Source organism: Xanthomonas euroxanthea (genome assembly GCF_903989455.1).
Classification (GTDB): Bacteria; Pseudomonadota; Gammaproteobacteria; order Xanthomonadales; family Xanthomonadaceae; genus Xanthomonas; species Xanthomonas euroxanthea.
Genome location: NZ_LR861803.1, coordinates 287,561 through 343,701 on the forward strand (window position 1 = coordinate 287,561; position 56,141 = coordinate 343,701).

Here is a 56,141-nt window from a genome sequence, read left to right on the forward strand (position 1 = left end):
ACCGCTGCGTTCCCGTTGCCGCCGGAAAAGCCGATGCCGTGGCAGATCGCGATGGGCCGGCATTGGGGCCCGGGCGAGTGGTTCATCCGCACGTTCAATGCGTTTTCCTCCGGTGCGTCCTGGTTCGGCGTGTCGCGGCGGATGCCGGCCGATGTACGCCGTGCGTATGTGGCGCCCTACAACAATTGGCGCAACCGCATCTCCACCATTCGCTTCATGCAGGATATTCCGCTGTCGCCGGCCGACCAGGCCTGGTCGCTGCTGGAGCGCTCGGCGCAGGCATTGCCCGCGTTCGCCGACCGGCCGGCGTTTATCGCCTGGGGATTGCGCGACATCTGCTTCGACAAGCACTTCCTGGCCGGCTTTCGCAAGGCATTGCCGAACGCCGAAGTCACCGCGTTCGACGATGCCAATCACTACGTGCTGGAAGACAAGCACGAAGTGCTGGTGCCGGCGATCCGTGCGTTCCTGGAGCGCAATCCGCTCTGACCCGGTCACCAGGATGCCGCGGGCGCCCGGCAGGTAGGTGCGGGCACGCGCCGGGGCTGGAGTAGGTCAGTGGCCAGGCCGATGCCGGGCATCGGCCGCGTCGCGTGCGGTGCCGCGCGCCGTAGACAGACGTGCATGCACCCGCAGCGATAGTCGCTACAGCGGCGGCAGCGGATTGCGCTGGGCATCGTCCACGCCCAGCCAATCGGCTTCGGTCAGTGCATGCAGGCCGTGCGCCAACCGGGATTTGTCGCATTGCGCGCTGCGCTGGCCAAACTCCAGCGAGGCCGGTACGGCGGCGCAGGAGGAGGGCCGGCGATCATGGATGCTGCAGCGGCTGTAGCGGCCGATGTCTGCGTCCAGCGCGATGCAGCGCGGCTGTGATTGCGACGTGCCGCGCATGACCCGCTCGTGCGTGCGCAGCGCATCGGTCAGCTCGATCGGCACCCTGCCGCCCAATGCCGGGTCGGCTTCGCTCCAGTGGAAACTGACGCGGAAGTAGGCGCAGCAGGCGCCGCAGGTAAGGCAGGGATGTGCCATGGAATGCCGGGCCTTGCGCGGCAAAACAACGTGGAGAGCGCGGCATTCTGACCGAACCACGGCGCGATACAAGTGGCGCATCGTGGCGGCAGGTTAGTAATTCATGCGCGTGCGCGCCGGAGGAGCGGTGCGCGCTGGGGGGCGAGCAGGTTGCCTGTCGGTGCTGACGACCGCCTGCCGCGTCGGCATTGCCAGAATGTTCGCGTGTAGAACGGTCACCAGCGACCGGGGGAATCGCTGACGCGCGCTTTTCGCAGGCACTCGACCACGTTGCAATGCGCCTGAAAATAAAAGACGCAGGCGCGGGAGGTGGTAGTGATCACTGCTCACTTGCGCTGCCAAGGCCTGGTTGCCTTGCAGGAAACCCATCGTTGTGCCGTCGCCGAGCGTCGCGTGCATCTGCGACGTTGAGCCGGATGCAAGCGGCCGGTACCGTCGGCGGATGGGTGATAATGCGGCAATGACCATTCTTTGCAATATCGCCGCCACCCTGCCGGAGCTCGCGCGCGAGCGCCCCGACCAAATCGCCATCCGTTGCCCGGGCCGCCGCGGCACCAATGGGGTTGCCGCCTACGATGTAACCTTGAGCTATGCCGAGCTGGACGCGCGCAGCGATGCGATCGCTGCCGGGCTGGCGCTGCACGGCATCGGACGCGGCGCGCGCGCGGTGGTGATGGTGCGGCCGTCGCCGGAGTTCTTCCTGCTGATGTTCGCCTTGTTCAAGGCCGGCGCGGTGCCGGTGCTGGTGGATCCGGGCATCGACAAGCGTGCGCTCAAGCAATGCCTGGACGAAGCGCAGCCGCAGGCATTTATCGGCATTCCGCTTGCGCAGCTGGCGCGTCGCCTGTTGCGTTGGGCGCGTTCTGCAAAGCAGATCGTCAGCGTCGGCGGCCGTTACGGCTGGGGCGGTGTGACATTGGCGCGCGTGGAGCGCGATGGCGCCGGCGCCGGCAGCCAGCTGGCCAACACCGGGCCGGACGATGTGGCCGCCATCCTGTTCACCAGCGGCTCGACCGGCGTACCCAAGGGGGTGGTGTACCGGCACCGGCATTTCGTCGGCCAGATCGAGTTGCTGCGCAATGCCTTCGGCATGCAGCCCGGCGGCGTGGATCTGCCGACGTTCCCGCCATTTGCGTTGTTCGATCCGGCACTGGGGCTGACCTCGGTGATTCCGGACATGGATCCGACCCGCCCGGCCACCGCCGATCCGCGCAAATTGCACGATGCGATCGACCGCTTCGGCGTGACGCAGTTGTTCGGCTCGCCGGCGTTGATGCGCGTGCTGGCCGATTATGGGCAGCCGCTTCCCAATGTACGCCTGGCCACCTCGGCCGGCGCGCCGGTGCCGCCGGATGTGGTGGCCAAGATCCGCGCGCTGTTGCCGGCAGATGCGCAATTCTGGACGCCGTATGGCGCCACCGAATGCCTGCCGGTGGCGGCGATCGAAGGGCGCACGCTGGATGCCACCCGCGCGGCCACCGAGGCCGGCGCCGGCACCTGTGTCGGCCAGGTCGTCGCGCCCAACGAGGTACGCATCATCGCCATCGACGATGCGGCCATTCCCGAATGGAGCGGCGCGCGCGTGCTGGCGGTGGGCGAGGTCGGCGAGATCACCGTCGCCGGTCCCACCACCACCGACACCTACTTCAACCGCGACGCGGCCACGCGGATTGCCAAGATCCGCGAGCGCAACGCGGATGGCAGCGAACGCATCGTGCATCGCATGGGCGATGTGGGGTATTTCGATGCCGAAGGGCGCTTGTGGTTCTGCGGGCGCAAGACCCACCGCGTGGAAACGGCCAGCGGCCCGCTCTACACCGAGCAGGTGGAACCGGTCTTCAACGTGCACCCGCAGGTGCGGCGCACTGCCCTGGTCGGTGTCGGCGCGCCCGGACAGCAGCAGCCGGTGCTGTGCGTGGAACTACAGCCAGGCGTTGCGGCATCGGCGTTTGCGCAAGTGGAAACCGCCTTGCGCGCGCTGGGCGCGGCGCATCCGCACACCGCAGGCATCACGCGTTTCCTGCGCCATTCCGGGTTTCCGGTGGACATCCGCCACAATGCCAAGATCGGCCGCGAAACGCTGGCGATCTGGGCGGCGCAGCAACGTGGCTGAGCTGTCGATGCACATCGCGCAGGGACTTGGCCGCATCGCCAATCCCGGCTGCGCCCGCTATGGTGTGCACCCTTGCGATGGAGGTGATGCGTGCGCATCCTGGTAACCGGTGGTGGTGGCTTTCTTGGCCAGGCGTTGTGCCGCGGCCTGCGCGCGCGCGGGCACGAGGTGGTGAGTTTCCAGCGCGGCGATTACCCGGTGTTGCAGACCCTGGGCGTGGGCCAGATCCGTGGCGACCTGGCCGATCCGCAGGCGGTGCGGCATGCCTTCGCCGGCATCGATGCGGTCTTCCACAACGCCGCCAAGGCCGGTGCATGGGGCAGCTATGACAGCTATCACCAGGCCAATGTGGTGGGCACGCAGAACGTGCTCGACGCGTGTCGGGCCAACGGTGTGCCGCGCCTGATCTATACCTCCACACCGAGCGTGACCCATCGCGCCACCAATCCGGTGGAAGGCCTGGGCGCCGACGAAGTGCCGTATGGCGAGGATCTGCGCGCTGCATATGCCGCAACCAAGGCGATCGCCGAGCGCGCGGTGCTGGCGGGCAACGATGCGCAACTGGCGACGGTGGCCTTGCGCCCGCGCCTGATCTGGGGCCCGGGCGACAATCATCTGTTGCCGCGCCTGGCCGCGCGTGCGCGTGCCGGCCGCCTGCGCATGGTCGGCGACGGCAGCAACCTGGTGGACAGCACCTACATCGACAATGCCGCGCAGGCGCATTTCGATGCGTTCGCGCATCTCGCTCCCGGTGCCGCGTGTGCGGGCAAGGCGTACTTCATCTCCAACGGCGAGCCCTTGCCGATGCGCGAGTTGCTCAATCGCCTGCTGGCCGCAGTGGATGCACCGGCAGTGACGCGTTCGCTATCGTTCAAGACCGCGTACAGAATCGGTGCAATCTGCGAGACCATGTGGCCACTGTTGCGTCTGCCTGGTGAAGTGCCGTTGACGCGTTTTCTGGTGGAACAGCTGTGTACGCCGCACTGGTACAGCATGGAACCGGCACGCCGTGATTTCGGCTATGTTCCGCAGGTCAGCATCGAGGAAGGACTGCAACGGCTGCGATCCTCATCTTCCAACGACATCGCCATCACTCGATAAAGACCGTCAGGCGTTCAGGATACGTCTGCGCCGATTCGGCACGACAACTTCTGGAATCCTTGCCATGCTGCATTACGCCATCATCTTTTTCGTCATCGCCATCATCGCCGCCGTGCTGGGCTTCAGTGGTATCGCCGGTGCGGCGACCAATATCGCCTGGATCCTGTTCGTGGTGTTCCTGATCCTGGCAGTGATCTCGATGTTCCGTCGCGGCAAGGTATAACGCCTAGCTGCGATACGTTACGGCAGCGGCGCTGCCGGCGGACGCTCACATGGCCCGCTTCCGCAAGGAGGCGGGCCATGTGCGTTGTGGATACTCAAAAATTCAATTACGGCTGGTTCAAAGCAGTTTTTCGAGATACTGCACGTGCTTGCCGTTGCCCAGCAGTGCATCGCCGATGGGCTGAAAACCCAGCTGCAGATGCAGCGCCAGCGATGCCGGATTGGGTGGGACCAGGTTGACCTCGCAAACCAGGCGCGGCTGCGCCGCTGCACGTGCGGCGTGGATGAGTTCGTCATACAGCTGCCTGGCAAGCCCGCGCCTGTGTGCATGCGCAGCGATCACGATGCGGTCGATGTAGACAAAGCGCGCGAAGCGTCGCGCCATCCAGGCGAAGTTCGGGTTGGCGTACGCGGCGCGCTGATCCAGCGCGATCAGCAGACCATCCGCAGGCGCGACCATGCGTGCGTGCCAGGCCAGTTGCAGCAATGCGGCCAGTCCATCGGCATCCAGCAGCGACAATTCGGTGGCATGCGCATTATTGAGCGCGAGCAGTGCGCGGTGGTCGTCGCGTTGCACCGCACGCACACGGGCCTGGCTCATGCGCCTGGACCGACCGCACTGCGCAGCACCTGATCGTCTGCATGCCGTTGCAGCGCCAGCTCGATCAACTGCGTGATCAAGCTGCGGTAGTCCAGCCCGCTTGTCTGCCAGAGCTTGGGATACATGCTGATTCGCGTGAAGCCCGGCAATGTGTTGACCTCGTTGATCACGATGCGGCCATCGGCGCACAGGAACACGTCCACACGCGCCATGCCGGCGCAGTCCAGCGCCTGGTAGGCCCGCAGCGCAATCTGTTGGATGCGTTGCTGCGTCGGCGCGTCGATGTCGGCCGGGATCACGATGTCGGCACCGTGTTCGCTGATGTACTTGGTCTCGTAGGAATAAAACGCGTCGTGCACCACCACTTCGCCGCAGACGCTGGCTTGCGGGCTGGCGTTGCCCAGTACGGCGCATTCGATCTCGCGCCCGGCGATCGCCGCTTCCACCAATACCTTGTGATCGTATGCCAGCGCCAATGCGAGCGCGTCGGCAAATCCATCGGCACTGCGCACCTGGCTGACGCCAACCGACGAACCCTGGTTGGCCGGCTTGACGAACAGCGGCAAACCCAACTGCGCGATCAACGCATCCACGTCGGCACCTGCGGCGGTATGGCGGTTGAAGCAGGCGAACGGCGCCACCTCAAGCCCGGCATCGCGGAGCACGCGCTTGGCCAGGTCCTTGTCCATCGCCAGCGCCGAGCCGAGCACGCCGGAGCCGACGAAGGGCAGGTTGGCCATGCGCAGCAGCCCTTGCAACGAGCCGTCTTCGCCGAGCGTGCCATGCACGATCGGGAAGACCACATCGATTTGCGCCAGCGCCTGTTCCGGCTGGGTCGGACGCAATTGCTGTTGCTGCGCGCCCGGCAGCAAAGCCACGCCGCGACCGCTGCGATGCAGCGCGATGCGCGCCGGGTCGTCGGCATTGAGCAGGAAACTGTCGGGGTCGTTGACGTGCCACTGGCCCTGCTTGTCGATGCCGATCAGCACCGGCTCGAAGCGCTGCGGGTCCAGCGCATCGAGGATGTTGCGCGCTGACTGCAGCGAGACTTCGTGCTCGGCCGACTTGCCGCCGAAGATGAGACCGACCCGGATCTTGCGCATTGCCTGCTCCTGCCACCTGGCGTGATGAGGTCGCCAGCATGCCCGCGGCAGGCGCGCCGAAGGAAGCCCTGCATCGCCGCCGTATGCGGTGTGGCGATCCAGGGCAGGTGCACGGTCAACGGCTGGGTCTGTCCGTTGTGGGGATGCGGCTGCGATTGCAGCGGCCTGGCTGCCGAGGCGCGCTGCGATGCGCGTCATCCTGGTCTCCGGCCTGCACCTGCCACACACCATCAAGCAGTAGCGACATGCAGGGACGGTAGAATGCGCCCATGCCCGGATCCCTGTTCAACTCACTCAAGCCGCTCGCCGGCCAGGCCCTGCAAGCCGCGCTCAACCGCGCGCTGGCACTGGACCCCGATACCCGCGACGCCCTGCTGCCGCTGGAAGGCCAACGTATCGCACTGACGCTGGAGGCGCCTGCGCTGGCCCTGCAGATCCGCGTGCACGAGCGCCGCTTGCTGGTCGGCCCGGTGGACCAGGCGCAGGAGCCGGATCTGGCCGTGCGCAGCAGCCTGGCCGGCTTGCTCGGCCAACTGCCGTTCCTGGCCAATGCGCGCCGCAGCGGCGCACCGGCCGGGCGGCTCAAGGTCTCCGGCGATGCCGAACTGGCGCGCCAGCTGCAGCAACTGGCCGGCCGTTTCGATCCGGATTGGCAGTTGCCGTTCGTGGCGGTGTTCGGGCAGATCCTCGGCGTGCAGATCGCCAATGCGGTGCGCGCAGCGCTGCAGCAGGCGCGCCGCAGCGCGGTGGATCTGGCGCAGAGCGCGGCCGAATTCGTGACAGAGGAATCGCGCGATGTGGTGCCGCGCGCCGAATTGGAGGCCTTCCACGACGATGTCGACGAACTGCGCGACGACGTCGAACGGCTGGCCGCACGCGTGGCGCGCCTGCGCGCGGCCGGAGGTGCGGCATGAAGGCGCTGCTGCGGGCCAGCCGCATCGGCCGGGTGATCCTGCGCTATCGCCTGGACGACCTGCTGCAGGACACCCCGGCCGAGCGCTGGCTGCGCCTGGCCAAGCCGTTCGTGCCACGCGCCAGTGCCGAGATCGCCGCGCAATCGCGCGGTGCGCGGCTGCGGCTGGCATTGCAGGAGCTGGGGCCGATCTTCGTCAAGTTCGGGCAGATCCTGTCGACCCGGCGCGACCTGATTCCGGCCGACGTGGCCGATGAACTGACCCTGCTGCAGGACCGCGTCAAGCCCTTCGATGGCGAAGCGGCGCGGCTGATCGTCGAGCGCGCGCTGGGCCTGCCAGTGAGCGTGGCGTTTGCCGCGTTCGACACCGTACCGCTGGCCTCGGCCTCGATCGCGCAGGTGCATGCGGCCACCTTGCCGCCGGATGCCAACGGCGTGCGCCGCGAGGTGGTGGTCAAGGTGTTGCGCCCGGACATCGAGCGCCAGATCGATGCCGATATCGCCTTGCTGCAGTCGCTGGCCACGCTGGTCGAGCGCACCCACCCGCGTGCGGACAAGATCCGGCCGCGCGAGGTGGTGGCCGAGATCGAAGGCACCTTGTCGGCCGAACTGGACCTGCAGCGGGAAGGCGCCAACGCCAGCGTGCTGCGCCGGTTCTGGGAAGGCTCGGACGATCTGTACGTGCCGGAGGTGATCTGGTCGCACACCGCCGAGCGTGCGCTCACGCTGGAGCGCGTGTACGGCATTCCGTCCGACGACATCGCCAGGCTCGATGCGGCCGGCATTGATCGCAAGGCGCTGGCGGCCAAGGGCGTGCGCGTGTTCTATACGCAGGTGTTCCGCGACAACTTCTTCCATGCCGATGCGCACGCCGGCAACATCTGGGTCGATTCGGATCCGGAGCGCCGGCTCAATCCGCGCTTCATCGCGCTGGATTTCGGCATCATGGGCCAGCTCTCGCAGGAAGATCAGTACTACCTGGCCGAGAACTTCATGGCGATCTTCCACAAGGATTACCGCCGCATGGCCGAGCTGCACGTGGAAGCGGGCTGGATGCCCGACAACGTGCGCATCGACGAACTGGAAGCGGCCGCGCGCTCGGTGTGCGAACCCTACTTCACCCGGCCGCTGTCGGAGATTTCGCTGGCCGAAGTGCTGATCAAGCTGTTCCGCGTCGCGCAGCGCTACGAACTGACGCTGCAGCCGCAGCTGATCCTGTTGCAGAAAACCTTGCTCAACATCGAAGGCGTCGGCCGCCAGCTCGACCCCAGGCTGGATATCTGGGCCGTGGCACGGCCGGTGCTCGAACGCATCCTGCACGAGCGCTACAGCCCGCGCCGCGTGCTCGGCGAGCTGCGCAAGCGGCTGCCGGAAATCATGACGCATGCGCCGGACATGCCGCGCCTGGTGCACAGCTGGTTGAAGCAGCAGGTCGAGGGCCGCCATCAGCTCGACATCCGCTCGGCCGAGCTGCGCGCGCTGGACCTGAGCCTGCGCAAGCTGCAGACGCGCGTGGTCACCGCCATCACTGGCAGCGGCCTGCTGGTGGTGGCCGCCGTGCTGTATGGCCTGCACCCGAATGGCTGGTACCTGGGCACGGTGCCGGTGTGGAGCTGGATCAGCGGCGCGGCCGGCTCGGTGGCCCTGCTGGTCGCCTGGCTGCGGCGCTGAAGCACTAATGAAGCACTGCCGCAGGTGGCCTGCTGCATCCGGCTGGGTAGCGGCAGTGACTGCAGCGGCGCGATGACCAAGCCATACCAGTCGAGGTGATGATGATCGATCTGCAGGCGTTGAAAGACGAATTGGCACGGTTCGGCAGCGACAACGATGCGCAGCAGCTGGCGCGCGACCGGCGCATGCTCAACATCGCGCCCGACACCGGGCAGTTGCTGGCGGTGCTGGTGCGTGCCACCGCTGCGCGGCGCGTGCTGGAGATCGGCACCTCCAACGGGTATTCGACGCTATGGCTGGCCGAAGCGGCCGCGGCGATCGGTGGGCATGTCACCACGGTGGAACTTGCGGCCGACAAGGTGGCCCTGGCGCAGGCCACGCTGGCACGCAGCGGCCTGGCGGCATCGGTGGATCTGATGCATGGCGATGGCGGCGCATGGCTGGCCCAGGCGGCCAGCGCCAGCATCGATCTGGTCTTTCTGGATTCGGCACGCGATGCGTATGTGCACTGGTGGCCGGCACTGCGCCGCGTGCTGCGCGGCGGCGGCCTGCTGGTGGTCGACAATGCGCTCTCGCATGCGGACGAACTGGCGCCGTTCACCGCGCTGCTGGCTGCCGATCCGGCAGTTACCTGCAGCGTGGTGCCGGTGGGCAAGGGCGAGTTGCTGGCGGTGTGCGGCGCGGCCTGAGCGTGCACTGCCCACCCGCCAGACCTCACGCCCCAAGCCGCGTGGCTGGCGTGCGCCACCTGCTCTGACGGCGCCGGGTGCGGTCAACGGCGTCATGGCGCGCCGGTGCAGTGGCATGCGCTGCCCACGGCGCGGATAATCCGCCGGTGAGCACATCCCCCAAGCACTTGCAGATTCTCCACCAGGACGCGGTCCTGGCCGTCGTCGACAAACCCGCCGGCCTGATGGTCCACGACAGCAAGCTGGCGCGCGGGGAGGACGACTTCCTGGCCGACCGCCTGCGCGAACAGCTGGGCCGGCCGATCTTCCTGGTGCACCGGCTCGACCGCGCCACCAGCGGCTGCCTGCTGCTGGCGTTCGATCGCGAGGCCGCCAGTGCGCTGGGCAAGGCCTTGATGGCCGGCGAAGTGGAGAAGGACTACCTGACGGTGTGCCGCGGCTGGCCGGCCGAGGAGCGCTTCAGCGTCGACCACGACCTGGACGGCGGCCCCGGCAAGCCGGTCAAGAAGCCGGCGGTGACCCACTTCCAGCGCCTGGCCACCGGCGAGCTGGAGATCCCGTCCACCGGCTTTGCCACCTCACGCTACGCGTTGCTGCGCTGCCAGCCGCAGACCGGGCGGTTCCGGCAGATCCGCCGGCACATGAAACACCTGTCGCACCACATGATCGGCGACACCAGCCACGGCGATGGCCGGCACAACCGCAGCTTCCGCATGCTTGGCATCCACCGCATGCTGCTGCACGCCGAGCGCCTGGGATTCCCGCATCCGGCCGATGGACGGCGCATCAGCGTCACTGCGCCGCTGGATGTGGAATTCGCCAAGGCCTGCGCGTTGTTCGGGTGGGAGATGCCGGGGTTGGGAGTCATGCCGGCGGCGTGATGGGGCGTGCCTGGTCCAGAGATCGAGACGTCCATTCGGCATGCAAGAAAGCTGCGCAAGCGTCCCCGCACCCCAACCCCTCTCCCGCAGGCGGGAGGGGCTCAAGCACGACGCCCACTGCCCGCCTTCCCGCGTTCCCGCCTTCCCCGCTCGCCTTCCAAGTTGCTTCCTTCCCTCGCTTGCGGGGGAAGGTGCCCGAAGGGCGGATGGGGGCCTGATCGCCACCGAGCCTCAGGACCGCGGCTCTCCCCGATGGGGGAGGGCTGCTTCGGTCAGCGGAAAAGTTGAACCATTGCGATAACCGGCAACGCACTCACCCCGGATCAGCAACCGCCGCAGCAAGCACGCCGTTGCGACTCCCCAATCCCCAATCCCCGCCCGTCAGGGCTTCTGCGGTGCCGCCGCCGGCTCGTTGACGATCTTCTCCAGATCCTTCTGCAAATCGGCGAACAGCGGCAGCATCTTCTGCTGGATCGCGCCCATCAGGTTCTGGGTCAGCGCCGGGGTCTTGTCCAGCAGGCTCTGGCCGGCCGAACTCTCGTAGAACTCGGCCATGGCCAGCACGTCCTCGCGCGAGAACGAGCGCTTGTAGATGTCCACATACATCGGGCGCAGCTCCGACCACGACAGCGCCTTGCGCACGGTCTGGCGGGTACGCTCCTGGATGCGCTGCAGCTGCGCCTGCTGGTCGGCGTCGAGCTGGCGCTGGGCGGTGAGCTGGGCGAACTGTTGCTGCTGCATCGCTTCGATCTGCGGCAGCATCGTGTCCAGCATGGTCTGCGCGCGCGAGGCGGCCAGCAGGCGGTTGATGTCGGCATCGCTGGGCGCCTGCGCGAAGGCGGCGGGCGTGGCCAGTGCCAGCGCAGCCAGCACGATCAGGCGGCGCGCCAGGGCGCGGGCGGTGGCGACGGAACGGGGTGGGGTCATCGGAGCATCCTGCAGGCTGGGGAACCGGCCGCAGCATACGGGAAGCCGGCGTTCGCGCGCGCGTCCATGCCGGTCCCGATACAATCGGGTTGAATGGCCAGCGACCCGATCCAGATCACCCCCAGCCTGACGATCCCGCCCAGCGAGATCGTCGAGCGCTTCGTGCGCGCCAGCGGCGCAGGCGGGCAGAACGTCAACAAGGTTTCCACTGCGGTGGAACTGCGCTTCGACGTGGCCGGCTCGCCGTCGCTGCCCGAACCGTTGCGCGCGCGGCTGCTGTCGCGGCGCGACCGGCGCATGACCGCCGAGGGCGTGCTGGTGATCGACGCGCAGCGCTTCCGCACCCAGGACCGCAACCGCGAGGATGCGCGCGAGCGGCTGGCCGAGATCATCAGTGCGTGCCTGTCGGTGCCCAAGCGCCGGGTCGCCACCAAACCGAGTCATGGTGCCAAGCTGCGGCGGCTGGATGCCAAGCGTGAGCGCAGCCATATCAAGCGTGGACGCTCTGCGTCCCACTGGGAGTAAGCGTGAGTCACACCGACCCGTCGTTGCCACCGGTAACACAGGCCAACATCCTGCTGCAGCCCTCTCCACCCAGAATGCCCCGCGCCCACGGCCGCTTCGGCCGCTGGCTGGGGCGCACGGCGCTGAGCCTGACCGGCTGGCGCCTGCTCGGGCGACTGCCCGACGAACCCAAGCTGGTGATGATCGTCGCCCCGCACTCGTCCAACTGGGACGGCTTCCTGGGCTTTGCAGCCAAGTTCGCGCTGGGCTTCGATGTGCGCGTGCTGGGCAAGGCGCAGCTGTTCTGGTGGCCGCTGGGCTCGCTGCTGCGCAAGCTCGGCGGCATCCCGCTGGACCGCAGCTCGCCCCAGGGCACCATCGGCCAGGCGGTGCGGCTGATCCGCAATTCCGAACAGATGTGGTACGTGATCACCCCCGAGGGCACCCGCAAGCGGGTGGAGCACTGGAAGGCCGGTTTCTGGAAGATCGCCTCCGATTCCAAGGTGCCGATCCTGCCGGTGTATTTCGACTACCCCAGCAAGACTGTGGGCATCGGCGAGCCGTTCTGGACCGGCACCGACATGGCCGCCGATATCGCCGCCATCCGCGCCTGGTACCGGCCGTGGCGCGGCAAGCATCGCGATACGTTGTGAGCGTGCCCCCGCGGGCGGCAAGTCGCTCATGCACCTCACACATCGCTGCCGAAGGGCGGGCTGTGCGCGCACAGGTGCTGGCAGGCGCGACCTTGCGTGCCGATCCCGAGTGCCGATGACCGATCGCCAGGACCACGTCCGTTTGCCACCGCGCCGGGGTTTTTTTTGTCGCTCCGGGTCGCCTGCATCCATGCCTGGCGTCGCCAGGCACGTTGCGACCTCCATCGAGGGAACACCATGATTGGCCTGTCCGCACGTGCACTGTGTCTGTCCATCTCTCTCCTGCTCGCCGCCGGCCCGGTATGGGCAGCCACGCCGATGCTGGTGATCCATGGCGGTGCGGGCGTGGAGAAATCCAGCCTTTCCAGCGAGGAACAGGCCCAGGCGCGCGAGGCGATGCAACGCGCGCTGCGTGCCGGGCACGCGGTTCTGCAAGGTGGCGGCAGTGCGGTGGATGCGGTGGCGGCCACCATCACCGTGCTGGAGGATGCGCCGCAGTTCAACGCCGGGCGCGGTGCGGTGTTCACCCATGACGGCAAGAACGAGCTGGATGCCGCGATCATGGATGGCGCCACCGGCAAGGCCGGTGCGATTGCCGGCGTGCACACGGTCAGGAACCCGATCCAGCTGGCGCGCAGCGTCATGGACCATTCCAGGCACGTGATGCTGGTCGGTGACGGCGCCGAACAATTCGCGCGCGAGCAGGGCGTCACGTTGGTCGACCCCAGTTATTTCCGCACCGACAAGCGCTGGCAGCAACTGCAGAAAGCGCGCAAGGCCGAAGCCGGCGACCGTCAGGCCCAGGCCGAACTGGACCTGGAAACCGCCAAGCACTTCGGCACCGTGGGCGCGCTGGCGCTGGATCGCGACGGCCATCTGGCCGCCGGTACGTCCACTGGCGGCATGACCAACAAGCGCTACGGCCGCGTCGGCGATGCGCCGATCATCGGTGCCGGCACCTACGCCAACGGCCAGTGCGCGGTGTCCGGCACCGGCTGGGGCGAGTTCTACATCCGCGCGGTGGCCGCTTACGACATCTGCGCACGCATGAAATACGCCGGGCAGTCCTTGCAACAGGCGGCCGAGACGGTGATCGACCAGCAGATTCCCAAGGCCGGCGGCGACGGCGGCGCCATCGCGCTGGACGCACAGGGCAACGCCGCATTCCCGTTCAATACCGAGGGCATGTACCGCGGCTGGATCGGCGCCGACGGCACCCCGCACGTGGCCATCTTCAAGGACGAGACGCTGTAGCGCGCATCCTCGACCGCGCCCCTCCATCCAATCCAACGGCACATGCCGACGCTGCGCAAACCCGCTAGCGTGGCCGGCTGCGCTACCCACTCAGGAATCACACGCCATGTCGCGTACCGTCGTTCTGGCCGCTGCCATCACCCTGGCACTGGCTGCTTGTTCTGGAAAAGATTCGTCCGGTAAGGAGTCCACCACCGTGCCCGAAAAGACCGCCACCACCCCGGCCGCGGATGCTGCGCCGAACCCGCTGCTGACCGCCAGCACGCTGCCGTTCCAGGCGCCGCCGTTCGACAAGATCAAGGACGCCGATTACCTGCCGGCCTTCGAGGAAGGCATGCGCCTGCACCTGGCCGACATCCGCAAGATCGCCGACAACCCCGAGCCTGCCAGCTTCGACAACACCATCGAGGCGATGGAGCGCAGCGGCGAAACGCTCACGCGCGTGTCGCGCATCTTCTTCGGGTTGGTGCAGGCCGATACCAGCGATGCACGCCAGAAGATCCAGGAAGAGATCGCGCCCAAGCTGGCTGCGCATCAGGACGAGATCAATCTCGACCCGAAGCTGTTCGCACGCGTCAAGACGATCTATGACCAACGCGACACGCTGAACCTGGAGCCGGAGCAGAAGCGTCTGGTCGAGCGCGACTACGAAGAGCTGGTGCGTGCCGGTGCGCAGCTGTCGGAGGCCGACAAGGCCAGCCTGCGCAAGCTCAATATCGAGGAGACCACGCTCTCCACCCAGTTCCATACCCGTCTGGTCGCCGCCTCGGCCGCCGGTGCGGTGGTGGTGGACGACAAGGCCAGGCTCGATGGCCTGAGCGAGGGCGACATTGCCGCTGCCGCCGATGCGGCCAAGGCGCGCAAGCTCGACGGCAAGTATCTGCTGACCCTGCAGAACACCACCCAGCAGCCGGTGCTGGCCTCGTTGAAGGACCGCCAGCTGCGCGCCGAGGTGCTCAAGGCCTCGGAAACGCGCGCGGAAAAGGGCGATGCCAACGACACCCGCCAGACCATCCAGCGCCTGGCGCAGCTGCGCGCACAGAAGGCCAAGCTGCTCGGCTTCGACAATTACGCCGCCTACAGCCTGGGCGACCAGATGGCCAAGAGCCCGGACGCCGCACTCAAGCTGCTGACCGACACCGTGCCGGCCGCCACCGCCAAGGCGCGCCGCGAAGTGGCCGAGATGCAGAAGGTGATCGACGCGCAGAAGGGAGACTTCAAGCTCGCCGCCTCCGATTGGGACTTCTACGCCGAGCAGGTGCGCAAGGCCAAGTACGACCTGGACGAGGCGCAGATCAAGCCGTATTTCGAGCTGGACAACGTGCTGCAGAACGGCGTCTTCTACGCGGCCACGCAGCTGTATGGCATCACCTTCAAGCAGCGCACCGACATCCCGACCTATCACGCGGACATGAAGGTGTATGAAGTGTTCGACGCGGACGGCACCTCGATGGCGCTGTTCTACACCGACTACTTCAAGCGCGACAGCAAGTCCGGCGGCGCCTGGATGGACGTGTTCGTCGAGCAGGACGGTCTCACCGGTGCCAAGCCGGTGGTCTACAACGTCTGCAACTTCACCAAGCCGGCCGCCGGCCAGCCGGCGCTGCTGAGCTTCGACGACGTCACCACGCTGTTCCATGAGTTCGGCCACGCGCTGCACGGCATGTTCTCCAAGGTGAAGTACCCCTCGATCGCCGGCACCAGCACCTCGCGCGACTTCGTCGAGTTCCCCTCGCAGTTCAACGAGCACTGGGCGTCCGATCCCAAGGTCTTCGCCAATTACGCCAAGCATTACCAGACCGGCGCGGCGATGCCGGCCGAGCTGGTGGAGAAGATCAAGAAGGCCAAGACCTTCAACAGCGGCTACGCCACCACCGAGTACCTGTCGGCCGCGTTGCTCGATCTGGCCTGGCACACCCAGCCGGCCGATGCGCCGCTGCAGGACGTGAGCAAGTTCGAAGCCGACGCCCTGAAGCGCTTCAAGGTGGACCTGGCCGAAGTGCCGCCACGTTATCGCAGCAGCTATTTCGACCACATCTGGGGCGGCGGTTATTCGGCCGGGTACTACGCGTATTTCTGGTCGGAAGTGCTCGACGACGACGCGTTCGAATGGTTCAAGGAAAACGGCGGCTTGAACCGCAAGAATGGCGACACCTTCCGCGCCAAGATCCTTTCGCGCGGCAATACCGTCGACCTGGCCACGTTGTATCGCGATTTCCGCGGCAAGGATCCCAGCGTCAAGGCGCTGCTGGAAAATCGTGGTCTGACGGAGTGAGCGACTGGATGACGCGCGTGCGTCGTTGGCGCATGCGTGTGCAGTAGCTGCAACAGCAATCGAAACGGGATGGCCACGCGCCATCCCGTTTTTGTTTGTGGATGCGTGCATCAGGTGATGGTGTTGCGACTGCCTTTGCCGGTGGTGCTCTGCTGTTGCCTTTGGGGCCGCCAGTCCGCAGCGGAACTGGCAATAGCGGAGCAGTGACCGAAGCAGCATTCGAAGTAACACCCAACTGGTGCCATGCCTTTCGTCACTTCCACCGACCCGCTGCGCAAGCGCATCTTCAACAGGCATCCCCCGCCACCACTCACACCAACAGGTGCCTCATGAGCCAAGCCACTGCGACCACCTCACGTCTGCAACGCGCCGTGCACTGGTCGCGCAAGGAACTGCTTCCGTTGTTGGTGCTGCTGGTGCTGATGACTGCAGCGCGTTCCTCGTTCGCCAATCACTACCAGGTGCCGAGCGGCTCGATGCAGCCCACCCTGGAGCCGGGCGATCGTGTGGTGGTGGACATGCATGCCTACGGCTGGCGACTGCCGTTGAGCAACCGCATCCTCGTCGATGGCGATCGACCGCAGCGTGGCGAGGTGGTGGTATTCGATTCGCCGCGCGATGGCACTCGCCTGATCAAGCGTGTGGTGGCGGTGGCAGGCGACCGGGTCGACCTGATCGACGGCCATCTGCAGATCAACCACAAGCCGTTGGCAGTGGAGGGTGGCGATGCCGAACGCTTCGGCGCGCACCTGGCGCAGTTGAATCTTGGCAATGGCGGCGGCCCGAACATCGCCGGGCTGACTGTGCAGCCCGGCAAGCTGCTGATGCTGGGCGATCACCGCGGCAACAGCCTGGATGGACGTTACTTCGGATTGGTCGATGCAGCGGCTGTCTACGGCAAGGCGGTGGCGGTGTATTACCGACGTGGCGAAGGGCTGGAGTGGCAGCGCCTGTGATGCGTGGTCTGCGCGTACACGTCAGTAGGAGCAACGGCGTTAGCGCCCTGCGTTAGCGAAGCAGCGCAGGGCTCTGTCGGCAGTTATCGCAGACGTTGCTTCGATGGCAATGGCCCAGGCAAACGCGCGAACGCCACCACTCATGCATTGGCTAGCGCGGCGCCACCAAGCCATCCGACGCCTGTGTCGCAGCATCCTGTCGCCACCAGCGCAGGCGATTGCCGGGCGCGTTCAGATCCACCCGCTCGCCCATGCGCGGCGTCGCCAGCGCAACGCCGGCGCCGTCGGCCAGTGCCACGATCCGGTCCAGTGGCTCCTGCCACGCGTGCATGGCCAGGTCGAATGTGCCGTTGTGGATCGGCAGCAGGGTCTGCCCGCCGACGTCCAGATAGGCCTGCAGGCTCTGCTCCGGTTGCATGTGCACGTGCGGCCATTGCTGGTCGTAGGCGCCGTTTTCGATCAGCGCCACGTCGAACGGACCGAGCTGTTGGCCGATGGTCTTGAAGTGCGGGCCATAGCCGCCGTCGCCGCTGAAGAACAGGCGCAGCTCGCGCTCCTGGATCGCCCAGGAACACCACAGCGAACGCCCATTGTCGAACAGGCCGCGCCCGGAAAAATGCTGCGACGGAGTGGCGGTGAGCTGCAGGCCTTCGATGGTGATCGCCTCCCACCAGTCCAGCTGGCGCACCTTGGCCGGGTCCACGCCCCAGCGCACCAGCAGATCGCCCACGCCCAAGGGCGCGACGAACACGCCGACGCGGTCGGCCAGTGCACGGATGCTGGTGCGATCGAGATGGTCGTAATGGTTGTGGGACAGGATCACCCCGGCCAGCGGCGGCAGCGCGTCCAGCGCGATCGGCGGCGCATGAAAGCGCTTTGGCCCGGCAAAGGGCACCGGCGAGGCGCGCTTGGAGAACACCGGGTCGGTCAGCCACAAGCCGCCGGCCAGCTTCATCAGCACGGTGGAATGGCCCAGGCGATACAGGCTGCGGTCGGGCGCGGCCAGCAGCTGCGCGCGGGTCAGCGGCTGCACCGGCAGCGGCGTGGACGGCACCGTGGTGCTGGGCTTGTCGAAGAAGAACCTCCACATCAGGCCAATCTGCTCGCGCAGGCTGAGCACGGTGGTCGGCAGCGGCACTGCATTGCGGAACCGGCCATCGCGAAACTGTGGCGAAGCGGCATAGCGGGAAGGGCGCGAGGAAGCCATTGGGGAATCCGACCGGGCAGGGGGGTGACAACAGGGGAAAGTTACACTGAACAGTGTAGTTTCATCGGGCTGAAAGTAAACTGTCCGGTGTAAAATGACCCAATGTCGACTGCATCTTCCCCCCCGACTGCGCCGCAACGGCTGACCGACCGCAAGCGCCTCGCCATCGTCGAGGCGGCCATTGCCGAGTTCCGCCAGCATGGCTTCGAGGCCACCAGCATGGACCGTGTGGCGGCCACTGCGGGCGTCTCCAAGCGCACCGTCTACAACCACTTCCCCAGCAAGGACGCGTTGTTTGGCGAGATCCTGCGCGGGCTGTGGCAGCGCAGCGCCGATGCAGTGACTCTGGTCTACCGGCCCGACCAGCCGTTGCGTGCGCAGCTGATCCAGCTGCTGCAGCAGAAACTGCACCTGCTCGACGACCCGGCGTTCATCGACCTGTCGCGCGTCGCCATTGCCGAAGGCATCCATTCGCCCGCGCGCGCGCGCGAACTGATCGCGCAATTGGGCAGCAAGGAGGAAGGCACCACCACCTGGGTGCGCGCCGCATTGGCCGATGGCCGGTTGGCAGGCGTGGAGCCGGAGGTCGGCGCGCAGCAACTGCAGGCATTGATCAAGGGCTTCGCGTTCTGGCCGCAGATCGCCATGGGCCAGCCGCCCCTGTCGCCGCAGCAACGCACGCAAGTGGCCGAATCGGCGGTGGCGATGTTCCTGGGTTTGTACGCGCGCGCGTGATGGCCTGCGATGCGCGGGCAGACGTGACGCGCCATGTCGCGCAACGACGCCGCACCGTGTTTCAGCGCTGCCTCGTCATTGCGGCGACTGGCCCGCACCCAGCCCGGTGGCAGTGGCGGCCTGCCGGCCGCGTTGGCACCAGGCCACCATCGGCGAGGCCATCACCGTGGTCACCAGCGTCATGCCGAACAGCAGCGTGAACAGGTCCGGCCCGATCACGCCGCTGTCCAGGCCGATCTTGATCACCACCAGTTCCATCAGCCCGCGTGCGTTCATCAGCGAACCCACGCTTAGGCTGTCGCGCCAGTCGTGGCCGCTCAGGCGCGCACCCAGGGTGCAGCCGGCCAGCTTGCCGGTCACCGCCACGCCGACCACCAACGCAAAGCCGGCGATGCCTGCGCCAACGAAGACGCCGGGGCTGGCGGCCTGGCCGGCGACCGCAAACAGCACCGGCATCAGCAAGGTGATCGCCAGGGGTTCGATGCGCCCGGCCAGGTGTTCCAGCAAGCGGTCGTCGCGCGGCACGCAGACGCCGAACAGGAATGCGCCGAAGATCGCATGCAGGCCGATCCATTCGGCCACCGCGGCGCAGGCCAGCAGACCGATCAGCACCCACACCAGCGCGGTTGGCGCATAGCCTCCATCGCGTGCGCGCGGCTTGAGCACGCGCGCATACAGCGGCTTCAGCACGCCGAACACCACCGCAATCAGCACCACCGCAGCTGTCGCAGTAAACGCAACGCCGCCATGGTTGTTGCCGCCGGTCAGGGTGAGCACGATCGCCAGGAACATCCACACCGTGGCATCGTCGATCACCGCCGCGCCCAGCGCCAACCGACCTGCGGGTGTGCGGGTCATGTTGCGATCCTTGAGGATGCGCGCCAGCACCGGAAACGCGGTCACCGACATCGCCGCGGCAATGAACAAGGCGAAGGGCCAGAAGCCGATGCCCTGTGGTGCGAAGCGCGCAAACAACCACGGTGCGGCGGCCAGCCCCAGCAGCAACGGCAGCACGATGCCGGACAGGCCCACCAGCACCGACGCACGCACCTGCGCGGTGGTGCCTTCCGGCGCGCGCAGCTCCATGCCGACGATGAACATGAAAAGCACCACGCCGATATTGGCCAGGCCCGACAGCGACGGCAGACTGCTGGCGGCGAACAACATGCCATGCAATTCCGGCAGCCACGCGCCGAATGCGATCGGCCCCAGCAGCAGGCCGGCGGCCATTTCGCCGATCACCGGCGGCTGCCCGACGCGCTGCAGCAGCGCGCCGCACGCACGTGCCGCGCCCAGGATCACCGCCAACTGCACCAGCAATAACGTGGTCGGATTCATTGCGTCAGCCTTGGTTGGTTGAGTCGGCTCGCCCCGCGGTGCGGGACGGCTACGCATCTGGTCAGTGAGTCCCCGGATTGACCAGCCGTTGATGACCTGCAGTGATACCCACAGCATCGGCCTAGTCTATGACGACAACCATCGTGCAGTAGATCGAGCCGATATCGATGCGGCGCAATCCGGAGTGGTTCGCGCTGCACGCTGGAATCAACCGTCAGCGCTGCGCTCGCATGGCTTGATCAAGCAACGCTTTCAATGGCGTACCGCGTACCGCGTACCGCACACTGCATCGCCGATGAAGAGCGCATGGTGACCTCAGACGCAGCGCATGGCGAGCAAGCTCAGGCGCCATGCGAACCCACGCCTGCAGCAGTCACAAGACTCACCGCTCCGAGTCACCACTTTCGTCATACCCGCGCGGGGGAAACAGATCCGGCTGGATCAGCTCGATAAAGGCGCGTGCCTGCGGCGACAGATACTTGCCCTTGCGCACCACCACGCCATAACTGCGGGTGGGGAAGTAATCCTTCAGCGAGCGGGTGGCCAGTGTGTCGCGGTCGGCCTCGGTGACGCAGATCGCGGTGACGATGGAGATGCCCATGCCCATCGCCACGTATTGCTTGATCACCTCCCAGCCGCCCACTTCCAGTGCCACGGTGTAGGGCACGCGCGCCTGCTGGAAGACCAGGTCGACCAGCCGATAGGTCACCTGCCGGCGCGGCGGCAGGATCAGCGGATACGGCGACAGGTCCTGCAGCGTGACCGTGGGCGTGCCGGCCAACGGGTGGTCGTGCGGGGTGATCAGCAATTGTTCGAAGCGATACACCGGCGCGTAATTGAGGTCGGCCGGCACGTCCAGCATCGAGCCGATCGCCAGGTCCACTGCATCTTCGCGCAGCAGGTCGGTGCCGTCGGCGCTGATGGCGTTGTGCAGGGTCAGGCGCACGTCCGGGTGGCGCGCGCGGAACTTCGCCACGATGCGCGGCAGCAGGTACAGGATGGTGGAACTGTTGGCGGCGATATTGAGTTCGCCGGCATCCAGGCCACGCACCTTTTCGCGGAAGCTGGCCTCCAGCCCGTCCAGGCTCTCCACCAGCGGCAGCGCCATGTCGTAGAGCAGCTGGCCCTCGCGGCTGGGTGCCATGCGTCGCCCCGAGCGCTCGAACAAGGCCACGCCCAGGTCGCGTTCCAGCGCCTGCAGCTGCAAGGTGACAGCTGGCTGGCTCACATAAAGCGCCTCAGCCGCCCGTGAGACAGAGCCAAGGCGCACTGTCTGGCAGAACGCACGCAGCGGCTTGAGCCGGTCGGATTTGTAGGAAAATCGCGGAGTTGGCGCCATCTGGATGCCTGCAACGACGCTGTATAAGCCTGCCTTATTTACAGCATTGATAAAACTGCTTTGTCAAATAGTTGCATGCGGCGCACGGTGCAGGTCCGGATGCACAAGGACTCCCGACATGTCTGCCACCGCTTTTGCCCCACGTCCCACCGAACGCGCCACGCCCGGTCTGTCGCTGACCACGCAGGTCGCAGGCCAGGCCGACCTCCTGCCGGCCGCTGCGCTGGCCCTGCTGGTGTCGCTGCACCGGGCCATCGAGCCCGGCCGCCAGCAGCGCCTGGCACAGCGGCGCGTCCGCCAGGCCGAGTTCGATGCCGGCCAGTTGCCGGACTTCCGCCCCGACACCCGCGCCATCCGCGATGGCGACTGGCGCGTGGCCGCGCTACCGGCGGCGCTGCAGGACCGCCGGGTGGAAATCACCGGCCCAACCGATCCGAAGATGGTCATCAACGCGCTCAATTCCGGCGCCAAGGTGTTCATGGCCGACTTCGAGGATTCCACCGCGCCGACCTGGCGCAACCTGCTGGCCGGCCAGCGCACGCTGGCCGCTGCGGTGCGTGGCGATCTCAGCTTCGATGCGCCCAACGGCAAGCACTACGCGCTGCGCCCGGAAGCCGAGCGCGCAGTGCTGATCGTGCGCCCGCGTGGCTGGCATCTGGATGAGAAGCACGTGCTCATCGATGGCCAGCCGCTGGCCGGGGGGCTGTTCGACGCGGCGGTGTTCGCCTTCCATAACGCCCGCGCGCTGCTGGCCAGGGATCGCGGCCCGTATCTGTATCTGCCCAAGCTGCAGAGCATGGAAGAGGCCGCGCTGTGGGAGACCGCGCTGGCGCATATCGAAGCCATGCTCGGCCTGCCGCATGGCCAGATCAAGGTGACCGTGCTGATCGAGACGCTGCCGGCGGTGTTCGAGATGGACGAGATCCTGCACGCGCTGCGCGAGCGCATCGTCGGGCTCAACTGCGGGCGCTGGGACTACATCTTTTCGTACCTGAAGACCTTCCGCGCGCATCGCGACCGCGTGCTGCCCGAACGTGGCCAGGTCACCATGACCCAGCCATTCCTGAAGGCGTATTCGGAACTGCTGATCAAGACCTGCCATCGCCGCGGCGCACATGCGATGGGCGGCATGGCCGCGCAGATTCCGATCAATCACGACGAGGCCGCCAACGAGCAGGCGATGGCACGGGTGCGTGCCGACAAGCTGCGCGAGGTCAGCGCCGGCCACGATGGCACCTGGGTGGCGCATCCGGCGTTGATTCCGGTGGCGATGAAGATCTTCGACGAGCACATGCCCACCGCGCATCAGCAGCATGTCCTGCGCAACGACGTGCAGGTGACGCGCGACATGCTGATCGCGCCCTCGCCGGGCACCATCACCCGCGCCGGTTTCGAGGGCAATGTCGAAGTCTGCGTGCGTTATCTGGCCGCCTGGCTGGACGGCAATGGATGCGTGCCGATCCACAACCTGATGGAAGACGCCGCCACTGCCGAGATCAGCCGCGCGCAGCTGTGGCAGTGGTTGCATCACGGCCAGCATCTGGACGACGGCACCGCGATCGACCAGCCCTTGTTGCAGGCCACGTTGCGTGCGCTGCCGGCGCGCCTGGGCGCGACCGATGCACTGCCGGGCGCCGCGCGCATCGACGACGCCATTGCATTGCTGGACACACTCAGCCGTGCCGATGCGCTGGCCGACTTCCTCACCGTGCCGGCATACCGCCTGATCGAGTGAGCCAACGCGGCAGCGACACGCCGGCGTCCGCGCGCTGTCGCTGCAATCCGTCCACGTAATGCACCACACCGCCCGTTGCGCCCATGCGCAACGACGGCCTTGCCATGCCTCACGCGCGCCGTGACGCACCGTCCTTCCTCGTTGCATCCGTCGTATTCCTGCCAGGAGAACGCACCATGAGCAGCACACTGCAGACCGCCGAACAGATCCAGCACGACTGGGCCAGCAATCCGCGCTGGGCCGGCATCACCCGCAACTACACCGCCGCCGATGTGGTGCGCTTGCGCGGCACCGTGCATGTCGAGCATTCGCTGGCACGGCTGGGCGCGGACAAGTTGTGGAACGCGTTGCACGCCACGCCGTTCGTCAATGCATTGGGTGCATTGACCGGCAACCAGGCGATGCAGCAGGTCAAGGCCGGCTTGAAGGCGATCTACCTGTCCGGCTGGCAGGTCGCCGCCGATGCGAACCTGGCCGGGCAGATGTACCCGGACCAGTCGCTGTATCCGGCCGACTCGGTGCCGGCGGTGGTCAAGCGCATCAACAACACCTTGTTGCGGGCCGATCAACTGCATCACGCCGAGGGCAACGATGACATCGACTTCCTGCAGCCGATCGTGGCCGACGCCGAAGCCGGCTTCGGCGGCGTGCTCAACGCCTTCGAGCTGATGAAGGCGATGATCGAAGCCGGCGCGGCCGGCGTGCACTTCGAAGATCAACTGGCATCGGTGAAGAAGTGCGGCCACATGGGCGGCAAGGTGCTGGTGCCCACCCGCGAGGCGATCGAAAAGTTGAATGCCGCGCGTCTGGCCGCCGATGTGCTGGGCGTGCCCACGCTGCTGATTGCACGCACCGATGCCGAAGCCGCGGATCTGATCACCAGCGACGTGGATGCCAACGACCAGCCCTTCACCACCGGCCAGCGCACCGTCGAAGGCTTCTTCAAGACCCGCAACGGGCTGGATCAGGCGATCAGCCGCGGGCTGGCCTATGCGCCGTACGCGGACCTGATCTGGTGCGAGACCGGCAAACCGGACCTGGAATTTGCCCGTGCCTTCGCGCAAGCCATCCACGCCAGGTTCCCCGGCAAATTGCTGGCCTACAACTGCTCGCCGAGCTTCAACTGGAAGAAGAACCTGGACGACGCCACCATCGCCAGGTTCCAGACCGAGCTGGCGAGCTATGGCTATAAATTCCAGTTCATCACCCTGGCCGGTTTCCACGCCCTGAACTACGGCATGTTCAACCTGGCGCACGGCTATGCCCGCCGCCAGATGAGCGCCTTCGTCGAGTTGCAGCAGGCCGAGTTCGCGGCGGCCGAGATGGGCTTTACCGCGGTCAAGCATCAGCGCGAGGTGGGCACCGGCTACTTCGACGCGGTGACGCAGGCGATCCAGCAGGGTCAGTCGTCCACCACCGCGCTGCGTGGCTCGACCGAGGAAGAGCAGTTTCACGGCGAAAAGGCGGCCTAAGGCAGCGCATGGGGCGACGGGGCGGTCGCCCGGCGGCCGCGGGGTGGTTCGGAGCGTGCGGCCGACGCCCACCGGCAGGCCCGTACCAGCACCGCGAAACGGCGCCCGCATCGCTCGTGGTCTTGTCACAGATGGCCGGCAGGCCGCTGCCGGGAGGGGGATGGGCTCGGAGAACCGAGCCCATTTTTGTTGCCGATACCCGTCATTTCGTCTCGAGCGCTGTGAGAACGAGTGTGACCTGGTACTGAACAAAACGCTGCTGTACGATGCCAGGGCAGGCCGGCGCTGCAGGTCGGTCTAAGGGATTTGGATGACGTGCCATAACACTGCCGGCGCCGTAGAGCCGACGGGGAGCGTTGCAAAGACGCTGTCGGACGGGCTGCATGCGCTGATGACTGCCCAGGAGCTGGCGTTTTTCGCACGCTTCGGGCGTGCCCGTGAGTTGGCGGCCGGCCAGGCGCTGTTCGAGCGCGGGGCGGTGGGCACGCAGATGTTCATCGTGGTCAGCGGCCAGATCGATCTGGATTTCGGCGAAGACCTGATGCTCAAGCACCTGGGCCCGGGCGAATTCTTCGGCGAACTTGGCCTGCTGATCGGCGACCATGCGCGCAGTGCCGGCGCCACGGCATCCACCGACACCCGCCTGATCGAGCTGGCGCACGAGGACTTCCAGCGCCTGGTCGACCACGACCCATCGATGGTGGCGCATTTTCTGCGCCGCTCCATCGTGCGCGTGGTCAACAACGAGCAACTGCTGATCCGCCAGCTGCGCCGCCGCAACCACGATCTGGAAGCGGCGCTGGACAATCTCTACGTCACCTCGCACCAGCTCAACCACACCGAAGAACTCAGCCGCACCGACGAACTCACCGGCCTGCACAACCGCCGCGGGCTCGCCCTGCATCTGCAGGAATGCCGACGCGCCGGCAACGTGCCCGGCGTTGGCCTGATCCTGATCGATTGCGACCGTTTCAAGCGCATCAACGACGAGTTCGGCCACCTGGCCGGCGACCGCGTGCTGCAGAACGTCGCCCATGCGCTGCGTTCGGTGATCGCCGACGGCGACCTCGCCTGCCGGCTCGGCGGCGATGAATTCTGTGTGCTGGTCGCGCAAGGCACCCAGGAGCTGCTGCACCACATCGGCGAATGCATCGTGCGCGCGGTGGAAGCGCGCCTGTGCAATGGCCAGAGCGAGCAGGGCTGCTCGGTCAGCCTGGGCCTGTGCATGATCGACCCCGACGCGGCATGGAACGATTGGTACACGCTGGCCGACAGCGCGTTGTACGAGGCCAAGCGACAGGGCGGCAACGTGCTGTGCATGCATGACACGCTGGCGTCGGGCCTCACGCCGCCATCCGGCAACGCCACCACGTCGGACAATCGCTGAGCAATGAGCGCCCGCGCCCACGCACGCAAGGATGCGTCGTCGGAAGCGATCCAGGCACCGCGCTTGCGTACCTTGTTGTTGACCGACCTGTGCGATTCGACCGCGCTGGTCGAGCGCATCGGTGACAACGCCGCCGCCGCGCTGTTTCGCGAGCATGATCGGCTGGTGGTCAAACTGCAGCAGCAGTGGCGTGGCCGCCTGATCGATCGTTCGGACGGATTGCTGTTGCTGTTTGATCGCCCCATCGACGGCCTGGGCTTTGCGCTGGACTACGCGCGCGGCCTCAAGGCGATGGGCGATGCCCGCGCGCTGACGCTGTGCGCCCGCCAGGGCCTGCACGTCGGCGAAGTGCTGACCTGGCGCAACAGCGACGAAGCGGTGAGCATCGGTGCCAAACCGCTGGAAGTCGAAGGCCTGGCCAAGCCCACCGCCGCACGCCTGATGTCGATGGCGCGGCCCGGGCAGATCCTGTTGTCGGCGGTGGCCGAGTCATTGACCCACCGCGCCGCACGCGAACTGGGCGACCGCGGCGAACGCATCCTGTGGAAATCCCACGGCCGCTGGCGCTTCAAGGGCGTCCCCACGCCAATGGAGATTTATGAAGTCGGCGAAGTCGGCCTGACGCCATTGCGCACGCCGAAGAATTCGGCGAAGGCCTGGCGCGATGTTCCGCTGTGGCGGCGGCCGGCGGCACTAGTCGCAGAGTTAGGAGTGGTCCTCGGAATTAGTTTTGCTGTCTGGCTATTTGCGCGGCCGCAGCCTGCGATTGCGTTCGCTGAGCGGGATTGGGTGGTTGTGGGAGCGGTGCGCAACCTTACCGGCGACGTCATGCTGGAGAGCTCGCTGGATCAGGCGTTTCGGATCAGTCTGGAACAATCACGCTACGTCAATGTGCTTAGTGAGGATAGAACGCTGAAACTGCTGGCGCTGATGCGCAAGGATCCTTACAAGGAGCCTTTGGATCGCAAGAACGCCTCAGACGTTGCACTTCGCAGTGGCGCACGTGCGGTGCTGCTTCCTTCGGTTGGCTACGTTGATGGACGCACCCGTTTTGTTGTGGAAGTCGTTGACCCGAAGACACAGCAAACAGTCGCAGTAAGCACTGCTTTTGGTTCCAATCCTTCTATTCTTGCTGCAGTTGACAAGGTTACCGGCGAATTAAGGAATCAGCTCGGCGAAAACCGTGAGAGCATTCGCAACAATAGCCCCGCTTTGCCGGATGTAACAACCTCCAGTCTGGACGCGCTGCGCGCGTATGCGCTTGGGCAAAAGCGTTACTCGGAAGGGAAATACGCCGCTGCATTGGATTTCTTTCAGAAAGCAGTAGAGATAGACCCTCACTTTGCATTGGCTTGGCTGGGACAAGTGCGTGCTCACTTTGCCAATGTCGACTACAGGCAGGCGACTGAAACACTGAGGGTTGCTGAAAAATTCAAATCCAGGCTTCCACCGCGTGAAGCTCTTTACGTTAAGAGCTGGGGAGTACAGCTTCTTGACCCGGCGCAGGCAGCCGATTCCTGGGTTCAGATGGCAGAGCTGTATCCGGACTACGCGCCAGCTCAAGCCAATGCAGCGATGGATCTATTCGTTGCAAACCGATTTACGGAGGCATTGCCTCATGCGCGGATGTCCACACAGAGCAAGTACGACCTCTCCAGCATATCCCTCGATATGTATGGACGCATCCTGCTTGCTCTGGGGCAATACGATCAAGCCGATCAGGCCGTGGCGCAAGCAGTGAACGCTGGGTGGAATGGCGCGTTGCTCCGCCAAGCCGCCGTAGCCGCAGCCAAGCGTGATTTTTCCAATGCGCGCATCGCGCTTAAAAAAGTTGAGACGACCAATTTTCATGCCGGCATCACTCGAGCGACTATCGCTCTGGACGAAGGTGACCTGAGTGGCGCAATTGCGCACGCACAAGCCGGAGTAGACGCAGGCCTGACAAGGCAAGGGACCGACCGCATCAATTACTACGTGCCCCTGGCGACTGCATTGCTGGCGTCGGGGCAGCGCCTAAAAGCTGTAGAGGTAGCCAGAGAAGGTGCACGGCTTGCGCTGCACGACGTAAGCAAAGATGTGCCAATCGATACCATAGACAATCTGTCCACTGCCCTAGCTGCAGCGCTAGTAATGGCGCGCGCGGGAGACCTAGCAAGTGCGGCGAAGGTTCGGCAACAGGTCAAAGCAGCGCCGCTGGCCTATGCAAACCGCTTGATTGTCGAACTGGGTGCAGTGGTGGATGCCGAGATTCTGCTGGCAAACCGGAAGCCGGACGATGCATTTCAATTGCTTACGCCCTATCTGGATTCGGTATCGCGCTTCCAGACACGGGCAACCGCAATGCGTGCGGCACGACTAGCGCATCGTAATGAAGATGCGCGCATTCAAAACGACTGGATGCAGCAGCGCCGGGGACTGGCCTACGCGGAAATCGAATGTGGATATTGCTTGCAATCGCTCAATGTAGTGGACCTGAAAGCTGCGGAAGCCTCCTGGATCGCGGAGGCGCAGGGCTGACCCTGCTACCTGTGCCGCAAAGCCGTCGAATTACTTGAGAGTTCGATCGCCGTCATAGCCGGCATCCAGTTGAGGAACGATATGTGAGGTTCCTGACGTAAGCATGGTGTTGATTTGCTCACGGGCGCTCGCGATCACCTCCTTGTCGGCAAGCTGGATGGTGCTTGTGCAATCGCGCACAAAGGCCTCAAGGTTGTCTTCAGGTGCGGCGACGTGCCCGACCAGTTGTAACGCTACCACCGTGTCGGAGACGAATAAGGCGCGGAAGGTGTCATCCGTGGACAGCAGGTCGATCAATTTGCTTGCAACTGCAGGATCAAGCTTCAGCGTCGGCATCTTTTAATTTTTCAGGTGGGTGAAGTATCACATAGCGGCTTCAACGTTGTTGGCTTGAGGGCTAACGTGCAACGGACTCAAGTTTAGGTGGCTGTTAGACGCTATAGCTACCGCAGGTACACCTGCGTAAGGTGCATTTCATGTCGCTGGAGAAGCCGATGCGGGTCAGACGTTGTGCAGTTGTCATGCTGGAGCCACGGGAAACCGTGTTTTATACGTTGGAGAGTCTTCTGCAGGGAGGCAATGGGCTGCAGCATGTCATGGAGTGGTTTGCGCTAGCCCCCCATCTCGATGAGCCAGTGGCAGTGACGGAAGGCCAGCGCCGGTTATTGGGCGAACTCAGCCCCTCGCGTTGGACGGACCGATCGCATCTTGACCATGAAACACTGGAGGGATTGATCGGCGAAGGTCTGGTTCTGGATGAGCGAGCACCAGACACGTTCTTTGCCAAGAGCGATGAACGCTTCAGAGCATCGCACTGGCATCCGCTTGCAGCCGTATTACACGCTTTTACGCGTTGGGACGGCGTGGATGCGGTCAAGAACACACGGGACTCTGGAACTGAAACGGCTGTGGAAATGCGTCGTGTCCTCGGCCCCGCGCCTGCGGAGGTTCAGCGAACCGTTGATGACCAAGCATTGATCGGCTTGCCATTGATGCCCCGGAACGATTTCGACGATCTGCTGGGGCGTCGGGTCACCTGTCGTAATTTTGATCAGCGCAAAGCCGTGCCTCTCCAGATGTTTTCCCACATGCTGCAGCGGGTCTTTGCCGCACAGGGTCAGGTGCAAGTCGGCGACGATCTGGTCTTCTTGAAGAAAAACGTCCCGTCTGGCGGTGGCTTGCATCCGATCGAGGCTTACATTCTGGTCAGGTGCGTGGACGGCTTGGCACCAGGCGTTTATCACTATCGTGCAGATGTTCATGCACTCGAGCTTGTCGCAGGAGTTGAATGCTCCGATGATTTCGTCATGCAGGCTGTCGGGCAACAGCACTGGTTTGCGGATGCGCACGTTCTGATTGCGCTGGTTCCGCGTTTCGATAGAACCTTCTGGAAATACCGGCAACATGCCAAAGGGTATCGGGTGGTCGCATTGGAAGCTGGTCACCTCTCGCAGACGCTCTACCTCGCGGCTACGGATCTTGGCCTAGGTGCGTTCATCACCGGCGCCGTCAACGAAAAACATCTTGAGCGCGCTCTGGGGCTGGACCCAATATCGCAAGGTGTTCTAGCTGTCTGTGGCTTTGGTTGGCGCGCCCAAACCATGGTCACAACAGAACTGGACCCAGCTGGTGCGATCTGGAGTGGAATAAGCGATTCCAATCAATTCGATCAGCGATAGCTCAGCGCAGGAGATTCGCGCTGTTGAATTAGCCATCTCCTGGTGCTTGAAAGGCTTTTGAGTCAATGACCGGCGACCAGGCCGCCGGTCCCCCGACAATACCTGCAGATGCCAATGCGACGCCAACGCATCCTTGGTGGGTGGCGCTACGTCCGCAGACCTACCGCCGAATCGCCTGCGTATGCGTCTTCAACGCTTCGCTCAGGCCGTTCACCTTGTCGGCGCCTTCCGGCACGGTGATGCTGGAGCCGGCCAGGTCGTTGCCGATCGGTTGCACCCGGCCGCCCAGGCACTGGCCCAGGAACCCCTCGGTCACCGCGTTGAAGGCCTTGCTGTTTTCCGGGCGCCGGAAGCCGTGGCCTTCGTCGGGGAACAGCACGTAGGTGACCGGAATGTTCTTGGCCTTCATCGCGTTGACGATCTGGTCGCTCTCGGCCTGCTTGACGCGCGGGTCGTTGGCACCCTGGCCGATCAGCAGCGGCTTGCTGATCTTGTCGACATGGGTGAGCGGTGAGCGGTCGGTCAGCCACTGCTTGCCGGCGTCGGTGGCCGGGTCGCCCATGCGTTTGGTCAGCTGCTTGTAGAAGCTGGCCCAGTACGGCGGCACGGTGCCGAGCAGGGTGTTGAGGTTGGCCGGGCCGACGATGTCCACGCCGCACTTGAACGCGTCCGGGGTAAAGGTCAGGCCGACCAGCGTGGCGTAGCCGCCGTAGCTGCCGCCCATGATCGCCACGTCCTCGGGCCTGGTCACTCCTTGCTTGACCGCCCATTGCACCGCGTCGAGCAGGTCGTCGTGCATCTTGGCGGCCCACTCGCCGTTGCCGGCGTTGGTGAAGGCCTTGCCGAAGCCGGTGGAGCCGCGGAAGTTCACCGCCAGCACCGCATAGCCGCGATTGGCCAGCCATTGCTCATACGGCCCGTAGCCGTAGCTGTCGCGCAACCACGGGCCGCCATGCACGAACAGCACCAGCGGCACCGGCTTGTCGGCCTTGCCGTCGTGATTGGCATCGGCCTCGGCGGGCAGGGTGAGATAGCTGACCAGCTTGAGGCCGTCGCGGGCGGTCAGTTCCTGCGGCCACATCGGCACCAGCGGCTTGCCGTCGAGCGCGGGGCGGGCGGAGAACAACTTGGTCAGCTTGCCGCCGTCTGCACGGTCGTAGCGGTAGTAGGTCAGCGGTGTTTCCGCCGCCGAATACCCCACGATCCAGATGCGATCGTCGAGCGTGCGTGCGGCAACGCTGGCATCGCCGCTGCCGAGTGACTTGAGCTTGTTTAGGTCGGCAGCAATGCCGTTGTCCAGCGCCGTCCACTCCTCGCGCAGGTAGTCGGTGGACACGGCCTGCACCACGCCGGTCCTGGGGTCGTTCAAGGTGGCGCCGACATCGGTGCGCTGGTTTTCGAACAGCAGCGTGCGGGCGTTGCTGGCAGTGTCGATGGCATACAGCGCTGCGGTGTCGCGATTGCGCGAATCCTGCATGTACAGCGTCTTGCCGTCGTCGGTGAGGCCGTCGGGCGAGGTGTTGGTGACATCCTCGAACGGGATGCGGTCCACGCTCTTCCAGCGCCTGCCGTCCGGCACCAGCAGCTCCCTGCCCGCATCGTCGGTGGCACGCGTGGCATAGCGCAGCTGGTAGTTGCCATCGAGCAGGTAGGAATCCAGGCTGTCGGTGTTCTGCTGCACCAAGCTGCGCTTGCCCGAAGCCAGGTCCACCCGATACAGGTCATGCCATTTGGGGTCGCGGTCGTTCATGCCGACCATGATCGAGTCGGGATGCTGCGCGCTGACGCGGTACACCTCGGCGTTGGTCTTCTTGAACGGGGTGAGGTCTCTGTTGCTGCCATCGCTCAGATTCACCGAGAACAGATGGAAGTCTTCATCGCCGCCGTTGTCGCGTAGGTACAGCAGCGTGTTGGGTTGATAGGTCCAGAAATAATTGCGGATGCCGCGTGCGGTGTCCTTGGTGATCGCGCGTGCCTGGTCCGGTGCATCCACTGGGGCGACCCAGACATTGAGCACACCGTCCAGCGGCGCGACCCAGCTGAGGTACTTGCCGTCCGGGCTGATGCTCACGTTCGCCCGCTCCGGGTTGCCGAACAGCGCATCGCGGGTGATCAGTTCGGGCGGTGCCGCGGGTACCGCCGCAGCAGCCGGGGCCGGCGTGGCGGCCTTGTCGGTGGCGGGCGCGGTTTTATCGCTGCAGGCAGACAGCGCGAGCAGCATGCTGGAAACAAGAAGCAGGCGTTGCATGGAGGTCTCCGGTCGTGAGCGCGGCCATTCCAGCCGCTTTCCTCACGCTAGAGCCAAGCTCCGTCCCTGTGGACGTGCCGTTGGTCACGCTGCGAGGCGCCGCTACGCAGACGCGAACACGAATTCCACCAACGCGACACCCTCGGCGACCAGTTCGCCTTCCGCCACCAGGTACGCCGCCACCGTGCCGTCGCTGGGCGCGTGCAGGGTGTGCTCCATCTTCATCGCTTCGAGCACCACCAGGGCCTGCCCGCGGGTGACCGGCTGCCCTGCGGGGGCGACCAGCGACACGATGCGGCCCGGCATCGGTGCGGTCAGGCCGCCGGCGTCGTGCGCGGGCTGATCGGCTTCGAGCAGTGCGTCATGGTGGCGGAAGCTTGCCCGCTGCGTGGCATCGCGCAATGTGAGTGCATTGCCGTCGCGCAGGGCCTGCATGCGCCATTGCCGGCCATCCATTTCCACGCGCAGTGCCCCGTCCTGTACGTGGTAGCGCAGCGTGTGGGTATGGCCCGCGCACGTCACCTGCCAGCCATCGCCAAGCGGGCGCACGCCGAACTGGCGGCGCTCGCCTGCGGCTTCCAGTGTCATGGTGTGCGCCGCATGCGCGCCGATGCGCCAACCATCGGTGTGCTGCCAGGGCGAAAACGGGTCGGCGGGATCGGCGGCGGCCTTCGGCAACGCTTCGGCGATCAACGCCGCTGCCAGGCACCACCAGGCAGTGGCCGGACTCACCGCATCGGGAAACAGCACTGCCTGCTCGCGTTCGATCAGTGCGGTATCCAGATCGGCCGACGCAAACGACGCCGTGTCGATCAGGCGCGCAAGGAACGCGCTGTTGGTGGTGACACCCACCGCATGGAACTGCGCCAGCGCCTGGCGCATGCGTGCCAGTGCGGCGGGGCGATCCACATCCCACACGATCAGCTTGGCAATCATCGGGTCGTAGTACGGACTGATGCTGTCGCCTTGCTCCACGCCGGCATCGATACGTACATGCGCGCTTGCTGCGGGAAACTGCAACTGGTGCAGCGTGCCGGTGGAAGGCAGGAAGCCGCGGTCGGCATCTTCGGCATACAGGCGCGCTTCCAGCGCATGTCCATGGATGCGCAGTTCCTGCTGACGCAGCGGCAGCGGTTCGCCCGCGGCAACACGCAATTGCCACTCGACCAGATCGGTGCCGGTGATCAACTCGGTCACCGGGTGCTCGACCTGCAGCCGGGTGTTCATTTCCATGAAATAGAAATCGCCATCCGGGCCGGCAATGAACTCCACCGTGCCGGCGCCGACATAACCCACCGCGCGTGCGGCATCCACGGCCGCCTTGCCCATGGCGGCGCGACGTTGTTCGCTCATGCCGGGGGCGGGCGCTTCTTCCAGCACTTTCTGGTGCCGGCGCTGCACCGAGCAATCGCGTTCGAACAGATAGACGACCTCGCCCCGGGTATCGCCAAAGACCTGAATCTCGATATGGCGCGGCCGCTCGACGTACTTTTCCACCAGCACCTGCGCATTGCCGAATGCCGACTGCGCCTCGCGCTGGCAGCTGGCCAATGCGTCTTCGAATGCCGCGCTCGCATCCACCCGGCGCATGCCCTTGCCGCCGCCGCCGGCGCTGGCCTTGATCAACACCGGATAGCCGATCGCATCGGCCTGTGCACGCAGGAAGGCCGACGCCTGTTCGTGGCCGTGGTAGCCCGGCGTCAGCGGCACGCCGGCGCGTTGCATCAGCGCCTTGGCCGCGCTCTTGTCGCCCATCGCGCGGATGGCTGCCGCCGGCGGGCCGATAAACACCATGCCGGCCTGCGCACAGGCATCGGCAAATGCTGCGTTTTCCGACAGAAATCCATAGCCGGGATGGATTGCCTGTGCGCCGCTCCTGCGTGCCGCATCCAGGATCGCATCGCCACGCAGATAACTCTGCTGCGCCGGTGCGGCACCGATATGGATTGCTTCATCGGCCAGCCGCACATGCCGCGCATCACGGTCGGCATCCGAGTACACCGCCACCGTTGCGATGCCGAGCTTGCGGCAGGTGGCGATGACGCGGCAGGCGATCTCGCCGCGATTGGCGATCAGGACCTTGTCGAAATACGGCTGTCTTGCTGCGGCGGTGGAATCGCGCTGGGTCATGGCAAGGGTCTCTGCACCCCGCCAGGGCGGCGGGCACTGCGATGGAAAAACGGCTGCACGGAGTACGCGGGACACAGTGCGATGGCCGACGCCGCACTGCGCGAACGCAACTCACTGCTTGGAGCAGGTAACGTGCGCGCACTCATGCACTGCTCCAGGCAACACGCGGCACCCTGCGTGCAGGTGCACGCGCAGTGCCTGGCAATGAAGAGCCGCACATGCAAGCGGGCATCACCACCTCACATCCGGAACACGCCGAAGCGTGTCGGCTCGATCGGTGCATTCAACGCGGCCGACAGCCCCAGTCCCAGCACGCGACGGGTGTCGGCCGGGTCGATGATGCCGTCGTCCCACAGGCGCGCGCTGGCGTAATACGGATGGCCCTGCTGCTCGAACTGGGCACGGATCGGTGCCTTGAACGCATCCTCCTCCTCGCCCGACCAGGCGCCACCCTTGGCTTCGATACCGTCGCGGCGCACGGTGGCCAATACGCTGGCGGCCTGTTCCCCGCCCATCACACCGATGCGCGCATTCGGCCACATCCACAGGAAGTTCGGCGAGTACGCACGGCCGCACATGCCGTAATTGCCGGCACCGAACGAGCCGCCGATCACCACGGTGAACTTGGGAACCTTGGCGCAGGCCACCGCCATCACCAGCTTGGCGCCGTCCTTGGCGATGCCGCCATGTTCGTATTTGCGCCCGACCATGAAGCCGGTGATGTTCTGCAGGAACACCAGCGGAATGCCGCGCTGCGTGCACAGCTCGATGAAGTGCGCGCCCTTGAGCGCGGACTCGGAAAACAGGATGCCGTTGTTGGCGATGATGCCGACCGGGTAGCCATGCAGATGCGCAAAGCCGGTGACCAGGGTGCTGCCATAACGCGGCTTGAATTCGTCCAGCTGCGAGTCGTCAACGATGCGGGCGATCACTTCGCGCACATCGAAGGGCTTGCGCGTATCGGCGGGAATCACGCCATATAGTTCGTCGGCCGCATAGCGCGGCGGCAGCGGTGCCTGCAGGGCCAGCGATGCCGCCGGCTTGCGCCAGTTGAGCCGGGCGATGATGGCGCGCACGCGTGCCAGGGCCTGCAGGTCGTTGTCCGCGAAGTGATCGGCCACGCCGGAGATGCGCGTATGCACATCCGCACCGCCGAGTTCTTCGGCACTGACTTCTTCGCCGGTGGCCGCTTTGACCAGTGGCGGACCGCCGAGGAAGATGGTGCCTTGCTCGCGCACGATCACCGTTTCATCGCTCATCGCCGGCACGTACGCACCGCCAGCGGTGCACGAGCCCATCACGCAGGCGATCTGCGGAATGCCGTTGGCCGAAAGATTGGCCTGGTTGTAGAAGATGCGCCCGAAGTGGTCGCGGTCGGGAAACACTTCATCCTGCAACGGCAGGAACGCGCCGCCGGAATCGACCAGGTAGATGCACGGCAAGCGGTTCTGCTGGGCGATTTCCTGCGCACGCAGATGCTTCTTCACCGTCATCGGGTAATAGGTACCGCCCTTGACGGTGGCATCGTTGGCCACGATCACGCATTCCACCCCGGACACCCGTCCGATGCCGGCCACCACACCGGCGCATGGCACCTGATCGTCGTACATGCCGTGTGCCGCCAGGGGCGCGATTTCCAGCAAGGCGCTGCCCGGATCCAGCAAGGCATCGATGCGCTCGCGCACCAGCAACTTGCCGCGTGCGGTGTGCTTGGCACGCGCGGCATCGCTGCCGCCCAGCGCGGTCTGCGCCAGCGTGCGGCGCAGATCCTCGATCACCGTGCGCATGGCCGCAGCGTTATGTTGGAAGCTTTCGCCGCTGGCCTGCAGCTGGCTGGTGATCACGCTCATGGTGGCTCCGTCAGGCGGTGCGTTCGAACAGCTCGCGGCCGATCAGCATGCGTCGGATCTCCGAGGTGCCCGCACCGATTTCGTACAGCTTGGCATCGCGCCACAGGCGCCCGGTGGGGTAGTCGTTGATGTAGCCGTTGCCGCCCAGCACCTGGATCGCCTGGCCGGTGAGCCAGGTGGCTTTTTCGGCGGCGTAGAGAATCGCACCGGCCGCATCCTGGCGCGTGGTCAGCCCCGCGTCGCAGGCGCGCGCCACTGCATACACATAGGCGCGGCAGGCGTTGAGCCCGACGTACATGTCGGCCAGCTTCGCCTGCATCAACTGGAAGGTGCCGATCGGCGCGCCGAACTGCTTGCGCTCGTGCGCGTACGGCAGCACCACATCCATCGCGGCGGCCATCAGGCCCAACGGGCCGCCGGCCAGCACCACACGCTCGAAATCCAGGCCCGACATCAGCACACGCACGCCACCGTTGAGCGTGCCCAGCACGTTCTCGGCCGGCACTTCGCAGTCGCTGAACACCAGCTCGCAGGTGTTGGAGCCGCGCATGCCCAGCTTGTCGAGTTTCTGCGCGGTGGAGAATCCCTTCATCCCTTTTTCGACGATGAAGGCGGTGATACCGCGTGCGCCGGCCTCCGGGTCGGTCTTGGCGTACACCACCAGCACATCGGCGTCCGGGCCGTTGGTGATCCACATCTTGCTGCCGTTGAGCACATAGCGGTCGCCGCGCGCATCGGCGCGCAGCTTCATCGACACCACATCCGAGCCGGCGCCGGCCTCGCTCATCGCCAGTGCCCCGACGTGCTCGCCGGTGCACAGCCTGGGCAGGTAGCGCTGTTTCTGCTCGGGCGTTGCGTTCTTGCGCAGCTGGTTGAGGCACAGGTTGGAATGCGCGCCGTACGACAGGCCGATCGCCCCGCCGGCCCGCGAGATTTCCTCCATCGCCACCACATGCGCCAGGTAGCCCATGCCGCTGCCGCCGTACTCTTCCTCCACGGTCAGCCCGAGCAGGCCTTGTTCGCCGAACAGGCGCCACAGCTGGGCGGGAAAGACATTGTCCTGATCGGCCGCGGCCGCGAGCGGGGCAATATGGTGGCTGGCAAAGGCCGCCACGCTTTCGCGCAGCAGATCGATGTCTTCGCCAAGCGCAAAATTCAGGGACGGCACGTGCATGGAGCGACTCCGCAGGGATCGGGATGTGCCGGGTGGGAGCGGGCAGGCCGCACGGCGCTTGTGCGCAGCCTAGCGGTCTGCAGTAAAAAAGTGAACTAAAATTCAACTATTGAACCAAGAATCACACCATGGCTTATCGACGCTCCGCCCTGATGGAAGAACGCCTAGCCGGCAACCGCGAACGCATCCTGCACGCGGCCCGCGCCCTGATCGCCGAAGGCGGCTACCGCAACGCGCCGGTGACCGCCGTGGCCGCTGCCGCCGGCGTGTCCACCGGGCAGATCTATCGTCATTTCCCGTCCAAGGCCGAGCTTTTCGTGGAAGTTCTCAACGAAGCGGTGCAGCGCGAGATGACCATCCTGCGCGCCATCGCGACCACCCAGGCCAGTGCTGCCGAGCGCCTGCGCACTGCGATCGCCACGTTCGTGCGGCGGGCCCTGGCCGGTCCCGCGCTGGCGTACGCCTTCATTGCCGAGCCGGTGGAAAGCGAGGTGGATGCCGAGCGCATCCGTGGCCGACGCCTGTTCGGCGAGGTGTTCCGCCAGTTGCTCGCCGAAGGCGTGGCGGCCGGCGAGTTCCCGCAGCAGTCGCTGGACGCGGCAGCGGCGTGCATCGTCGGCGCCTTCACCGAGGCCCTGGTGGGACCGATCGCCCCCAGTCGCAGCGATCCGCAGCAGGGCGAGCAGCTGGTCGAGGCGATCTGCGGGTTCTGCCTGCGCGCGGTGGGCGCGCGGCAGCCGGCGGTCTGACAGTGCACTGACCGGGCGTGCTGCTGGGCTGTGCCGAGGCAGATAACTGTGCATATACTGTGCACTCGCCCTGCCGGAGTCCTGCAATGGTCGCCGTTCTCAATCCCCTGGCCCTGACCGAACGCCTGCGCGTGCCGGATCGCACCATCCTGTCGCCCTCGGCCATGGCCGGCCTGCTGGATCTGTCGCAGCAGGAACTGGCCGAGCTGGCCGGTGTGCATCGCAACAGCCTGCGCGTGCATCCGGAAAGCCCGCGCGTACAGGACCTGCTGCGCAACCTGTCGCGCCTGCTGGTGGCGATGACGCAAGTCCAGCCGGACGAACGCCAGGTGGTGTTCCATCTCAAGAACACCCCGATTCCGGCGTTCGAGTTCGCCACCCTGCTGGAAGTGGTCAAACAGGGCCGCACCGATGATGCGCTGACCTATCTGCGCACCGTTGCCGCGGGGGCCGCCGGTTGAAGCTGAGCGCTCCGGCGCACTGCACGCTGTATCGCGCCTTCACGCCGCGCTGGGCTGCCGAACCGTTGAGCGGCGCCGGTGCGGCACGCTCGGGCGGGCGCTTCAATCGCTTTGGACAGCCGGCCCTGTATTTATCGCTGCAACTGGAGACCGCCGCCGCCGAATACGCGCAAGCGGCGCTGTTCCTGCCGCCATTGACCTTGGTCAGTTATGCCGCCGACCTGCCGGCGCTGGCCGATCTGCGCCTGCTCGATGCGAGCTGGGATCCGCTCTGGGCCGACTGGACCGAGGACTGGCGCAAGGCGCTGGTCAACAAGATCGAACCGGTCAGCTGGGTGCTCGGCGACCTGCTGCGCGAGGCGCAGATTCCTGGCGTGATCTTTCCCAGCATGGCGCTGCCGGACGGCATCAACGTGGTGCTGTTCATGGACATGCTGCAGCCCGAACACGTGTTGCGCGTGCTCGACGACGGTCGCCTGCCGCGCGATGGGCGCAGCTGGGGCGATCCGCCGATCGTGGCGTAGCGACGGACGTCCTTCACCCCACCAACAGCTGCAGCGCACCCGCCAGCAGCGGCGCGGCCACTGCCGTGGGCAGGATCAATCCACGCCGATACGGCAGCAACCACAGCGACAGCAACGCGGCAGCGCCGGTCAATGTGCCCAGCCACAGCACCGGGCCGACGCCCCAGCCTTGTGCGTGTACCGCCAGGCCGAAGGTGAGCAGCACCAGCAGCCAGCCCAGCACGCGCAGTTGCCGCGAGCGCGCCGCGCCCAGCGTGCGACCCGTGACTTCCTGCTGATGCTTGTCCATCGCCAGGCACAGCGCGGCGAATCCGGAAAAATTCAGCGCCAGCAGCAGCCACACGCTCATGCGCTTTCCTGCAGCGGCACGCTGCCCTGCGCAGGCGCGGCGGTAGTGGCGCGCGCGCGTCGCGCCGATGCGGCTTGCGGTGCCTTCCACTGCTGCAGGCGCCAGCCCGCCACGCCCAGCGACATGCCAAGGAACAGGCAGACCAGATCGACCCCGGCCAACATCCATTGCCCGGCCGGCAGCGTCACGCCCAGATGCACATCGGTGGTGATCGCATTGACCACCGGCACCAAGGCGAACAAGGCCGCGCCCAGATACAGCTGCCAGCTCCACATCGCGCGCCGTGGCCACACGAACGCCGCCAGCAATGCAGCGGCCCATGCGGCAAAGAACAGGTTGGCCTCCATCGCCGCGCGCGCCTCCAGGCTCACCGGCAACACCCGGTTGGCCCAGAAGAAACTGGCGAAGGCGATCGGCAAGCCGGCGACCGTGCCGATGTTGAGCGCATCCACCAGCCGCAGCCCGAAACCGATGCGCCCGGCCTTCAGGTGTTTGGGGCGTTCCTTCACCGCCCACATCACCACGCCGCTGGCTACCATCAGGCAACCGAGCAAGCCGGAGCCGAAGAACAGCGCGCGCATCCACGGCCCGGCGAAGTGGGCGATATGCAGGCCCACCATCACCCCGCGCGTCTGGCTGGCGCCACCCGGTGGCCCGCTGTGCTGCAGGCGCTGGCCGCTGACCGCATCGAACAGGATCGATGGCGCATTGGTGGACAGACGATCGGACACCTGGGTGACGCCGACCGCTGCGTGCGCATCGTTGGGCAGCGACACCGCCACGTTGCCGACCTCACCACCGCGCCAGTGGCTGCGCGCACGCGCCACGAATTGCTCCAGCGGCAGCATGTGCGCCGGGGTACCAGACGCTTGTCGCGTATCGGCGACCCGGTTGGCGGATTCTTCGTAGAACCGCATTTCGTTGTCCGGGTACTGCGCCTTGATGCCCCACGGCAGGTACATGAACATCAAGGTCACGATGCCGGTGTAGGTGATCATCGCGTGGTACGGCAATGCGGTCACGGCGCTGACGTTGTGGAAATCCAGCCACGAGCGCAGGCCCTTGCCCGGGCGGAAGGTGAAGAAATCCTTGAAGATCTTCTTGTGCGTGATCACGCCGCTGATGATCGCCACCAGCATGAACATCGCGCAGAAACCCACGATATAGCGCGACCACATCACCGGCAGATAATGCAGATCGAAATGCAGCCGGTAGAAGAATTCGCCGCCCAGGGTGTCGCGCGCGGCGATCTCCTTGCCGGTGGCCGGGTCGATGATGGCGTTGCCGTACATCTCGCGGCGACTGGCCGGTTTGCCATCGGTTGGCGCGGGGTTTTGCCAGTACATGCTGACCACCGGATTGCGCGCGTCCGGCAAGGTGATGTTCCAGCTCTGCGCATCGGCGGCATGCGTCTGCAGATACTGCTCGGCACTGCGCAGCGCGGTCGCGCTGCTCACCGTGGTGGTGGGCAGTTCCGGGCGCATCCAGCGGCTGATTTCGTCGCGGTAATAACTCGCCGTGCCGCCCATGAAGATCAACAGCAACACCCAGCCGACCAGCAGCCCGGTCCAGGTGTGCAGCCACGCCATCGACTGGCGGAATCCCTGCTTCATGTCACGCCCCGTTGCAGCCATGCGGCCAGTGCGAACATCAGCGCCGCCGGCACGGCGATGCCGGCCCAGGCGCGCCACACGCTGGCGGTGGCGAAGGCCCATAGCGGCGCGCAGGCACACACCACGATGCCGACCAGCATGCTGGTCAGCACCGCTTCGCTGCGTGGCAGCGGCAACACCAGCGCCAGCAGCAGATTGGTGGCGCTGGCGAGCGCATAGCCGCCAAACATCGCCGCCAGCGTGCGTGCAAGCACGCCCAGCCAGGGGCGCCTGAACCAGGGAAGCGGCAGGGACGGTGCGGTAGCCATCGGATCGGCGGCGCGTGTGGCCGGCTTACTCGGCCAGGAAGGTCAACGTGCTGATGTGGTGGATCATCGCCACCTGCTTGCCGGCGATCTCACGCTTCACCGGCTCCTTGTTGGTGGCGACCAGGATGTGCCGGCCGGCGCGCAGCTTGGGCAGGGTCACCTGGCCGTTGGCATCGGAGGTCAGCGTCTTCTGCCACTTCTGCGGGTCGATCACCGTCACCTCGACCTTGGGCAGCGGCTTGTTGCGATAGAGCACGGTCAGCGTATTGCTGTTGGCAGCGGTGGGCACCAGCTCGAAATCGAGCTTGGCCGACGGCGTGGCGCGCCCGGCGCGTGCGTAGTAGCTCACCGTCTCGAAGCTGCCGGCTTCGCCCTTCCACGGCTCGAACACGCCGTCGTCGCTCAGCCACGCATCGCCGCTGCCGGACAGCGGCGCGGTGAGGAACGCGCTGCCGCGCTGCAGGGCGCCGGCCTTGCCGGCCGTGCCGAACACGGTCGGCTTGACCACGCGCTTGATCTCGTCTTCGCCATGGTCGAGGGTGTCCTGCGCCGGCTCGCCGAAGTAGATGCGCACCGGGCCGCTGCCGTCGCGCTCGATCCAGATCTCGTGGGCCTGGGCAGACAGGCTGATGCTGGCCAAGGCCAGGCAGGACAGCAGGAAGGACTTCATCGCGGCGACTCCTCGTAGGCGGGACCGGGCGAGGCGAGAACCGCGTCACCGTGGATTGATGGGAATGATACGCAATTCCCATCGGCGAGACCAACGTGTCATGCGGCATTGCGGCAATTCATCGGGCTGCGCAGACCGACGTGCCTGCAACACCCATAGCGCGCCAGGGCGCAGCGCACACCGCAGGAATAACTGTCATGCACAGTGGCCAGACGGGCGCGAACTGTGCTCTATACTCCGGCGCTAGCAGAGGTCTTCGACCAACAGCCAGGGGTGAGCGCGTGCGGAATTACGACCTCGAGTTCCTGAAGAAATTCTCGATGGTGATCGGACTACTGGTGGTGATCACCCTGGGCCTGATTGCCCTGGCAGCCTATTTGCAACGCGCCATTCCCGACGAAGTCTCGCCCACCGCGGCCAAACGCGTGCAGCAACGCATCGCCCCGGCCGGCGCGGTCTATGCCGGCACCACCGGTGCGTCCGCACAGGCCGCGGCCCAGGCCGCAGCGCTGGCCAAGGCCGCCTCGCAGTCCGCCTACGGTGGCAGCACCGACGGCAAGACCATCTTCGACAACCTGTGCACGGCCTGCCACACCACCGGCGTGGGCAAGGCGCCGACGCTGGACCATGCGCATTGGGACGCGCGCATCGCCCAGGGCAAGGACACCTTGTACAAGCACGCGATCGAGGGCTACACCGGTCCGGATGGCGGCATCATGCCGCCCAAGGGCGGCAACCCGGCGCTGACCGAAGAGCAGGTGCGGGCCACGGTCGACTGGATGCTGAGCAATCTGAAGTAGGCCTCTAAAGCAGCAAGCGACTGGAACACGTGGCTGACACGGCAGTCGGTGTGTGGCCAGGTGGCCGCATGCCGTGCGCGGGGGCGTCGACTGGCAACCGCGAGGCCTGCGCGCACGGGAGCACGCTTTTTTTATAGGCGGCAGGCATTGCGCGCGCGTTTGCGCTCGCTGCGCGACGTGCTTGCACGACGACGCCAGCCTTGCGCGACCGCCTCAGCGCCGTTGCTTGAGGGGAATGCCGCAATTGCCGGCTGTGCACCGGCCACGTCATCCACGCAGCAGCTGGTCGCCACTTGCAACGTTTTGCTAGCCTGTCACGGTTCTCACGCGCCGCCTTCGGGGCGTCGCGTGCAGGTGGTCCAGGTCTTTCCGGAGTGTGTCGATGTCGCGTTGCTCGCTGGTTGTGCTCGGTGTGATCGGTCTGTTGGTGCCACTGCTGGGCAGTGCCGCCGACGGCGCGCCGCAACGTCTGTCCATCGCCGACGTCCAGGGCGAAGACACCCGTAGCCCCCACGACGGCCGTGTGGTCGACGTGGAGGGCATCGTCACCGCCGATACGCGCGTCGGCCTGGGCGGGCTGTTCGTGCAGCAGCCGGGCTTCGAGCCGCGGCGCTCGCATGGGTTGTTCGTCACCGGCGCCGGCAGTGCCGAGGTGGCGGTGGGCGACCGCGTGCGCATCGTCGGCACGGTGCGCGAGGTGTCGGCAGGTGGCGAGGCGAGTCTGACCACGCTGGATGCCAGCAGCATCGAGCGGCTCGCCAGCGGCCAGCCGGTCCCGGTGCGCATGCTCAGCGGGCCGCCTGCCAGCTGGGAAGCGCTGGAGGGCGAGCACGTCCGCATTGCCGCGCTGACGCTCAACGGCAGCGACCGTCTGGACACCGACGGCGAGCTGGTCGCCGCATTCGGCGGGCGGCTGTGGCAGCCCAGCGAAGTGGCCGCCGCCGGCACCCCGGCCTTTGCGCAGGTGGAGGCCGACAACGCCCGTCGCCGGGTGGTGCTGGACGATGCACGCAACGGCCGCAGCCCCAAGACGGTGGCCTATCTGCCGGCCGATCCGGCGCTGCGCACCGGCAGCCTGCTCAAGTCGGTCGATGGCATCGTCGACCAGCGCTATGACGGCAACTACCGCATCCAGGTGCTGACCCCGTTGACGCTGCCGGCCATGCCGACCGCGGTGGCGCCGCAGGTGGGTGGCGATCTGCGGATCGCCTCGTTCAATCTGGAGAACTTCTTCAACGGCAATGGCCGCGGCGGCGGCTTCCCGACCAAGCGCGGTGCGCGCACGCATGAGCAGTTCCAGGCCCAGCTGACCAAGCTGGTGTCCACCATCGTGCCGTTGCGCGCCGATGTGGCCGCGTTGATGGAGCTGGAAAACGACGGCAATGGCGCCGATGCGGCCGTGGCGCAACTGGTCGCCGCGCTCAACGCGGCCGGCACCGACAAGGACTGGCAGTTCGTGGACACCGGCAGCGGCCCGGGCGATGACGACATCCGGGTCGGCATCGTGTATCGCAGTTCCCAGGTCACCCCGGTCGGCAAGCCGGCCACGCTGACCGGCGGCCCGTTCGACAGCCATAGCCGGGTGCCGCTGGCGCAAGCCTTCCGCAGCACCCGCGGGGCGACCTTCGTGGTGGTCGCCAACCACTTCAAGTCCAAGGGTTGCGGCAGCGCCAGCGGCGCCGACGCCGACCAGCGCGATGGCCAGGCATGCTGGAACGCCACCCGTACCGAGTCGGCCAAGCGCCTGCACCAGTGGCTGCAGACCGACCCCACCGGCGCGCAGACCAAACTGGCCGTGCTGCTGGGTGACTTCAACGCCTACGCCATGGAAACCCCGATGCGCAGCCTGCGTGCCAGCGGCTGGCAGGACGCCTTCGCGGTGGCCGGCGTGAAGCAGCCCTACAGCTACGTCTACGACGGCATGAGCGGACGGCTGGATCATGCGTTGTTGAGCCCGGCGATGGCCAAGCAGCTGCGCGGCGCGGTGGAATGGCATATCAACGCCGATGCCAGCGACGACGCCGGCTACGCCAAGCGCAACCTGCCCGGCCCGTGGCGCAGTTCCGACCACGACCCGGTGTTGCTGGGCTTTTCGCTGTAGCAGCGCCGGTGGTGGCCGTGCTCCTAGCGCGCGCACTTTCCATGCCGGCGACGTAGCCGCAGATTGACCAGGTGCGTGCTGGCCAGCAGCAGACTGCCGGTCACCGTGACCGGGGTTTCCAGCGCCGCGCCGGCCACGCCGCTTGCGCCCAGGACCAGACCGGCCAGCCCGAAGACCGCCAGTGCCCATACCGGCGCTGGCAGTGCATGCCGGCGATGGCTGCTCCATAGCGCATAACCGCTCAGCGGCACGGCTGCCGCGGCGAACACCACATGCACCCATTCGGCCCGGCTCCACGCGCCCAGCAGCGGCAGCGCGGCGGCCAACAGTGGCAGCGCCAGGCAGTGCAGCAGGCACAAACTGGAAAGAGCGATGGCCGAGTTGTCCAGCACAGAAGCGGTAACGCGCATGGAGCGGGGTCCTGTCGAGTAAGTGTTATATAGTAACACTTCACTTCAGCCAGGCTCTCAGGATGTCCCTGTCCCCCAAGCGCGATCCACGCCTCCCCGTCACCGTGTTGTCCGGCTTTCTTGGCGCAGGCAAGACCACCTTGCTCAATCGCCTCCTGCACAACCGCGCCGGCCTGCGCGTGGCGGTGATCGTCAACGACATGAGCGAGATCAACATCGACGCGCAACTGGTGCGCGATGGCGGTGCGGCCTTGCGACGCACCGAAGAGACGCTGGTGGAATTCAGCAATGGCTGCATCTGCTGCACGTTGCGCGATGATCTGCTGCAGGAAGTGCGGCGGCTGGCCGAGCAGAAGCGCTACGACTATCTGCTGATCGAATCGACCGGCATTGCCGAACCGATGCCGGTGGCGGCCACCTTTGCGGTGCGCGATGCCGACGGCTTCAGCCTGGCCGACATCGCCCGGCTCGACACCATGGTGACGGTGGTGGACGGCAGCCGCTTCCTGCAGGATTTCGGCTCGGCCGCCACGCTGGCCGAGCTCGGCCAGCAGGCCGGCCCGGACGATACCCGCGGGCTGGTGCAGTTGCTGGGCGAACAGGTGGAGTTCGCCGACGTGCTGGTGATCAGCAAGTGCGACCAGATCGACGCACGGCAGCTGCAACGCCTGCGCGCGGTGTTGCGTGCGCTCAATCGCGAGGCGGCGATCGTGGACGCCGTGCAGGGCCAGGTACCGCTGGAACAGTTGCTCGATACCGGCCGCTTCGATTTCACCCGTGCGCAGCTGGCACCGGGCTGGATGCAGGAACTGCGCGGCCAGCACACGCCGGAGACCGAGGAATACGGCATCAGCAGTTTCGTCTATCGCGCACGCCGGCCGTTCCATCCGCAGCGCTTTGCGCGCATGGTGCAGCGCGGGCTGCCGCAGGTGATTCGCAGCAAGGGCTTTTTCTGGCTGGCCAGCCGCATGGATTGGGTCGGCGAATTGTCCAGCGTCGGCGGCGCGACCCAGACCAATGCAGCCGGCTTCTGGTTCGCCGCACGCCACCGGGTGGATGCGCACGCCATCGGCGAGCCGCTGCAGACCAGCATCACGCCACTGCCGTATACCGATATCGGCTGGCAGCGTCAGCAGACGCAATGCTGGACCGCGCCACTGCCGCGCCTGCACGAAGTAGGCGATGCCGGCGAATACGCCGCGATGCAGCGGTTGTGGCACCCGTTGTGGGGCGACCGCCGCCAGGAGCTGGCGGTGATCGGCGTGGACATGGATGCGCCACGCACGCGCGCTGCGCTGGATGCCTGCCTGCTCAGCGACCACGAACTGCGCCAGGGCCCGGCGCAGTGGCAGCTGCTGGACGATCCGTTTCCGCACTGGGAGCGTTGATGGCGGGCTGGATTACGCTGTCGACATCCGTCGTTCGTTGTCTGGATGCGAACGGCTGCGGGCTTGCATCTTCGGTGTGGCATGCAGATGCGCCGCTACGTGGCGACGCGTCGCATGCCTCACAGGTGGCAGCCGGGCAGCGCGCACGTGCAAGCAGCGCTGTCCGGACCCTCAGGAGTAGCCGTTGTCGATGGCCTCCTGATGGGCATCCCTTTCTTTCCTGACGGACTGCCGGCGCTCTTCGGCGGTGGTGGGGATGCCGGCCATCAGCCGTGGCGCTCCCAGCCTTTCCAACTGGTCGTCGGTGTTTTTGACGATCTGTTCCAACGCGAGCATGTTTCGGTAGCCCTGCATCATGCGTTGCAGGCGCCGTATCTGGTCGTCGGGTGCGTCGCCTTTCTTCAGGGACTCCAGGCGTCGTTCCGCGCGCGCGTAGTTTTTGGCCAGGGCAGTTCTGTCGACGGATTTGCGCCGTGCCTTGAGGACTTCGCGGCGATTGTGCTGCATGACGTCCATCTGGACCATGGCCAGGCCGCTGGTCGTGGTCCGTGGTGCACGGATGTCTTCCATCGGTGCAAGCGCGACCAAGAGTGCATCGAGCTGACTGTCGCGGACCTCATTGCGCCGGGCGATCAGGACCGCACGCGCCTCGAGCAGTTGTTGCTCCTCCGGAGTGGCCTCGCGGTCCTCGATGAACAGCTGTTTTTGAATGTCGCTGCACCGCTTGGTTATCCCGGCCAATTCCCGATCCAGGCTGCGCAAGGAGGGGGGCCTTCCGAGCTGAGGGCGTGGAGAGGGCACCGACGATCGCGAGGGCTTGGGCGTGATCGGCACCGAATCCGACGCCGGCATGCCGTGCTGCGGCGGTGGCCCCTCGTCACGGCGCATCCTTTCGGGGACAGGCGCCTGCATTCTCGGATCGATGGGACGTTGCTGCCCGTGCAGCTGCTGCGCACGCGATGGCTCAGACGGAATCGAAACGGACGGCCTGGTGGGCGGCGCCTGCTGCGGTTGCGGCCACTGCACCCGCTGATGATCCGTTCTATGGGGCATGGGTGGCTGCCGACGCTCATCGACGCGGGTTTGCTGCCCGTGCATCTGCTGCGTGCGACCGGGCGTCACCGGTGGCGTGCGTGCAGGTGGGCTCTCCACTGATTCAAGCGTCGGGGAGCCCATGCACGTCAACGGCAGCTGCTTGCGCAACGATGCCAGCGATCTACGCGCGGAGGCGAGCATGCCGCGATGCGAGTTCGGTGCGCCCTGTGCTACGGCGGACTTGGGGGCTCGAGACAGCGGGTGCTGGGGTGAGGCGCCTGCAATCAACGGCGTCGTTTCGGTCGAGTTGGCGCTGTGCGGGTCCGGCGCGACACGAGGACGGCTGCCGAATAAGTGACTCAGGCGCATCACACACTCCCGTGGGTCATCTGCACGCATGATAGCCAGCGCTGCCGTGCCCTCGAGGCGAGTTGCGAACCGGAGTCGCGCCGGCCGAATGCCTTCGTCAGCCCAACCGCATCCCCCAGGCGATCGCCGCAATTGCCGGTGCCGCCAGTATCAGCCCCACCCATCCACGGCGGCCGATGTGCTCGCCAAACCCCAGTTTGCCGACGAGCGCTCCCAGGACGACCACGCCCAGGTTCATGCTGGCGAAGACGGTGGCCGGGCTATGCGGCAGCAGCTGATGGGCGCGCACGTAACACAGGATGTTGCCGAAGTTGAGCGCGCCGAGGAGTACGCCGGCGAGCAGGTTGCGCAAGCTCAGGCCTGCGACACCGCCCCGGCGGATGCCTTGCAAGCCAAGCATCAGTACCCATGCCAGGGCAAAGCACAACGTCAATGACGTCAACGACGGCGTGCCGGCCTGTGCAATGTGCTTGAGCAGCAGGTCGATCAGGGCAAAGCCCATCCACACGCCTGCCAGCCATGGCCAGCCGAAGGAGGTCGGCGTTGCATCCGCAGCGGTGTGGTGACGTGGCCGTTGCAGGATGCAGACGATGGCCAGCAGGCCCAGACCCAGTCCCGCCAGCTTCCAGGCATTGACCGGTTCACCGAAGAGCGTGAAGGCCGCCGCCAGCGAGAGCAGGAGCGAGAGCCGTTGTGCAATGTCGGTGCGTACGATGCCGGCGGTGGCGACCGCACGTGCCAGCAGCATGAAGATCGCAGGCAGCGCCACCGCCAATGCGAACAGTGCCAGCCAGGGCGTGGTCGGCGCGCGCAGCGTGTCCAGTGCCGGATGCAGGGTCAGCCACGCCAGCAGCGCGGCGGTGGCGTAGTTCCAGGTGATCGCCTGCGCAGCGTCCAGGCGATAGCGCGGCAGCAGCTTGAGGACCACCGACACCAGGACACTGCAAACGACGGCAAACAACAGAAAATGCATGGGCAACGCAACGAAGTGTGCAGGCAGGGCGATGAACGCGGCCGGCGGGGCGGCTATTATGACGGTATGTCCAATCCCTTATTCCCCACCGAATCGGCTGCGTTGACGCTGGATGGGCCGGTCGGCCCGCTGGATGTCGCGGTCGATCTGCCCGAGCCGGATGCCGCCGTGCAACCGGTCACCGCCATCGTCTGCCACCCGCTCTCCACCGAGGGCGGCAGCATGCACAACAAGGTCGTCACCATGGCGGCGCGCGCGCTGCGCGAGCTGGGGATCACCGTGGTGCGCTTCAATTTCCGCAGTGTCGGCAATTCGGCCGGTGCGTTCGACCATGGCGATGGCGAGCAGGACGACCTGCGCGCGGTTGCCGCGTGGGTGCGCAGCCAGCGCCCGGGCGACACGCTGTGGCTGGCCGGTTTCAGCTTCGGTGCCTATGTGTCGTTGCGTGCTGCCGGCTCGCTCGAGCCGCAGGTGCTGATCTCGATCGCGCCGCCGGCCGGGCGCTGGGATTTCAGCGACGTGCAGCCGCCGGCGCATTGGCTGGTGATCCAGGGCGATGCCGACGAAATCGTCGACCCGCAGGCGGTGTACGACTGGTTGGAAACCCTGGAGCAGCAGCCCGAACTGGTCCGCATGCCCGACACCAGCCACTTTTTCCACCGCAAGTTGATCGACCTGCGCGGTGCGATCCAGCATGGTGTCCGGCGCTGGTTGCCGGCCGCCGTCTGACTGCGGCAGGGCCCATGCGTATCGCCCGGCGATGCGCCGTTGAGCGGGCAAGGCAGCAGCCGGCCCGCGGAGAACACGATGAGTGAGATGACCCCGTCGCAGCGCTACGCCGCCGGCGTACAACGCGGCGACTGGCGCGCCGACCCCGCGCAGCAGGCGGCCCTGGCGGAACTGGATCGTATCCACGAGGCACTGGTGGACAGCGCGCAGGACGGCTGGCTGGATCGGCTGTCGGCGTTCTGGAAGAAGCCCGAGCCGGTGCGCGGCCTGTATTTCTGGGGTGGGGTGGGGCGCGGCAAGACCTTTCTGGTCGACCTGTTCTACGACGGCCTGCCGATCAAGCAGAAATACCGCACGCATTTCCATCGTTTCATGCGCGGGGTGCACGAGCAATTGCGCGAGCACGCCGGGCAGAGCGATCCGCTGGCCAAGATCGCGCAGCAGTGGCGGGAGAATCTGCGCGTGCTGGTGCTGGACGAATTCTTCGTCACCGACATCGGCGATGCAATGCTGCTGGCGCGCCTGCTGGAACGCCTGTTCGCCGAAGGCGTGACCCTGGTGACCACCTCCAACACCGCGCCGGAAAACCTCTACGCCAACGGCCTGCAACGCGACAGCTTCATGCCGGCGATCGGCCTGCTGCAGAAGTTCTGCGTGGAACTCTATGCCGAAGGCACCGAAGATTACCGCATGCGCGCGCTGACGCGCTCGCCGGTGTATCGCGCGCCGCTGGATGCGCAGGCCGACGCGTGGCTGCTGCAGCGCTGGGGCGAACTGAGCGGAAATTCCGAGGCGCGCAGCGGCAACATCGAAATCGAGGCACGCAAGATTGCCGTGCGTGCGCGCGGCAAGAGCATCGCCTGGTTCGATTTTGCCGCGCTGTGCGAGGGCCCGCGCGGCCCGGGCGACTATATCGAGATCGCGCGTGAGTTCACCACCGTGTTGCTGGGCGGCATCCCGCACTTCGACCGCATGAACGAGGACGCCGCGCGCCGCTTCGTCAATCTGATCGACGAGTTGTACGACCGCCATGTCAACCTGGTCTGCACCGCGCAGGACGCCCCGCCGGCGTTGTACAGCGGCCAGCGCCTGGCCGGCGCATTCGAGCGCACCGCCTCGCGCCTGATCGAGATGCAGAGCGCCGACTATCTGGCCACCGCGCATCGCGCATAGACATGCAGGCGCGCCCCGGCCCCGGACTCCACAAGATCGTCGTTGCCGACGAAGACCGCGGCCTGGGCCAGTTCGGCGGCGGTGCCTGGTTGCACGATGCCGCGCAATGGCCAACGGATCCAGCGACCGGGCAGCCGATGCTGCCCATCGTCATGCTTACCGGGTCGTTCCTGCCCACGCCGTATCTGCCCGAGGAGATGGCGCTGACCGTCTTCGCCTCAATCGAACGACCTGGCGGCGGTCGCAGCCGATCGTCGCTCCGCAGGCTCACCGTCAATCAGCAAGGTGAATGCGACAAGCTCGCACTGGGCCACAGCAAGGTGCTGCTGCATCGACGTGCCGCGCAGGAGGTGTGCGTCGGTGACGGTGCGTTGTTGCTGGGGCGTCATTGGATCGGTCTGCAGCCATTCAATGACGACGACATGGCCGAAGAACTGGAAGACGACGACAACGGCGCAGGCATGAGCAAGCAACTTGGGCGACCGTGCTGGGTGCACGATCCCATCCATACGAGCCCGCGCTACTACTTCCTTGCCCAGTTTGTAGAGTCGCAATTACGCCGCGTCGATCCCGGCTACGCCGGCCTGTTCGGTGATGGCACCGGTTATCTGTTTGCAGACCAGCGCGCCAGGAAGCTGGGCGACGGCGCGGCGGCGGGGCATTTCTTCATCCAGTTCACCTGAGCCGTGGCTCAGGGCGGTGGTGTGGCAGTGGCGCAGCCGCTTACCCGCGACAACGGCACACCGGAAATCGCTTGCTATTAAATAGCGTGCGATGTAGATTGCAGCCATGGACACCGCCACAGCCCCCACCGCCCGGACCGACGCGCTGCTACAGCTCGACAACCAGCTGTGCTTTGCGCTGTATTCGGCCAACCTGGCGATGCACAAGCTCTACCGCGGGCTGCTCAAGACGCTGGACCTGACCTATCCGCAATATCTGGTGCTGCTGGTGCTGTGGGAAACCGACGGCCGCAGCGTGTCGGAGATCGGCGAGCGCCTGTTCCTGGACTCGGCCACGCTGACCCCGCTGCTCAAGCGGCTGCAGGCCGCCGGACTGGTCACCCGCACGCGCGCTGCCAGCGACGAGCGTCAGGTGATCATCGCGCTGACCGATAGCGGCCGCGCGCTGCGCGCCAAGGCCGGCGCAGTACCCGAGCAGGTCTTCTGTGCCTCGGCGTGTTCCCTGGAGGAACTGCGTCACCTCAAGCAGCAGCTGGAGACATTACGTTCCAACCTCGGCGTGGGGTAAGGCGAGCCAGCAGTGCCTATATACCATGCAACATGTCGCACACGATTCAATCGCCAACTATTCATTAACATCACGCGCTGACAGCGCTCACCTGGAGAACCACCATGGCTGTACTTGAAAAAGTCCTCTACACCGCCCACGCCACTGCCACCGGTGGCCGCGAAGGCCGCGCCGTGTCTTCCGACAAGGCCCTGGATGCCAAGCTGTCCACCCCGCGCGAGCTGGGCGGTGCCGGCGGCGATGGCACCAACCCGGAGCAGCTGTTCGCTGCCGGCTACGCTGCCTGCTTCATCGGCGCGATGAAGGCTGTCGCGGCCCAGGACAAGCTCAAGCTGCCGGGCGAAGTGAGCATCGACAGCAGCGTCGGCATCGGCCAGATTCCGGGCGGCTTCGGCATTGCCGTGGAACTGCGCATCGCAGTGCCGGGCATGGATCAGGCCGAACTGCAGGCGCTGGTCGACAAGGCCCACCAGGTCTGCCCGTACTCCAACGCGACCCGCGGCAACATCGACGTCACCCTGACCCTGGCCTGATCCACGCCAGCATCGCCACCCGCGCCATGGGGTGGCGCCAGAAACGGCCCGGCGCATGCGTCGGGCCGTTTTGTTGCAGCAGCGCGGCGCTGCTGCGCAGAACCACCGGCGACCGGCGTCGCCGACAGCGCAACCTGGCACGCCCGCGGGACGACACGCCATAGCAGTCGATGCGACGCGCATCTGGATGCGCATGCATGTGCTGGTGATGTGCATCGCTGCGCGGCACACTGTGGCGATGACAGTGCCTGTTTCTGCGCCCTCGATCGGACGCTGCTGCGCATGAGCGCAACGCGTTCCACCTTGTTACTGCTTCCCGGTCTGCTCAACGATGCGCAGTTGTGGCACGCCCAGCGCGTGGCACTGGCCGACGTTGCTGACTGCGTGGTCGGCGACCTCACCCAGGGCGGGAGCATGCGCGCGCTGGCAACGCAGCTGCTGGCGCAGATGCCGCCGCGCTTTGCATTGGCGGGGTTTTCGCTGGGTGGCTATGTCGCGCAGGACATCCTGCGTATCGCCCCTGAGCGCGTCGAGCGGCTGGCGTTGCTGGATACCTCTGCACGTGCCGACTCGCCCGAGCGCGCGGCACAACGGCGCGCGCAGGAAGCGAGCGTGCGTGGCGCCAGTGCCTTCCACGGATTCGGCGAACGGCTGCTGCGGCACTATGTGCACCCCTCGCGCTGGCACGACGAGGCCTTGCTGGAACGGGTGCGTGGCATGACCCAGCGTCTGGGCGTGGAGGTATTCCTGCGGCAGAACCGGCTGGAGCGGGAGGACGGCCGCGCACTGCTGCGCGCCTATGCCGGCCCGCTGTTGGTGCTGTGCGGTCAGGACGATGCGATCACTCCGCCTGCATTGCACGAGGAAATGGCCGCACTGGCAGCACACGCGCGGCTGGTAAAGGTGCCTGCCTGCGGGCATCTGTCGCCACTGGAGCAGCCGCAGGCGGTATCGGATGCGCTGCGCCACTGGTTGCTCACCTGACGCTGCGGCAGCCGAGCTGACGCAACCACGCCTGTGGCCGTGCGACCGCCCTGCGGCAGAGGGTATCAACCAGCGCGGACTGAGCCAGCTCCAGACCAGCGGTTCTGGCAAGACCATCAACGCGCCGTTGGCTGATACGTGATGCATGCATGCACCATGTCATGCGCACTCACCGCAACCGGACAGCCGACGCGAGCCAGTGTGCTGCGAGAACCGATTTGCAGGTACGCCCATGCCGCCTGCACTGCATCGCCGCTGTCAGTGCGCCGCCGTCACCACGACGCTGTTGGACGCCGGTACATCGGATTGATCGTTCTGCCGGTGCGTGTCGAGTTCCAGCATCTGCAGCCGCTCGCCCTGGAAGCGATATTCCAGCGCCTGCTGCAGCCCATACAGTGCCTGCGCCTGCGTGCACAGCGTCCGTGCCTGCGCTTCCAGCGCCTGACTGCGTGCCTGCATCTGCTGCTCCATGCGTGCGTCCAGTTGTTCGCCGCGCTGCTCCAGCTGCGCAGTGCGTCCGGTCATCACCGTCCACATGACGCTGCGGGTCAGGCTGCCGGCCAGGGCGTCGGCAGCGCGTTCGACACTGGCTTCGAACCGTTCGTCGAACAGTGCCTGTTCCCAGCGCCCACGCCCCAGCGTGGCATCGACCTGCGCAAGCGCGGTGCCGCGCAGGCGCTCGACCTTGCGCTCCTGGCGCGTACTGTCGGTGAGCATCTGCACCACCCCGGCCAGTGCGTCGAAGCTGATGTCGACCACCGAGCGGGCAATGGCGGTCACGGCCGGCATCAAGGCGCGGGCACCTTGCTCGAGGTCGCGCAGGCGTTGCGCATCGGCAGCGCTGACCGGTTGTGGCTGGCGGTCGATGTTGAGCTCGCCACCGTGGAAGAAAATCTCGCGCGGTATGCCTTGCTTGCGACGCAGCCAGATGCCGCCGCTGTCGGCCAGCACGTCGTAGGAGGTCCTGACATCGCACTGCTCGGCGGACACCTGCGGCCTGGCGGCTGTGGCCTGTGCGCTACAGGCCGCCAGCAGCAGCGGGGCCAGGACGGTGGGCAAGCGCATGACGATGCCTGGGAGCGGGGATGCGGCAGCATGGCGTGCGGCTGCGCGCCTTGCCATGGGCAGGAAGTCAGGGTGCCGCGGCGGCGGCCGGGGCCGATGGCGCACCGCGTGAGCGGGGTCGAGCATCGGCGCGCCCACATCTTTCAAACGTTTGGCTCACTCGATACTCACGGTGTATGGTGTGAATTATGTTGCACAGCAGCATCGGAGCTCAGCAATGCGCGACTCACGCATCGACAAGGTTGATCTGGCACTCACCGAGATTGCCAAGGACCCATCGGAGAAGGTGGCGCTCTGGCAGTGGGCGTGCCGCGAGATGCTGCACGAGACGCTGATCGGCATGCACCAACTCTCGCATCTGGCCGGCATTTCCCAGCAGGTTGCCAACGACTGGCGCGCACCGGTGGACGTGATTGCACCGGAAAAGCCGTACCTGGCCGCTTCCGCACTGGCCGACCGCCGTCTGCCGCAGGTGCTCGATGGCCTGGGCAATACCCACGACGACAACGCCCGCGCCACGCTGTGGCGGCTGCGCTATGCCAGCCTGATCGCCGCCACGCTGCAGGGCATGCAGGCACTGGCCGACAAGCACCGCATCGATCGCCAGGCGATGGCGCTGGGGCAGTGAGCTGAAACGCTGCGCGGCCGCACGGGCTGCGCAGTGGTCGCAGTGGTCGCAGTGGTCACGTTAGGTCAGGACGCTCGCTTCAATGCCGGACCGCGGTTTCTTCCAGATGGCGCCAGGCATGCCGCACGATCCAGCGCGCCTGGTCCCAGGGCACCGACAGCATCGGTCGATAATGGTAATAGCCGTCCTGCAGCACGCGGTACAGCTGTGCTTCGGTCGCGCGCGGATAGGCCAGATAGATGTCGTAGCCGAGCGTCAGTAACCGGGCGTAATCGGCAAAGGCGTAGCCACCCAGATGGCCTTCGGCGTGGACATCGCGCCAGTA

53 protein-coding genes (2 of these 53 running past the window's edge) are annotated in these 56,141 nt (G+C 66.1%); 32 read left to right on the top strand and 21 right to left on the bottom strand.

The genetic code is table 11. The features are described from left to right. A protein-coding gene (locus tag H7A86_RS01180) for an alpha/beta fold hydrolase (protein ID WP_119130157.1) crosses the window boundary here: on the top strand, positions 1-489 show its 3' portion. Its footprint begins 414 nt before the window's first position; 489 of the gene's 903 nt are visible here — the last part of the coding sequence; the start codon falls outside the window, past its left edge; the stop codon is at positions 487-489. 156 nt (positions 490-645) lie between these two features. Here H7A86_RS01180 and H7A86_RS01185 read toward each other — a convergent pair whose 3' ends face one another. After that, entirely contained in the window at positions 646-1,029 is a 384-nt protein-coding gene (locus H7A86_RS01185; protein WP_104585398.1) for a YkgJ family cysteine cluster protein, read from the bottom strand. A 460-nt stretch (positions 1,030-1,489) separates the two neighbouring features. Between H7A86_RS01185 and oleC the strand changes: the two genes are divergently transcribed. The 3 genes from oleC (at position 1,490) to H7A86_RS01200 (ending at position 4,466) form a co-directional block, all read left to right on the top strand. Beyond that, positions 1,490-3,142 carry an olefin beta-lactone synthetase gene (gene oleC, locus H7A86_RS01190; protein WP_119130159.1) on the top strand — a complete coding sequence of 551 codons (1,653 nt, stop codon included), beginning with the start codon at positions 1,490-1,492 and terminating at the stop codon, positions 3,140-3,142. Between the two features lie 90 nt (positions 3,143-3,232). Then, positions 3,233-4,243, top strand: coding sequence for a 2-alkyl-3-oxoalkanoate reductase (oleD, locus tag H7A86_RS01195; protein ID WP_119130161.1), 1,011 nt, complete (start codon positions 3,233-3,235; stop codon positions 4,241-4,243). 64 nt (positions 4,244-4,307) lie between these two features. Continuing rightward, on the top strand, positions 4,308-4,466 hold the full coding sequence (locus tag H7A86_RS01200) for a DUF1328 domain-containing protein (protein ID WP_003468167.1): 159 nt from the start codon (positions 4,308-4,310) through the stop codon (positions 4,464-4,466). Positions 4,467-4,583: 117 nt separating this feature from the next. Here H7A86_RS01200 and H7A86_RS01205 read toward each other — a convergent pair whose 3' ends face one another. Beyond that, the gene (locus H7A86_RS01205) at positions 4,584-5,066 is read right to left on the bottom strand and encodes a GNAT family N-acetyltransferase (RefSeq protein ID WP_119130163.1); all 483 of its coding nucleotides are present in this window, start codon (positions 5,064-5,066) and stop codon (positions 4,584-4,586) included. After that, positions 5,063-6,169, bottom strand: coding sequence for a D-alanine--D-alanine ligase (gene ddlA, locus H7A86_RS01210; RefSeq protein ID WP_119130165.1), 1,107 nt, complete (start codon positions 6,167-6,169; stop codon positions 5,063-5,065). Before ddlA ends, H7A86_RS01205 begins: the two co-directional genes overlap by 4 nt. Positions 6,170-6,438: 269 nt before the next feature. Here ddlA and H7A86_RS01215 point away from each other — a divergent pair, with 269 nt between their 5' ends. The 4 genes from H7A86_RS01215 to H7A86_RS01230 all read left to right on the top strand — a co-directional run bounded on the left by H7A86_RS01215 (position 6,439) and on the right by H7A86_RS01230 (position 10,323). Next, the gene (locus H7A86_RS01215) at positions 6,439-7,083 is read left to right on the top strand and encodes a ubiquinone biosynthesis accessory factor UbiJ (protein ID WP_104649612.1); all 645 of its coding nucleotides are present in this window, start codon (positions 6,439-6,441) and stop codon (positions 7,081-7,083) included. Beyond that, positions 7,080-8,753, top strand: coding sequence for a ubiquinone biosynthesis regulatory protein kinase UbiB (gene ubiB, locus H7A86_RS01220; RefSeq protein WP_119130166.1), 1,674 nt, complete (start codon positions 7,080-7,082; stop codon positions 8,751-8,753). Before H7A86_RS01215 ends, ubiB begins: the two co-directional genes overlap by 4 nt. A gap of 101 nt (positions 8,754-8,854) precedes the next feature. Further along, entirely contained in the window at positions 8,855-9,442 is a 588-nt protein-coding gene (locus tag H7A86_RS01225; protein ID WP_119130617.1) for an O-methyltransferase, read from the top strand. A gap of 146 nt (positions 9,443-9,588) precedes the next feature. Further along, positions 9,589-10,323, top strand: coding sequence for a pseudouridine synthase (locus H7A86_RS01230; protein ID WP_119130619.1), 735 nt, complete (start codon positions 9,589-9,591; stop codon positions 10,321-10,323). 381 nt (positions 10,324-10,704) lie between these two features. On the opposite strand, the gene H7A86_RS01235 is transcribed toward H7A86_RS01230, so the two are convergent. After that, positions 10,705-11,250, bottom strand: a complete 546-nt coding sequence (locus H7A86_RS01235; protein ID WP_104583956.1) for a DUF2059 domain-containing protein — start codon at positions 11,248-11,250, stop codon at positions 10,705-10,707. A 93-nt stretch (positions 11,251-11,343) separates the two neighbouring features. Between H7A86_RS01235 and arfB the strand changes: the two genes are divergently transcribed. From arfB to lepB, 5 genes are all read left to right on the top strand, one after another. Further along, positions 11,344-11,775: an alternative ribosome rescue aminoacyl-tRNA hydrolase ArfB gene (gene arfB / locus H7A86_RS01240; RefSeq protein WP_104583955.1), complete on the top strand. Its 432-nt coding sequence runs from the start codon at positions 11,344-11,346 to the stop codon at positions 11,773-11,775. A gap of 2 nt (positions 11,776-11,777) precedes the next feature. Further along, positions 11,778-12,407 (top strand): lysophosphatidylcholine acyltransferase, encoded by a 630-nt coding sequence (locus tag H7A86_RS01245; protein ID WP_119130168.1) that lies wholly within the window; start codon positions 11,778-11,780, stop codon positions 12,405-12,407. 237 nt (positions 12,408-12,644) lie between these two features. Next, positions 12,645-13,661 (top strand): isoaspartyl peptidase/L-asparaginase family protein, encoded by a 1,017-nt coding sequence (locus H7A86_RS01250; protein ID WP_180707996.1) that lies wholly within the window; start codon positions 12,645-12,647, stop codon positions 13,659-13,661. A 106-nt stretch (positions 13,662-13,767) separates the two neighbouring features. Beyond that, complete coding sequence (gene dcp, locus H7A86_RS01255; RefSeq protein WP_180707997.1) at positions 13,768-15,936, top strand: peptidyl-dipeptidase Dcp; 2,169 nt, start codon at positions 13,768-13,770, stop codon at positions 15,934-15,936. Between the two features lie 329 nt (positions 15,937-16,265). Beyond that, positions 16,266-16,892, top strand: coding sequence for a signal peptidase I (gene lepB, locus H7A86_RS01260; protein ID WP_119130170.1), 627 nt, complete (start codon positions 16,266-16,268; stop codon positions 16,890-16,892). Between the two features lie 151 nt (positions 16,893-17,043). Here the strand turns inward: lepB and H7A86_RS01265 are convergent, their stop codons facing one another. Next, positions 17,044-18,099, bottom strand: coding sequence for an MBL fold metallo-hydrolase (locus tag H7A86_RS01265; protein WP_119130172.1), 1,056 nt, complete (start codon positions 18,097-18,099; stop codon positions 17,044-17,046). A 102-nt stretch (positions 18,100-18,201) separates the two neighbouring features. Between H7A86_RS01265 and H7A86_RS01270 the strand changes: the two genes are divergently transcribed. After that, entirely contained in the window at positions 18,202-18,834 is a 633-nt protein-coding gene (locus tag H7A86_RS01270; protein ID WP_104583952.1) for a TetR/AcrR family transcriptional regulator, read from the top strand. 75 nt (positions 18,835-18,909) lie between these two features. Here the strand turns inward: H7A86_RS01270 and H7A86_RS01275 are convergent, their stop codons facing one another. Continuing rightward, on the bottom strand, positions 18,910-20,172 hold the full coding sequence (locus tag H7A86_RS01275) for a cation:proton antiporter (RefSeq protein WP_119130174.1): 1,263 nt from the start codon (positions 20,170-20,172) through the stop codon (positions 18,910-18,912). A gap of 382 nt (positions 20,173-20,554) precedes the next feature. Then, complete coding sequence (locus tag H7A86_RS01280; protein ID WP_119129299.1) at positions 20,555-21,511, bottom strand: LysR family transcriptional regulator; 957 nt, start codon at positions 21,509-21,511, stop codon at positions 20,555-20,557. Positions 21,512-21,629: 118 nt separating this feature from the next. Here H7A86_RS01280 and aceB point away from each other — a divergent pair, with 118 nt between their 5' ends. From aceB to H7A86_RS01300, 4 genes are all read left to right on the top strand, one after another. Next, positions 21,630-23,246 carry a malate synthase A gene (gene aceB, locus H7A86_RS01285; protein WP_119130176.1) on the top strand — a complete coding sequence of 539 codons (1,617 nt, stop codon included), beginning with the start codon at positions 21,630-21,632 and terminating at the stop codon, positions 23,244-23,246. Between the two features lie 176 nt (positions 23,247-23,422). After that, a complete protein-coding gene (aceA, locus tag H7A86_RS01290; protein WP_016902041.1) occupies positions 23,423-24,718 on the top strand; it encodes an isocitrate lyase in 1,296 nt (431 codons plus the stop codon). Between the two features lie 310 nt (positions 24,719-25,028). Then, complete coding sequence (locus H7A86_RS01295; RefSeq protein ID WP_104583948.1) at positions 25,029-26,105, top strand: GGDEF domain-containing protein; 1,077 nt, start codon at positions 25,029-25,031, stop codon at positions 26,103-26,105. Between the two features lie 3 nt (positions 26,106-26,108). Continuing rightward, the gene (locus H7A86_RS01300) at positions 26,109-28,622 is read left to right on the top strand and encodes a putative peptide modification system cyclase (protein ID WP_119130178.1); all 2,514 of its coding nucleotides are present in this window, start codon (positions 26,109-26,111) and stop codon (positions 28,620-28,622) included. Between the two features lie 30 nt (positions 28,623-28,652). Here H7A86_RS01300 and H7A86_RS01305 read toward each other — a convergent pair whose 3' ends face one another. Beyond that, positions 28,653-28,958 carry an NHLP-related RiPP peptide gene (locus H7A86_RS01305; protein ID WP_104649602.1) on the bottom strand — a complete coding sequence of 102 codons (306 nt, stop codon included), beginning with the start codon at positions 28,956-28,958 and terminating at the stop codon, positions 28,653-28,655. A 158-nt stretch (positions 28,959-29,116) separates the two neighbouring features. On the opposite strand from H7A86_RS01305, the gene H7A86_RS01310 reads away from it, so the two are divergent. Then, on the top strand, positions 29,117-30,301 hold the full coding sequence (locus H7A86_RS01310) for a putative peptide maturation dehydrogenase (RefSeq protein ID WP_119130625.1): 1,185 nt from the start codon (positions 29,117-29,119) through the stop codon (positions 30,299-30,301). Between the two features lie 160 nt (positions 30,302-30,461). Here the strand turns inward: H7A86_RS01310 and H7A86_RS01315 are convergent, their stop codons facing one another. The 4 genes from H7A86_RS01315 to H7A86_RS01330 all read right to left on the bottom strand — a co-directional run bounded on the left by H7A86_RS01315 (position 30,462) and on the right by H7A86_RS01330 (position 37,703). Beyond that, entirely contained in the window at positions 30,462-32,549 is a 2,088-nt protein-coding gene (locus tag H7A86_RS01315; protein WP_119130180.1) for a S9 family peptidase, read from the bottom strand. A gap of 102 nt (positions 32,550-32,651) precedes the next feature. Continuing rightward, complete coding sequence (locus tag H7A86_RS01320) at positions 32,652-34,679, bottom strand: acetyl/propionyl/methylcrotonyl-CoA carboxylase subunit alpha (RefSeq protein ID WP_119130182.1); 2,028 nt, start codon at positions 34,677-34,679, stop codon at positions 32,652-32,654. A 239-nt stretch (positions 34,680-34,918) separates the two neighbouring features. Continuing rightward, a complete protein-coding gene (locus H7A86_RS01325) occupies positions 34,919-36,529 on the bottom strand; it encodes a carboxyl transferase domain-containing protein (protein WP_104649597.1) in 1,611 nt (536 codons plus the stop codon). Between the two features lie 10 nt (positions 36,530-36,539). Beyond that, a complete protein-coding gene (locus tag H7A86_RS01330; RefSeq protein WP_119130184.1) occupies positions 36,540-37,703 on the bottom strand; it encodes an isovaleryl-CoA dehydrogenase in 1,164 nt (387 codons plus the stop codon). A gap of 128 nt (positions 37,704-37,831) precedes the next feature. Here H7A86_RS01330 and H7A86_RS01335 point away from each other — a divergent pair, with 128 nt between their 5' ends. From H7A86_RS01335 to H7A86_RS01345, 3 genes are all read left to right on the top strand, one after another. Beyond that, complete coding sequence (locus H7A86_RS01335) at positions 37,832-38,452, top strand: TetR/AcrR family transcriptional regulator (RefSeq protein ID WP_119129307.1); 621 nt, start codon at positions 37,832-37,834, stop codon at positions 38,450-38,452. A gap of 86 nt (positions 38,453-38,538) precedes the next feature. Then, positions 38,539-38,913 carry a hypothetical protein gene (locus tag H7A86_RS01340; protein ID WP_010370465.1) on the top strand — a complete coding sequence of 125 codons (375 nt, stop codon included), beginning with the start codon at positions 38,539-38,541 and terminating at the stop codon, positions 38,911-38,913. Beyond that, positions 38,910-39,437 (top strand): RES family NAD+ phosphorylase, encoded by a 528-nt coding sequence (locus H7A86_RS01345; protein WP_119130185.1) that lies wholly within the window; start codon positions 38,910-38,912, stop codon positions 39,435-39,437. Before H7A86_RS01340 ends, H7A86_RS01345 begins: the two co-directional genes overlap by 4 nt. A gap of 13 nt (positions 39,438-39,450) precedes the next feature. Here H7A86_RS01345 and H7A86_RS01350 read toward each other — a convergent pair whose 3' ends face one another. Genes H7A86_RS01350 through H7A86_RS01365 form a run of 4 tightly spaced genes read right to left on the bottom strand, consistent with a single transcriptional unit; the run spans position 39,451 to position 42,377 of the window. Continuing rightward, positions 39,451-39,786, bottom strand: a complete 336-nt coding sequence (locus H7A86_RS01350) for a DUF3325 domain-containing protein (protein WP_119129309.1) — start codon at positions 39,784-39,786, stop codon at positions 39,451-39,453. Then, complete coding sequence (locus H7A86_RS01355; protein WP_115675659.1) at positions 39,783-41,399, bottom strand: PepSY-associated TM helix domain-containing protein; 1,617 nt, start codon at positions 41,397-41,399, stop codon at positions 39,783-39,785. Before H7A86_RS01355 ends, H7A86_RS01350 begins: the two co-directional genes overlap by 4 nt. After that, positions 41,396-41,707 (bottom strand): DUF3649 domain-containing protein, encoded by a 312-nt coding sequence (locus tag H7A86_RS01360; RefSeq protein WP_119130187.1) that lies wholly within the window; start codon positions 41,705-41,707, stop codon positions 41,396-41,398. The genes H7A86_RS01355 and H7A86_RS01360 overlap by 4 nt, the downstream gene beginning before the upstream one ends. A gap of 25 nt (positions 41,708-41,732) precedes the next feature. After that, positions 41,733-42,377: a DUF4198 domain-containing protein gene (locus H7A86_RS01365; protein ID WP_119130189.1), complete on the bottom strand. Its 645-nt coding sequence runs from the start codon at positions 42,375-42,377 to the stop codon at positions 41,733-41,735. Positions 42,378-42,658: 281 nt separating this feature from the next. On the opposite strand from H7A86_RS01365, the gene H7A86_RS01370 reads away from it, so the two are divergent. Together H7A86_RS01370 and H7A86_RS01375 are read left to right on the top strand one after the other, a co-directional pair. Next, positions 42,659-43,177, top strand: a complete 519-nt coding sequence (locus tag H7A86_RS01370; protein ID WP_016902056.1) for a c-type cytochrome — start codon at positions 42,659-42,661, stop codon at positions 43,175-43,177. Between the two features lie 382 nt (positions 43,178-43,559). After that, the gene (locus H7A86_RS01375) at positions 43,560-45,278 is read left to right on the top strand and encodes an ExeM/NucH family extracellular endonuclease (RefSeq protein WP_119130191.1); all 1,719 of its coding nucleotides are present in this window, start codon (positions 43,560-43,562) and stop codon (positions 45,276-45,278) included. A 23-nt stretch (positions 45,279-45,301) separates the two neighbouring features. Here the strand turns inward: H7A86_RS01375 and H7A86_RS01380 are convergent, their stop codons facing one another. Beyond that, a complete protein-coding gene (locus H7A86_RS01380) occupies positions 45,302-45,688 on the bottom strand; it encodes a MerC family mercury resistance protein (RefSeq protein WP_115675662.1) in 387 nt (128 codons plus the stop codon). A 62-nt stretch (positions 45,689-45,750) separates the two neighbouring features. Between H7A86_RS01380 and H7A86_RS01385 the strand changes: the two genes are divergently transcribed. Next, on the top strand, positions 45,751-47,076 hold the full coding sequence (locus H7A86_RS01385) for a GTP-binding protein (RefSeq protein ID WP_119130193.1): 1,326 nt from the start codon (positions 45,751-45,753) through the stop codon (positions 47,074-47,076). 171 nt (positions 47,077-47,247) lie between these two features. Here H7A86_RS01385 and xopR read toward each other — a convergent pair whose 3' ends face one another. Together xopR and H7A86_RS01395 are read right to left on the bottom strand one after the other, a co-directional pair. Further along, complete coding sequence (xopR, locus tag H7A86_RS01390) at positions 47,248-48,510, bottom strand: type III secretion system effector protein XopR (protein WP_321186566.1); 1,263 nt, start codon at positions 48,508-48,510, stop codon at positions 47,248-47,250. A 67-nt stretch (positions 48,511-48,577) separates the two neighbouring features. Further along, positions 48,578-49,453, bottom strand: coding sequence for an EamA family transporter (locus tag H7A86_RS01395; protein WP_180707998.1), 876 nt, complete (start codon positions 49,451-49,453; stop codon positions 48,578-48,580). Positions 49,454-49,519: 66 nt separating this feature from the next. Between H7A86_RS01395 and H7A86_RS01400 the strand changes: the two genes are divergently transcribed. The 6 genes from H7A86_RS01400 (at position 49,520) to H7A86_RS01425 (ending at position 54,123) form a co-directional block, all read left to right on the top strand. Continuing rightward, entirely contained in the window at positions 49,520-50,182 is a 663-nt protein-coding gene (locus tag H7A86_RS01400; protein ID WP_104583978.1) for an alpha/beta hydrolase, read from the top strand. Positions 50,183-50,260: 78 nt separating this feature from the next. After that, positions 50,261-51,355: a cell division protein ZapE gene (zapE, locus tag H7A86_RS01405; RefSeq protein ID WP_104649585.1), complete on the top strand. Its 1,095-nt coding sequence runs from the start codon at positions 50,261-50,263 to the stop codon at positions 51,353-51,355. Positions 51,356-51,357: 2 nt separating this feature from the next. Next, positions 51,358-52,038, top strand: coding sequence for a hypothetical protein (locus H7A86_RS01410; RefSeq protein WP_232099183.1), 681 nt, complete (start codon positions 51,358-51,360; stop codon positions 52,036-52,038). Between the two features lie 106 nt (positions 52,039-52,144). Further along, the gene (locus tag H7A86_RS01415; RefSeq protein ID WP_119130199.1) at positions 52,145-52,606 is read left to right on the top strand and encodes a MarR family winged helix-turn-helix transcriptional regulator; all 462 of its coding nucleotides are present in this window, start codon (positions 52,145-52,147) and stop codon (positions 52,604-52,606) included. A 104-nt stretch (positions 52,607-52,710) separates the two neighbouring features. After that, entirely contained in the window at positions 52,711-53,139 is a 429-nt protein-coding gene (locus H7A86_RS01420) for an organic hydroperoxide resistance protein (RefSeq protein WP_104583929.1), read from the top strand. Positions 53,140-53,421: 282 nt separating this feature from the next. Beyond that, complete coding sequence (locus H7A86_RS01425; protein ID WP_119130201.1) at positions 53,422-54,123, top strand: alpha/beta fold hydrolase; 702 nt, start codon at positions 53,422-53,424, stop codon at positions 54,121-54,123. A gap of 258 nt (positions 54,124-54,381) precedes the next feature. Here H7A86_RS01425 and H7A86_RS01430 read toward each other — a convergent pair whose 3' ends face one another. Further along, positions 54,382-55,245, bottom strand: a complete 864-nt coding sequence (locus H7A86_RS01430; RefSeq protein WP_119130203.1) for a DUF2884 family protein — start codon at positions 55,243-55,245, stop codon at positions 54,382-54,384. A 160-nt stretch (positions 55,246-55,405) separates the two neighbouring features. On the opposite strand from H7A86_RS01430, the gene H7A86_RS01435 reads away from it, so the two are divergent. Continuing rightward, positions 55,406-55,816, top strand: a complete 411-nt coding sequence (locus tag H7A86_RS01435) for a hypothetical protein (RefSeq protein ID WP_164739289.1) — start codon at positions 55,406-55,408, stop codon at positions 55,814-55,816. 79 nt (positions 55,817-55,895) lie between these two features. Here the strand turns inward: H7A86_RS01435 and H7A86_RS01440 are convergent, their stop codons facing one another. Further along, on the bottom strand, positions 55,896-56,141 hold the 3' portion of the coding sequence (locus tag H7A86_RS01440) for a hypothetical protein (protein ID WP_119130207.1). It continues 57 nt past the right edge of the window; only the last 246 of its 303 coding nucleotides appear in the window; its start codon lies beyond the right edge, outside the window — the gene reads right to left on this strand; its stop codon occupies positions 55,896-55,898.

Bases quoted from the DNA above. Each gene is read 5' to 3' on its own strand.
- H7A86_RS01185 (WP_104585398.1), bottom strand. From the start codon at position 1,029: ATGGCACATCCCTGCCTTACCTGCGGCGCCTGCTGCGCCTACTTCCGC.
- oleC (WP_119130159.1), top strand. From the start codon at position 1,490: ATGACCATTCTTTGCAATATCGCCGCCACCCTGCCGGAGCTCGCGCGC.
- H7A86_RS01200 (WP_003468167.1), top strand. From the start codon at position 4,308: ATGCTGCATTACGCCATCATCTTTTTCGTCATCGCCATCATCGCCGCC.
- H7A86_RS01205 (WP_119130163.1), bottom strand. From the start codon at position 5,066: ATGAGCCAGGCCCGTGTGCGTGCGGTGCAACGCGACGACCACCGCGCA.
- ddlA (WP_119130165.1), bottom strand. From the start codon at position 6,169: ATGCGCAAGATCCGGGTCGGTCTCATCTTCGGCGGCAAGTCGGCCGAG.
- H7A86_RS01215 (WP_104649612.1), top strand. From the start codon at position 6,439: ATGCCCGGATCCCTGTTCAACTCACTCAAGCCGCTCGCCGGCCAGGCC.
- ubiB (WP_119130166.1), top strand. From the start codon at position 7,080: ATGAAGGCGCTGCTGCGGGCCAGCCGCATCGGCCGGGTGATCCTGCGC.
- H7A86_RS01225 (WP_119130617.1), top strand. From the start codon at position 8,855: ATGATCGATCTGCAGGCGTTGAAAGACGAATTGGCACGGTTCGGCAGC.
- H7A86_RS01235 (WP_104583956.1), bottom strand. From the start codon at position 11,250: ATGACCCCACCCCGTTCCGTCGCCACCGCCCGCGCCCTGGCGCGCCGC.
- arfB (WP_104583955.1), top strand. From the start codon at position 11,344: ATGGCCAGCGACCCGATCCAGATCACCCCCAGCCTGACGATCCCGCCC.
- H7A86_RS01250 (WP_180707996.1), top strand. From the start codon at position 12,645: ATGATTGGCCTGTCCGCACGTGCACTGTGTCTGTCCATCTCTCTCCTG.
- dcp (WP_180707997.1), top strand. From the start codon at position 13,768: ATGTCGCGTACCGTCGTTCTGGCCGCTGCCATCACCCTGGCACTGGCT.
- lepB (WP_119130170.1), top strand. From the start codon at position 16,266: ATGAGCCAAGCCACTGCGACCACCTCACGTCTGCAACGCGCCGTGCAC.
- H7A86_RS01265 (WP_119130172.1), bottom strand. From the start codon at position 18,099: ATGGCTTCCTCGCGCCCTTCCCGCTATGCCGCTTCGCCACAGTTTCGC.
- H7A86_RS01270 (WP_104583952.1), top strand. From the start codon at position 18,202: ATGTCGACTGCATCTTCCCCCCCGACTGCGCCGCAACGGCTGACCGAC.
- H7A86_RS01275 (WP_119130174.1), bottom strand. From the start codon at position 20,172: ATGAATCCGACCACGTTATTGCTGGTGCAGTTGGCGGTGATCCTGGGC.
- H7A86_RS01280 (WP_119129299.1), bottom strand. From the start codon at position 21,511: ATGGCGCCAACTCCGCGATTTTCCTACAAATCCGACCGGCTCAAGCCG.
- aceB (WP_119130176.1), top strand. From the start codon at position 21,630: ATGTCTGCCACCGCTTTTGCCCCACGTCCCACCGAACGCGCCACGCCC.
- aceA (WP_016902041.1), top strand. From the start codon at position 23,423: ATGAGCAGCACACTGCAGACCGCCGAACAGATCCAGCACGACTGGGCC.
- H7A86_RS01295 (WP_104583948.1), top strand. From the start codon at position 25,029: ATGACGTGCCATAACACTGCCGGCGCCGTAGAGCCGACGGGGAGCGTT.
- H7A86_RS01300 (WP_119130178.1), top strand. From the start codon at position 26,109: ATGAGCGCCCGCGCCCACGCACGCAAGGATGCGTCGTCGGAAGCGATC.
- H7A86_RS01305 (WP_104649602.1), bottom strand. From the start codon at position 28,958: ATGCCGACGCTGAAGCTTGATCCTGCAGTTGCAAGCAAATTGATCGAC.
- H7A86_RS01310 (WP_119130625.1), top strand. From the start codon at position 29,117: ATGCGGGTCAGACGTTGTGCAGTTGTCATGCTGGAGCCACGGGAAACC.
- H7A86_RS01315 (WP_119130180.1), bottom strand. From the start codon at position 32,549: ATGCAACGCCTGCTTCTTGTTTCCAGCATGCTGCTCGCGCTGTCTGCC.
- H7A86_RS01320 (WP_119130182.1), bottom strand. From the start codon at position 34,679: ATGACCCAGCGCGATTCCACCGCCGCAGCAAGACAGCCGTATTTCGAC.
- H7A86_RS01325 (WP_104649597.1), bottom strand. From the start codon at position 36,529: ATGAGCGTGATCACCAGCCAGCTGCAGGCCAGCGGCGAAAGCTTCCAA.
- H7A86_RS01330 (WP_119130184.1), bottom strand. From the start codon at position 37,703: ATGCACGTGCCGTCCCTGAATTTTGCGCTTGGCGAAGACATCGATCTG.
- H7A86_RS01335 (WP_119129307.1), top strand. From the start codon at position 37,832: ATGGCTTATCGACGCTCCGCCCTGATGGAAGAACGCCTAGCCGGCAAC.
- H7A86_RS01340 (WP_010370465.1), top strand. From the start codon at position 38,539: ATGGTCGCCGTTCTCAATCCCCTGGCCCTGACCGAACGCCTGCGCGTG.
- H7A86_RS01350 (WP_119129309.1), bottom strand. From the start codon at position 39,786: ATGAGCGTGTGGCTGCTGCTGGCGCTGAATTTTTCCGGATTCGCCGCG.
- H7A86_RS01355 (WP_115675659.1), bottom strand. From the start codon at position 41,399: ATGAAGCAGGGATTCCGCCAGTCGATGGCGTGGCTGCACACCTGGACC.
- H7A86_RS01360 (WP_119130187.1), bottom strand. From the start codon at position 41,707: ATGGCTACCGCACCGTCCCTGCCGCTTCCCTGGTTCAGGCGCCCCTGG.
- H7A86_RS01365 (WP_119130189.1), bottom strand. From the start codon at position 42,377: ATGAAGTCCTTCCTGCTGTCCTGCCTGGCCTTGGCCAGCATCAGCCTG.
- H7A86_RS01375 (WP_119130191.1), top strand. From the start codon at position 43,560: ATGTCGCGTTGCTCGCTGGTTGTGCTCGGTGTGATCGGTCTGTTGGTG.
- H7A86_RS01380 (WP_115675662.1), bottom strand. From the start codon at position 45,688: ATGCGCGTTACCGCTTCTGTGCTGGACAACTCGGCCATCGCTCTTTCC.
- H7A86_RS01385 (WP_119130193.1), top strand. From the start codon at position 45,751: ATGTCCCTGTCCCCCAAGCGCGATCCACGCCTCCCCGTCACCGTGTTG.
- xopR (WP_321186566.1), bottom strand. From the start codon at position 48,510: ATGCGTGCAGATGACCCACGGGAGTGTGTGATGCGCCTGAGTCACTTA.
- H7A86_RS01395 (WP_180707998.1), bottom strand. From the start codon at position 49,453: ATGCATTTTCTGTTGTTTGCCGTCGTTTGCAGTGTCCTGGTGTCGGTG.
- H7A86_RS01400 (WP_104583978.1), top strand. From the start codon at position 49,520: ATGTCCAATCCCTTATTCCCCACCGAATCGGCTGCGTTGACGCTGGAT.
- zapE (WP_104649585.1), top strand. From the start codon at position 50,261: ATGAGTGAGATGACCCCGTCGCAGCGCTACGCCGCCGGCGTACAACGC.
- H7A86_RS01410 (WP_232099183.1), top strand. From the start codon at position 51,358: ATGCAGGCGCGCCCCGGCCCCGGACTCCACAAGATCGTCGTTGCCGAC.
- H7A86_RS01415 (WP_119130199.1), top strand. From the start codon at position 52,145: ATGGACACCGCCACAGCCCCCACCGCCCGGACCGACGCGCTGCTACAG.
- H7A86_RS01420 (WP_104583929.1), top strand. From the start codon at position 52,711: ATGGCTGTACTTGAAAAAGTCCTCTACACCGCCCACGCCACTGCCACC.
- H7A86_RS01425 (WP_119130201.1), top strand. From the start codon at position 53,422: ATGAGCGCAACGCGTTCCACCTTGTTACTGCTTCCCGGTCTGCTCAAC.
- H7A86_RS01430 (WP_119130203.1), bottom strand. From the start codon at position 55,245: ATGGCAAGGCGCGCAGCCGCACGCCATGCTGCCGCATCCCCGCTCCCA.
- H7A86_RS01435 (WP_164739289.1), top strand. From the start codon at position 55,406: ATGCGCGACTCACGCATCGACAAGGTTGATCTGGCACTCACCGAGATT.